At 62.4% G+C, this 57,671-nt stretch carries 37 protein-coding genes (1 of these 37 running past the window's edge); 15 read left to right on the top strand and 22 right to left on the bottom strand.

Going from position 1 to position 57,671, the window contains the following annotated elements; all coding sequences use genetic code 11:
• The 3 genes from HX824_RS04770 to HX824_RS04760 all read left to right on the top strand — a co-directional run.
• Nucleotides 1-2,664, top strand: part of the annotated coding region (locus HX824_RS04770) for a non-ribosomal peptide synthetase (protein WP_177054200.1) (this coding region is incomplete at its 5' end). 2,101 nt of the annotated region lie to the left of the window's left edge; 2,664 of its 4,765 annotated nt are in view.
• Nucleotides 2,664-14,993, top strand: a complete 12,330-nt coding sequence (locus HX824_RS04765; protein WP_177054199.1) for a non-ribosomal peptide synthase/polyketide synthase — start codon at nucleotides 2,664-2,666, stop codon at nucleotides 14,991-14,993. The genes HX824_RS04770 and HX824_RS04765, both read left to right, overlap by 1 nt.
• A gap of 84 nt (nucleotides 14,994-15,077) precedes the next feature.
• Complete coding sequence (locus tag HX824_RS04760) at nucleotides 15,078-16,040, top strand: alpha/beta hydrolase (RefSeq protein ID WP_177054198.1); 963 nt, start codon at nucleotides 15,078-15,080, stop codon at nucleotides 16,038-16,040.
• Nucleotides 16,041-16,090: 50 nt separating this feature from the next.
• On the opposite strand, the gene HX824_RS04755 is transcribed toward HX824_RS04760, so the two are convergent.
• The 5 genes from HX824_RS04755 to pvdM form a co-directional block, all read right to left on the bottom strand.
• Nucleotides 16,091-18,556: a TonB-dependent siderophore receptor gene (locus HX824_RS04755; RefSeq protein ID WP_102605425.1), complete on the bottom strand. Its 2,466-nt coding sequence runs from the start codon at nucleotides 18,554-18,556 to the stop codon at nucleotides 16,091-16,093.
• Nucleotides 18,557-18,653: 97 nt separating this feature from the next.
• Nucleotides 18,654-20,303, bottom strand: a complete 1,650-nt coding sequence (locus HX824_RS04750; RefSeq protein WP_003208548.1) for a cyclic peptide export ABC transporter — start codon at nucleotides 20,301-20,303, stop codon at nucleotides 18,654-18,656.
• A gap of 157 nt (nucleotides 20,304-20,460) precedes the next feature.
• Nucleotides 20,461-21,336, bottom strand: a complete 876-nt coding sequence (locus tag HX824_RS04745; protein ID WP_177054197.1) for a formylglycine-generating enzyme family protein — start codon at nucleotides 21,334-21,336, stop codon at nucleotides 20,461-20,463.
• A gap of 31 nt (nucleotides 21,337-21,367) precedes the next feature.
• The gene (locus HX824_RS04740; protein WP_177054196.1) at nucleotides 21,368-22,645 is read right to left on the bottom strand and encodes an aminotransferase class V-fold PLP-dependent enzyme; all 1,278 of its coding nucleotides are present in this window, start codon (nucleotides 22,643-22,645) and stop codon (nucleotides 21,368-21,370) included.
• Between the two features lie 27 nt (nucleotides 22,646-22,672).
• Entirely contained in the window at nucleotides 22,673-24,022 is a 1,350-nt protein-coding gene (gene pvdM / locus HX824_RS04735; protein ID WP_177054195.1) for a pyoverdine-tailoring dipeptidase-like protein PvdM, read from the bottom strand.
• 152 nt (nucleotides 24,023-24,174) lie between these two features.
• Here pvdM and HX824_RS04730 point away from each other — a divergent pair, with 152 nt between their 5' ends.
• Nucleotides 24,175-25,803: a PvdJ/PvdD/PvdP-like protein gene (locus tag HX824_RS04730; RefSeq protein WP_177036774.1), complete on the top strand. Its 1,629-nt coding sequence runs from the start codon at nucleotides 24,175-24,177 to the stop codon at nucleotides 25,801-25,803.
• 44 nt (nucleotides 25,804-25,847) lie between these two features.
• On the opposite strand, the gene HX824_RS04725 is transcribed toward HX824_RS04730, so the two are convergent.
• From HX824_RS04725 to HX824_RS04715, 3 genes are read right to left on the bottom strand one after another with little or no spacing between them, the layout of a single operon-like run.
• A complete protein-coding gene (locus tag HX824_RS04725) occupies nucleotides 25,848-27,257 on the bottom strand; it encodes an efflux transporter outer membrane subunit (protein WP_177054194.1) in 1,410 nt (469 codons plus the stop codon).
• Nucleotides 27,258-27,264: 7 nt separating this feature from the next.
• Entirely contained in the window at nucleotides 27,265-29,235 is a 1,971-nt protein-coding gene (locus HX824_RS04720; protein WP_177054193.1) for a MacB family efflux pump subunit, read from the bottom strand.
• On the bottom strand, nucleotides 29,236-30,408 hold the full coding sequence (locus HX824_RS04715; protein WP_177054192.1) for an efflux RND transporter periplasmic adaptor subunit: 1,173 nt from the start codon (nucleotides 30,406-30,408) through the stop codon (nucleotides 29,236-29,238).
• A 256-nt stretch (nucleotides 30,409-30,664) separates the two neighbouring features.
• Between HX824_RS04715 and HX824_RS04710 the strand changes: the two genes are divergently transcribed.
• The 4 genes from HX824_RS04710 to HX824_RS04695 all read left to right on the top strand — a co-directional run bounded on the left by HX824_RS04710 (nucleotide 30,665) and on the right by HX824_RS04695 (nucleotide 34,731).
• Nucleotides 30,665-31,147: a sigma-70 family RNA polymerase sigma factor gene (locus HX824_RS04710; protein WP_177054191.1), complete on the top strand. Its 483-nt coding sequence runs from the start codon at nucleotides 30,665-30,667 to the stop codon at nucleotides 31,145-31,147.
• A gap of 127 nt (nucleotides 31,148-31,274) precedes the next feature.
• Nucleotides 31,275-32,612 (top strand): lysine N(6)-hydroxylase/L-ornithine N(5)-oxygenase family protein, encoded by a 1,338-nt coding sequence (locus HX824_RS04705; RefSeq protein WP_177041542.1) that lies wholly within the window; start codon nucleotides 31,275-31,277, stop codon nucleotides 32,610-32,612.
• A gap of 68 nt (nucleotides 32,613-32,680) precedes the next feature.
• Nucleotides 32,681-33,901, top strand: a complete 1,221-nt coding sequence (locus tag HX824_RS04700; protein WP_177054190.1) for a putative DNA modification/repair radical SAM protein — start codon at nucleotides 32,681-32,683, stop codon at nucleotides 33,899-33,901.
• Complete coding sequence (locus HX824_RS04695; RefSeq protein ID WP_003208569.1) at nucleotides 33,898-34,731, top strand: TIGR03915 family putative DNA repair protein; 834 nt, start codon at nucleotides 33,898-33,900, stop codon at nucleotides 34,729-34,731. Before HX824_RS04700 ends, HX824_RS04695 begins: the two co-directional genes overlap by 4 nt.
• 119 nt (nucleotides 34,732-34,850) lie before the next feature.
• On the opposite strand, the gene HX824_RS04690 is transcribed toward HX824_RS04695, so the two are convergent.
• The 7 genes from HX824_RS04690 to ctlX all read right to left on the bottom strand — a co-directional run bounded on the left by HX824_RS04690 (nucleotide 34,851) and on the right by ctlX (nucleotide 40,902).
• Nucleotides 34,851-35,348, bottom strand: coding sequence for an Lrp/AsnC family transcriptional regulator (locus HX824_RS04690; protein WP_003208571.1), 498 nt, complete (start codon nucleotides 35,346-35,348; stop codon nucleotides 34,851-34,853).
• Between the two features lie 12 nt (nucleotides 35,349-35,360).
• Complete coding sequence (locus HX824_RS04685) at nucleotides 35,361-36,206, bottom strand: ABC transporter ATP-binding protein (RefSeq protein WP_256344069.1); 846 nt, start codon at nucleotides 36,204-36,206, stop codon at nucleotides 35,361-35,363.
• A 3-nt stretch (nucleotides 36,207-36,209) separates the two neighbouring features.
• Nucleotides 36,210-36,923: an ABC transporter permease gene (locus HX824_RS04680; protein WP_003208574.1), complete on the bottom strand. Its 714-nt coding sequence runs from the start codon at nucleotides 36,921-36,923 to the stop codon at nucleotides 36,210-36,212.
• A complete protein-coding gene (locus HX824_RS04675; protein WP_008434488.1) occupies nucleotides 36,920-37,621 on the bottom strand; it encodes an ABC transporter permease in 702 nt (233 codons plus the stop codon). Before HX824_RS04675 ends, HX824_RS04680 begins: the two co-directional genes overlap by 4 nt.
• Nucleotides 37,622-37,781: 160 nt before the next feature.
• Nucleotides 37,782-38,561: an ABC transporter substrate-binding protein gene (locus tag HX824_RS04670; RefSeq protein WP_003212870.1), complete on the bottom strand. Its 780-nt coding sequence runs from the start codon at nucleotides 38,559-38,561 to the stop codon at nucleotides 37,782-37,784.
• A gap of 356 nt (nucleotides 38,562-38,917) precedes the next feature.
• Complete coding sequence (locus HX824_RS04665) at nucleotides 38,918-39,964, bottom strand: ornithine cyclodeaminase (RefSeq protein ID WP_003212869.1); 1,047 nt, start codon at nucleotides 39,962-39,964, stop codon at nucleotides 38,918-38,920.
• Nucleotides 39,965-39,975: 11 nt separating this feature from the next.
• Nucleotides 39,976-40,902 carry a citrulline utilization hydrolase CtlX gene (ctlX, locus tag HX824_RS04660; protein WP_177054189.1) on the bottom strand — a complete coding sequence of 309 codons (927 nt, stop codon included), beginning with the start codon at nucleotides 40,900-40,902 and terminating at the stop codon, nucleotides 39,976-39,978.
• A gap of 284 nt (nucleotides 40,903-41,186) precedes the next feature.
• On the opposite strand from ctlX, the gene HX824_RS04655 reads away from it, so the two are divergent.
• The gene (locus HX824_RS04655) at nucleotides 41,187-42,083 is read left to right on the top strand and encodes a GNAT family acetyltransferase (protein ID WP_008434482.1); all 897 of its coding nucleotides are present in this window, start codon (nucleotides 41,187-41,189) and stop codon (nucleotides 42,081-42,083) included.
• Between the two features lie 139 nt (nucleotides 42,084-42,222).
• Here the strand turns inward: HX824_RS04655 and HX824_RS04650 are convergent, their stop codons facing one another.
• From HX824_RS04650 to HX824_RS04630, 5 genes are all read right to left on the bottom strand, one after another.
• Nucleotides 42,223-43,242, bottom strand: a complete 1,020-nt coding sequence (locus tag HX824_RS04650; protein WP_003212864.1) for a branched-chain amino acid aminotransferase — start codon at nucleotides 43,240-43,242, stop codon at nucleotides 42,223-42,225.
• Nucleotides 43,243-43,437: 195 nt separating this feature from the next.
• A complete protein-coding gene (gene lpdA / locus HX824_RS04645) occupies nucleotides 43,438-44,817 on the bottom strand; it encodes a dihydrolipoyl dehydrogenase (RefSeq protein WP_087694490.1) in 1,380 nt (459 codons plus the stop codon).
• A gap of 3 nt (nucleotides 44,818-44,820) precedes the next feature.
• Nucleotides 44,821-46,104, bottom strand: coding sequence for a dihydrolipoamide acetyltransferase family protein (locus tag HX824_RS04640; protein ID WP_102369558.1), 1,284 nt, complete (start codon nucleotides 46,102-46,104; stop codon nucleotides 44,821-44,823).
• Nucleotides 46,105-47,163 (bottom strand): alpha-ketoacid dehydrogenase subunit beta, encoded by a 1,059-nt coding sequence (locus HX824_RS04635; RefSeq protein WP_003212859.1) that lies wholly within the window; start codon nucleotides 47,161-47,163, stop codon nucleotides 46,105-46,107.
• A gap of 1 nt (nucleotide 47,164) precedes the next feature.
• Nucleotides 47,165-48,400 (bottom strand): 3-methyl-2-oxobutanoate dehydrogenase (2-methylpropanoyl-transferring) subunit alpha, encoded by a 1,236-nt coding sequence (locus tag HX824_RS04630; RefSeq protein ID WP_003212857.1) that lies wholly within the window; start codon nucleotides 48,398-48,400, stop codon nucleotides 47,165-47,167.
• Between the two features lie 195 nt (nucleotides 48,401-48,595).
• On the opposite strand from HX824_RS04630, the gene bkdR reads away from it, so the two are divergent.
• On the top strand, nucleotides 48,596-49,081 hold the full coding sequence (bkdR, locus tag HX824_RS04625; RefSeq protein WP_003212855.1) for a Bkd operon transcriptional regulator BkdR: 486 nt from the start codon (nucleotides 48,596-48,598) through the stop codon (nucleotides 49,079-49,081).
• Between the two features lie 122 nt (nucleotides 49,082-49,203).
• On the opposite strand, the gene HX824_RS04620 is transcribed toward bkdR, so the two are convergent.
• Nucleotides 49,204-50,067 carry an MBL fold metallo-hydrolase gene (locus tag HX824_RS04620; RefSeq protein WP_003207791.1) on the bottom strand — a complete coding sequence of 288 codons (864 nt, stop codon included), beginning with the start codon at nucleotides 50,065-50,067 and terminating at the stop codon, nucleotides 49,204-49,206.
• A 179-nt stretch (nucleotides 50,068-50,246) separates the two neighbouring features.
• Here HX824_RS04620 and HX824_RS04615 point away from each other — a divergent pair, with 179 nt between their 5' ends.
• Together HX824_RS04615 and HX824_RS04610 are read left to right on the top strand one after the other, a co-directional pair.
• Nucleotides 50,247-51,491, top strand: a complete 1,245-nt coding sequence (locus HX824_RS04615; protein ID WP_177054188.1) for an FAD/NAD(P)-binding oxidoreductase — start codon at nucleotides 50,247-50,249, stop codon at nucleotides 51,489-51,491.
• 9 nt (nucleotides 51,492-51,500) lie between these two features.
• The gene (locus HX824_RS04610; RefSeq protein ID WP_003207794.1) at nucleotides 51,501-52,316 is read left to right on the top strand and encodes a sulfite exporter TauE/SafE family protein; all 816 of its coding nucleotides are present in this window, start codon (nucleotides 51,501-51,503) and stop codon (nucleotides 52,314-52,316) included.
• Nucleotides 52,317-52,346: 30 nt separating this feature from the next.
• Here HX824_RS04610 and HX824_RS04605 read toward each other — a convergent pair whose 3' ends face one another.
• Complete coding sequence (locus HX824_RS04605) at nucleotides 52,347-53,012, bottom strand: response regulator transcription factor (RefSeq protein ID WP_003207796.1); 666 nt, start codon at nucleotides 53,010-53,012, stop codon at nucleotides 52,347-52,349.
• 237 nt (nucleotides 53,013-53,249) lie between these two features.
• Between HX824_RS04605 and ercA the strand changes: the two genes are divergently transcribed.
• From ercA to HX824_RS04590, 3 genes are all read left to right on the top strand, one after another.
• Nucleotides 53,250-54,413 carry an alcohol dehydrogenase-like regulatory protein ErcA gene (gene ercA, locus HX824_RS04600; protein ID WP_003207798.1) on the top strand — a complete coding sequence of 388 codons (1,164 nt, stop codon included), beginning with the start codon at nucleotides 53,250-53,252 and terminating at the stop codon, nucleotides 54,411-54,413.
• Nucleotides 54,397-55,767 (top strand): hybrid sensor histidine kinase/response regulator, encoded by a 1,371-nt coding sequence (locus tag HX824_RS04595; RefSeq protein WP_003207799.1) that lies wholly within the window; start codon nucleotides 54,397-54,399, stop codon nucleotides 55,765-55,767. Before ercA ends, HX824_RS04595 begins: the two co-directional genes overlap by 17 nt.
• A gap of 79 nt (nucleotides 55,768-55,846) precedes the next feature.
• Nucleotides 55,847-57,325 carry a DASS family sodium-coupled anion symporter gene (locus HX824_RS04590; protein WP_134327016.1) on the top strand — a complete coding sequence of 493 codons (1,479 nt, stop codon included), beginning with the start codon at nucleotides 55,847-55,849 and terminating at the stop codon, nucleotides 57,323-57,325.
• Nucleotides 57,326-57,671: the final 346 nt, after the last annotated feature.

Here is a 57,671-nt window from a genome sequence, read left to right as displayed (position 1 = left end):
GCCAAGGCCAGTGAAACGTTCTGGCGTGCGCAACTGCACGCGCTCGACGCGCCGACGCGCCTCGCCGAAAACCGTTTCGCCGCGCCGCAGCCGGCTGTCGAAACCAGCCATGCCAGCCTGTATCACTCACTGTCCCAACAGCAGACCCAGCGCCTGGGCGAATTCGCCCGCCAGCAAAAGGTCACCCTCAATACCGTGGTCCAGGCGGCCTGGTTGCTGCTCCTGCAACATTACACCGGGCATGACACGGTGGCCTTCGGCGCCACGGTGTCCGGACGCCCCGGCGAACTCAAAGGCGTCGAACAGCAGATAGGCCTGTTCATCAATACCTTGCCGGTGATTGCCAGCCCCCGGCCGGAACAATCGGTCACCAGCCTGCTGCAACAGCTTCAGGCCCGCAACGTTGCGTTGCGCGAGCATGAACACACGCCGCTGTTCGAGATTCAGCGCTGGGCCGGGCAGGGCGGTGAAGGCCTGTTCGACACGCTGCTGGTGTTCGAAAACTACCCGCTGGCCGAGGCCCTGCAAGCGCAGGCACCGTCAGGCCTGAGCTTCGGCACGGTGGGTAATCAGGAACAGACTAATTTCCCGTTGACCCTGGCCGTTAATCTCAATGAGACCCTGAGCCTGCACTTCACTTATGCCCATGCTGCGTTCCATACACATACAATCCAGCGCCTGGCTGAGCAGGTGGAGCACGTGCTCGCACAGATGGTGAGCCTGGCCGCCGACCGTAGCCTGGGCGATATCGACCTGGTTGGCGCGGCGACGCGCACCGTGCTGTTGCGCGACTGGAATGCCACGGCAGTGCCGGCCACCGACCCACGCCACGTTCATCAATGGTTCGAGTCCCAGGCTCGACGCACGCCTGATGCGCCGGCCCTGTTGGCCGATCAAGCGTCGCTGACCTATGCCCAGCTCAACCTGCGCGCCAATCGCCTGGCTCATGCGTTGATCGAGCGGGGTGTAGGCCCGGACGTGTTGGTGGGGCTGTGCATGCCGCGCAGCGTGCAGATGGTCGTCGGGCTACTGGCGATCCTCAAGGCCGGTGGTGCCTATGTACCGCTGGACCCCGCTTATCCACAGGATCGCTTGATGTACATGGTCGAGGACAGCGGCATTGCCTTGCTGTTGACCGAAACCAGCGTACAGCCGTACTTCGCCGACGTGGCCGTGGACTGCCTGCTGCTGGACGCACTGCCCGAGCGGTTCGATGGCTACGGCGAGCATGAGCCTTCGGTAACCGTCGACAGCCAGAACCTCGCCTATGTGATCTATACCTCCGGTTCCACCGGGAAACCCAAAGGCGTGACGATTCGCCATGGCGCCCTGAGCAACCATATGGAATGGATGCAGGGTTGCCTGAAGCTGAATCACAGTGACCGTGTCCTGCAGAAGACCGCCATCAGTTTCGACGCCTCGGTGTGGGAGTTCTGGTTGCCACTGATGAGCGGCGCGCAACTGGTATTGGCCGCGCCGCAATTGAACCTGGACTTGACCACCTTGTGGGTCGAGGTGGAGCGTTGGGGGATCAGTGTGCTGCAAATGGCGCCATCGTTGCTGCAGGCGCTGTTGCCGCTGGCGACCCGTGAACACCTGGCCTCCTTGCGCCTGCTGCTGTGCGGCGGCGAAGCGCTGAGTGCGCACCTTTCCCGCCAGGTCCTGGGCCTCTTCGATGGCGAGCTGCGCAATCTTTATGGCCCCACGGAGGCCACGATTGATACCAGCAGCCATGCCGTGGCGGCCACTGTCGAAGACGACGGGCGAATCATCGCCATCGGTCGTCCGATCAACAACGTATGCACCTATGTGCTGGACGGCGCCTTGCAGCCTTGCGCCGTGGGGGCGATTGGCGAGTTGTACATCGGTGGTGAATCCCTGGCCCGTGGTTATCACCAGCGTCCAGGGCTGACCGCCGAGCGCTTCGTTCCCGATCCGTTTGGCGAGTCGGCCGCTGCACGCCTGTATCGCACCGGCGACCTGGTGCGCCACGCCGAAAATGGCGTAATCGAATACATCGGCCGGATTGACCATCAGGTGAAAATCCGTGGCCTGCGCATTGAGCTGGGTGAAATCGAAGCCCGCCTCCACGCTCAACCTGAAGTACGAGATGCGGTAGTGCTGGCTCGGGAAACGGCGACCGGCACGAGCCTGGTGGGTTGGCTTGTCAGCCAGGACAGCAGCCTGGATAGGGCGGCCGAGGCGCGCTTGAGTGAACAGCTCAAGGCGCGGCTGGCACAACAGATGCCGGACTTCATGGTGCCCACCCATCTGGTCTTCCTCGATCAACTGCCGCTTACACCCAACGGCAAACTCGACCGCAAGGCACTGCCCGCGCCGGATAACCGCGCGCTGCATTCGGCTTACCTGGCGCCGCAAAGCGATCTGGAATGCAAGGTCGCGGCCATCTGGCAAGGCGTGCTCAACGTTGAGCAGGTCGGTCTGGCGGATGATTTCTTCGAGCTGGGCGGGCATTCGCTGCTGGTGGTGAATGTGGTGTCGCGCCTGCAGCTCGAACTGGGCATGAAGTTAACGCCCCAATTGATATTCCAATTTCCGGTCCTCGGTGCGTTTGTCGCGCAACTGGAGCAGACCGGCACGTCAATGAGCACGTCAAAATTGAGCAAGCTTGAAGCGCTGCTTGATGAATTCGAGGAGGTTTGATGGACACCGCTGTCGCACAACGTATTGCCAGGCGCTTCATAACGCTGCCGCTGGAAAAACGCCGTCTTTACCTGCAGAAAATGCTCGAAGAGGACGTTTCCCCGGCGAACCTGCCGATTCCGCCTGTCAGTGCCGAGTTCGACACGTTGTCATTGTCCTTTGCCCAGGAGCGTCAATGGTTCTTGTGGCAGCTGGACCCGGAAAGCGCGGCTTATCACATGCCTACGGCCCTGCGCTTGCGAGGTCCATTGGACATTGCGGCGCTGCAACAGAGTTTCAGTGCGCTGGTCGCGCGCCATGAGAGCCTGCGTACCACCTTCGTGGTGCACGGCGAGCAAGTGGTGCAGCAAGTGCAGGAGGCTGCACCGGTAAGTCTGCAGGTGCAGCCTCTGGCCCAGGTGCCGGATGCGGCGCAACTGCGGCATTTGATCGAAGACGAGACGCGCCGGCTGTTCGACTTGCAGCAGGGGCCCTTGTTGCGTACGTGCCTGTTGCAACTGGGCGCGGATGACCATGTGCTGATTGTCACCTTGCACCACATCGTTTCCGATGGCTGGTCGATGCAGGTAATGGTCGAGGAGTTGGTCAAGGGTTACGCCGCGTTCAGTCGAGGGTTGAGCCTGGAACTGCCAGCGTTGCCGATTCAATACAGCGACTACGCCATCTGGCAGCGGCACTGGATGGAGGCCGGCGAGCGGGAGCGGCAGTTGCAATACTGGACCGCGCAACTGGGCGGCGAGCAGCCGGTGCTTGAGCTCCCGACTGACGTTGCGCGCCCGGCCGTGATGAGCTATCGCGGTGCCCGGCTGGAGTTGGATATCGACACCGCGCTGGCCTGCGGCCTCAAGCAGATGGCCCAGCGCGAAGGGGTCAGTCTGTTCATGATCCTGCTGGCCTCCTACCAGGCCTTGCTGCATCGCTACAGCGGGCAGAACGACATTCGGGTTGGCGTGCCGACCGCGAACCGTAACCGGGTGGAGACCGAGGGGTTGATCGGCTTTTTCGTCAACACCCAAGTGCTCAAGAGTGAGGTCGACAGCCAGGGCTCCTTCAGTGCCTTGCTGCAACAGGTCAAGCAGACTGCGCTGGATGCCCAGGCGCATCAGGACCTGCCGTTCGAGCAACTGGTGGAAGCCTTGCAGCCGCAACGCAACCTGAGCCACAGCCCGCTGTTTCAAGTGATGTTCAACCACCAGACCCAAGGCCCGGCGGGCGAGGGGCCGGCCGGTGAATTGAAGGTCGAGGGGCTGCGCTGGGATACCCATAGTGCACAGTTCGACTTGACCCTGGAAACCATGGAGCGCCCCGATGGGCTGTCTGCGGCGCTGATCTATGCCACGGATCTGTTCGGTGCAGACACGGTTGCGCGGATGGCCGGGCACTGGCAAAACCTGCTGCAGGCAATCATCGCGAACCCGGCACAAAGCATCGGTGAGCTGCCGTTGCTTGACGCTGAACAGCGCCAAGCGCAGCTCGACGATTGCGTCCGCACGTCGGTAGCCACCCCGCAGGCGGGTTATGTTCATCGATTGTTCGAGGCACAGGTGGCCCGCTCGCCGGAGGCGCAGGCGCTGGTCATCAATGGCCAGCGCTTGAGCTACGGGCAACTCAATACCCGGGCCAATCAATTGGCGGTGGAGCTGCAACGTCACGGGGTGGGCGCGGGTGTGCTGGTGGGCATTGCCGTCGAACGCAGCCCGCACATGCTGATCGGGTTGTTGGCAATCCTCAAGGCCGGCGGCGCCTATCTGCCTCTCGATCCCGCGTTCCCGCAGGATCGCCTCGCCTACATGATTGAGGACAGTGGCATCGACCTGTTGCTGACCCAACATTCACTGCTCAGCCAGATCCCGGTGCCTGACACGGTCACTACGCTGGTGCTGGATCAACCGGGCAATTGGCTTGACGGCCATGCCGGTGACGATCTGCCAACCCGGCTGGATCCGGAGCACCTGGCTTATGTCATCTACACGTCTGGCTCCACCGGCCAGCCGAAAGGGGTGATGGTGCGACATGGCGCCCTGACCAACTTTGTCGCAAGCATGGCCAGGGTGCCGGGCATGACCGCCCAGGATCGGGCGTTGTCACTGACCACGTTCTCGTTTGATATTTTCGGCCTGGAAATCTACGTACCCCTGATGGTCGGCGCGTGCATCGTGCTGACCGGCCAGGAGGTGGCGCAGGACCCGTACGCAGTGCTGGCCCTGATCGACGCCGAACAGGTCAACGTGGTGCAGGCGACTCCCTCGACCTGGCGCATGTTGCTCGACAATGAACAGGCCCACGTGCTCCAGGGGTGCACGTGCCTGTGCGGCGGCGAGGCGTTGCCCCAGGAACTGGCGGTGCGCATGCTTGGCCTTGGCGGTGAAGTCTGGAATCTCTATGGCCCGACGGAAACCACGGTCTGGTCGGCGTTGCACCGGCTGCGTCCGCAGGCTGCGCAACCTTGGCTGGGCGGGCCAATAGACAACACATCGCTGTACATCGTCGGTGCAGACCTGATGCCGGTGCCCTATGGTGTTGCCGGCGAATTGCTGATCGGCGGGGACGGCCTGGCGCGGGGTTACTTCCAGCGCCCGGGATTGACCGCCGAACGTTTTGTTCCCCATCCGTTTTCCAGCACCGGCGAGCGGCTTTACCGCACCGGCGACCTCGCACGTCAGCGCCCGGACGGTATCCTCGAATACCTGGGGCGGATCGACCATCAGGTGAAAATTCGCGGTTTCCGCATCGAGCTCGGGGAAGTCGAAGCGCGCCTGCTGGAGCAGGACGCTGTACGTGAAGCCGCGGTACTGGCCCAGGATGCCCCGGGCGGCCAGGCGTTGGTGGCGTATGTGGTCCCCGCCGCCGAATGGCAGGGCCTGGATGCCGACGGCCAGGGTCGCCTGCGCGACAGCCTGAACGCCCGGCTCAAGGCCAACTTGCCCGACTACATGGTGCCGGCGCATATGGTGCTGTTGCCAAGGTTCCCGCTGACCCCCAATGGCAAGCTGGACCGCAGGCAACTGCCCAAGCCCGATGCCAGCCAATGGCAGAAAACCTACGTGGCTGCGCAGACACCGGTGCAGCAAGCGGTGGCGGCGATCTGGGCCGAGGTGCTCAACGTGCCGCGGGTTGGCCTGAGTGACAACTTTTTCGAGCTGGGCGGCCATTCGCTGCTGGCGACCCAAATGGTTTCGCGGATTCGCCAGCAACTGCAAGTCCAGGTGCCTTTGCGCCTGCTGTTCGCCCATAACACCTTGCAAGCATTTGTCGAGGCGATGGCCCCGGCATCGTTGACTCCTGAACAGGCCATCCCGCGCGTTGCACGCGACCAGCCGCTTGCCCTGTCATATGCCCAGCAACGGCAATGGTTTTTGTGGCAATTGGAGCCCACCAGCAGCGCCTACCATATTCCCGCGGCCCTGCGTTTGCGCGGACACCTTGACCTGGCGGCCTTGCAACAGTGTTTTGACGCTCTGGTGGCGCGTCATGAGAGCTTGCGTACCCGGTTTGTGCTGGAGAACGAGCGTCCCGTACAACGGGTCGACGCGCCGGCACCGGTGGCGATTGCGCTTGAGTCGGCGGCTGCCGGGCTGGATGACCCTGGCCTGCGCGGCTTGATTGAAACTGAAACCCGCCAACTCTTTGATCTGCAGCGTGGGCCGTTGCTGCGGGTCAAGCTGTTGCAACTGGGCGCTGAAGATCACGTGCTGATCCTGACCCAGCACCACATCGTGTCGGATGCCTGGTCGATGCGGGTCATGATCGATGAGCTGATGCAGTTATACCGCGGCTTCAGTCAAGGCCAACCGGCGGCGTTGGCGGCACTGCCGATCCAGTATGCCGATTACGCACAGTGGCAGCGTCAGTGGCTGGCGGCGGGTGAGCAGCAGCGGCAACTCAGCTACTGGACAGAACAGTTGGGCGGCGAGCAACCGGTCCTTGAACTGCCAACCGACCATCCACGTCCGGTTCAGCAAAGCTATCGTGGGGCCCGGCTGCCGATCACCCTCGAGCCGTCCCTGGCCGAGAGTCTCAAGCGCCTGGCGCAGCAGCAAAACACCACACTGTTCATGCTGCTGCTGGCCGGCTTCCAGACCTTGTTGCACCGCTACAGCGGGCAGCAGGATATTCGTGTCGGGGTACCGATTGCCAACCGCAATCGCCTGGAAACCGAAGGGATGCTGGGTTTCTTCGTCAACACCCAGGTACTCCGGGCCGACATTGAGGGGCACCTGCGCTTTGACCAATTGCTTCATCAGGTCAAGCAGCGGGTACTGGGAGCACAGGCCCATCAGGACCTGCCGTTCGAGCAACTGGTGGAGCTGCTTGCACCTGCACGCAACCTGAGCCATACGCCATTGTTCCAGGCCATGTTCAACCATGCCAGTGATGCTCGTCGCGAGGCGATTGAACTGCCGGGGTTGAGCCTGGAGCAATTGACCTGGGATTCGGGCAGCGTGCAGTTCGACCTCTCCCTGGATACGTTCGAGTACAGCGAAGGCATCAGTGCCGCACTGTCCTATGCCTCTGACTTGTTTGAGCCAGCCACCGTCGCACGCCTGGGCGAACACTGGCTGAACCTGCTGCGCGCGATTGTGGCCAACCCCACCCAGCGCATCGCCGAATTACCGATGCTCGATGCGGTGCAGCGCCGGATGATGGTTGAGGACTGGAACCGCACGTTCGCCCATTACCCGAACAACCAGCCGGTGCACCACTTGATCGAAGCCCAGGTGGAGCGGGCCCCGCATGCCGTGGCGTTGGTGTTCGAGGGGCAGTCGCTGACCTATGCCCAGCTCAACGCGCGGGCCAACCGATTGGCTCATGCCTTGATCGCGCGTGGCGTAGGCCCCGATGTGCTGGTGGGCATTGCACTGCACCGCAGCCTGGAAATGGTGGTGGGCCTGTTGGCGATCCTGAAGGCCGGCGGCGCCTATGTACCGCTGGACCCGGAATACCCGCCGGAACGCCTGTCCTACATGATCGACGACAGCGGCATCGAATGGTTGCTGACCCAGCAAGCGCTGGTCGCAACCTTGCCGCTGCCGGAACGGGTGCGCACGCTGATACTCGATGGTGACGATGCCTGGCTGGCCGGTGAGGCGCAAGGCAACCCCGAGTCGCGGGCCGTCGCGCAAAACCTCGCCTATGTGATTTACACCTCCGGATCCACCGGCAAACCCAAAGGGGCTGGCAACAGCCACGGTGCCCTGACCAACCGGTTGTGCTGGATGCAACAGGCCTACGGGTTGCACGCCGACGACCGCGTGCTGCAAAAAACGCCGTTCAGCTTCGATGTGTCCGTCTGGGAGTTTTTCTGGCCGCTTATGACCGGCGTCCGCTTGGTCGTGGCGTCGCCTGGGGATCATCGCGATCCACAGAAGCTGGTCCAATTGATCGAGCGCGAAGGCATTACTACCCTGCATTTCGTCCCGTCGATGCTGCAAGCGTTCGTGCTGGATGCCAATGTCAGCCGCTGCACCAGCCTCACCCGTATCGTTTGCAGTGGCGAAGCGTTGCCGATCGATGCGCAGCAGCAGGTCTTCGCCAAGCTGCCGGGCGCGGGGCTGTTCAATCTCTACGGCCCTACCGAAGCCGCAATTGATGTCACCCACTGGACCTGTCGTGACGAGGGCCGTGACGCCGTGCCCATCGGCGAGCCGATTGCGAACTTGATGACCTACATTCTCGACGCCGAGCTCAACCCGGTGCCCTGCGGCGTCAACGGCGAACTGTACCTCAGCGGCCAGGGACTGGCGCGTGGGTATCACCGTCGCCCGGAGCTGACGGCCGAACGATTCGTGGCAAGCCCGTTTGTCGCGGGTGAACGGCTGTACCGCACGGGTGACTTGGCCCGTTACCGCGTTGACGGGGTGATTGATTACATTGGCCGTATCGACCATCAGGTGAAAATCCGCGGCTTTCGTATCGAGCTGGGTGAAATCGAGGCCCGTCTGCTGGAGCACGGGGCCGTGCGCGAAGCCGTGGTGGTGGCGCAGGACAGCCGCAACGGCAAAGCCCTGAGTGGCTACGTCGTTACCCAGCCTGGCGCCGCCAGCGACTGGCCGGCACTGCGCGAGGCGCTGACTGCGCATCTGCGCCAGACCCTGCCGGAACACATGGTGCCGACGCACCTGACGCCGCTGGAAAAAATGCCCCTGAGCCCCAACGGCAAACTCGACCGCAAGGCTCTCCCGGTGCCAGACATGGCTGAGGTACAGCAGGACTTCGTGGCTCCCGCCAATGCAGTCGAAAGTGCCCTGGTCGAGATCTGGCAAGCCGTGCTCGGCGTGGCCCGGGTGGGCACTGCCGATAACTTCTTCGCCTTGGGCGGTGACTCGATCAATTCGATTCAAGTGGTCAGCCGTGCACGTCAGCAGGGAATCGGCCTGGCACCCAAGGACCTGTTCCTGCACCAGAACATCCAGTCGCTGGCCCGGGCTGCGAGCGCCGATCAAGCCGCAACGATCGATCAGGGGCCGGTCAGCGGTGACAGCCATCTGGTTCCGATGCAGCACTGGTTCTTCGCCAATGACATGGCGCACCGTGACCACTGGAACCAGTCGCTGATGCTGACCCCGCGCGAGCCATTGGACGGCGCATGTCTGCAGCAGGCCCTTGAGCACGTGGTGGCCCATCATGACGCCTTGCGCTTGCGCTTCGTGCAATCGGGCGATGGTACCTGGCAGGCCAGCCATGAGGCCGTCGGCGCACAACCGGTAGGCCTCTGGCAGCGCCAGGCAGAGAACGCCGATGAGATCATCGCCATTGCCAACCAGGCGCAACGCAGCCTCGACCTGCAACACGGCCCGCTGTTGCGTTGCAGCCTGATCGCAGTGCAGGACGGCAGTTCGCGCCTGCATCTGGCGATTCACCATCTGGTGATGGACGGTGTGTCGTGGCGCGTGCTGCTGGAAGACTTGCAAACGGCCTACCGGCAGCTGGCGGTAAACCAGCCTGTGGTGTTGCCACCCAAGTCCACCGCGTTCAAGGCGTGGGCCGAGCAGTTGCAGGGCTACGCCCACAGCGAAGGGCTGGCTCGGGAGTTGAGTTACTGGACCGGGCAACAGGCCCATGCGTTGCCGGAACTGCCACGGGCGCGGCCTGAGGGCAGCCAGGCTTCGGTGCATGGCCATTCGGTCAACACGCGTCTGGATACAGAACAGACTCGGCGCCTGCTCAAGCAGGCACCGTCGGCCTATCGCACCCAGGTCAACGACCTTTTGCTCAGTGCCCTGGCGCAGGTGATTTGCCAGTGGACTGCGCAACCTGCGTGCCTGGTGCAACTGGAAGGCCATGGCCGTGAGGAACTGTTCGGCGACGTCGACCTGAGCCGCACGTTGGGCTGGTTCACCAGCCTGTTCCCGGTGGTATTGACCCCATCGGTGCACGCGGCAGACACCATCAAGGGCATCAAGGAACAGCTGCGCGCGGTGCCGAACAAGGGCCTGGGTTATGGCGTGCTGCGTTACCTCGGTGCAGAGGATGTCCGCTCGCGTCTGGCGAAACTCGCGCAGGCCCGGATTACCTTCAACTACCTCGGCCAGTTCGACCAGAGCTTTGATGAGCAGGCGTTATTCGCGCCGAGCGAGGAGGGCAGCGGGGCTGGGCACGCTGATGACGTGGCGCTGGGCAACTGGCTGACCATCGATGGCCGGGTGTACAACGGCCAGTTGTCCCTGGACTGGACCTTCAGCCGCGAAGTTTTTGATGAGGCCACCGTCCAGCAATTGGCCGATGCCTACGGCGTCGCGTTGCAGGCACTGATAGAGCATTGCTGCGGCGAAGAGCATCAGGGCCTGACGCCGTCTGACTTCCCGCTGGCCCGTTTGACCCAGGCGCACCTTGACGGCTTGCCGGTGCCCGTGGCGCAGGTGCAAGACGTCTATGCGTTGTCACCGATGCAAGAAGGCATGCTGTTCCACACCCTGGCCGACGACAGCAGCGGTTTGTACATCAACCAGATCAGCCTGCCGGTACACGGGCTGGATACCGAACGCTTCGCCGCAGCCTGGCAATCGGTGATTGAGCGTGAGGACATTCTGCGGACCAGCTTTCACTGGCAGGATGGCTTGAGCGCCCCGGTGCAAATTGTCCACCGCCAGGCCGAATTGCCGCTGCTGATCGAAGACTGGCGCGGCCGGGACATCAGCGAACAGGCGATCGGCGAGCGCGCAACGGCTGATTACCTGCAAGGGTTCGATCTGGCCCGTGCGCCGTTGCAGCGTGTGCTGTTGCTGCGGCTTGAGGACGACCGCTACCAGATGATCTGGACCTGCCATCACATCCTGATGGACGGCTGGAGCAGTTCGCGACTGTTTGGCGAGGTAATGCAGTTTTATGCCCAGGGCCACGTGCCGACACGCAACGGTCGTTACCGCGAGTTCATCGAATGGCTGCAACGCCAGGATCAACGGGCGCTGGAGGGCTTCTGGAGAAGCCGTCTTGCAACGCTGGAGCAGGCCACCTCGCTGAACCAGGCGATGTTCCCGCGGCATGTCGAGGATTTGCCCGGGCACCAGGCGCTTTACTCACGTTGGGATGCGGTGCAAACCGCACGCCTGCAACAGGCTTGCCGCGCCTTGCAAATCACCCCCAACACGCTGATCCAGGGCGCGTGGCTGTTGTTGCTGCAACGCTTTACCGGGCAGAACACTGTGGTGTTCGGTGCCACCGTGGCTGGCCGTCCTGCGGGGTTGGCCAATGCCGACAACATCCTGGGGCTGTTCATCAATACGCTACCGGTGATCCAGACCCTGGAACCCGCGCAGCCGCTGGATCAGTGGCTGCAAGCGTTGCAGGCCTGCAACATGGACATCCGTGAGTACGCACACGCGCCGCTGGCGGATATCCAGCGCTGGTCGGGGCTGGGCGGGCAAGGGCTGTTCGACAGCATCATCGTGTTTGAAAACTATCCGATCGATGAGCGCCTGGGTGAGCAACAGGACACCGGCCTGAGCTTCGGCGAGTCGCGTAACCATGACGTGACCAACTTTGCGATGGACCTGGCGGTCAACCTCGGCGAACAGTTGTCGATCGAATATCTGTTCCTGCGCAATGCCTTCAGTGTCGAGGCGGTAGAGCAGATTCGCCGCTGCATGGAAGACACCCTTGAGGCCATGATCGTTGCGCCGACGGCGCGACTGGGCAACCTTCAGCGCCTTGGGGCCGAGCAGTGGCAAGCCTTTGAGCAGTGGAGTGCGGCGCCGAATGCCAGCTATCAGGCGCAGCTCTTGCCGGAACTGATCGCACGCCATGCCCATTCGCGTGGCGAGGCGACGGCACTGGTGTGCGGGGGCGATTCGCTGAGCTACGGTGAGCTGGAACGTCGAGCCAATGGCCTGGCCCATCGCTTGATCGAGCTGGGGGCTGGGCCGGAAGTGGTGGTCGGGGTGGCCCTGGAGCGCTCCGTCGAGATGATCGTGGCGTTACTGGCGGTGATGAAAAGCGGCGCGGCTTATGTGCCGTTGGACATCGACTATCCGCCCGAACGCCTGGCGTTCATGATGCAAGACTCGGCGATGGCGCTGTTGCTGACCCATAGCCAGGTGCAGGCGCGCCTTCCGGCGGTGGAAGGCCTGGCGCAGCTGGCCATCGACACGTTTGACCGCGCCGGCTACAGCGACACGCCGCCCGCCAGCAGTTTGCTGGGCGCCAATCTGGCCTACTTGATTTATACCTCGGGCTCCACCGGTCGGCCGAAAGGCGTGGCAGTGGCGCATGGGCCGATGAGCATGCATTGCCAGGCCATCGCCGGGCTGTATGACATGGATGAGCGCACCCGCGAGCTGCATTTCATGTCGTTTGCCTTCGACGGCGCTCATGAGCGCTGGCTCAGTACGCTATTGAGCGGGGGCACGCTGGTGATCCGCGATGCCAGCCTGTGGACACCGGAGCAGACCTTCGACGCCTTGCATCAACACGGCATCACGATTGCCTGTTTCCCGCCGGCCTACCTCAAGCAGTTGGCCGAGTACGCGGCCCATAGCCAACAGGAACCACCCGCGGTACGGGTGTATTGCTTCGGTGGCGATGCGGTGCCGGACCAGACCTTCGAACAAGTGAAAGCGGCACTGCGTCCACAGTTCTTTACCAACGGCTATGGCCCCACCGAAACCGTGGTCACGCCGATGCTCTGGAAGGTCCCGGTCGACACCCGGTGCGAGGCTGCCTATGCGCCGATCGGGCGTGCTGTCGGCGAGCGCGCGCTGTACGTGCTGGACGAAGAACTCAACCCGCTGCCGCCGGGGATTGCCGGTGAGCTCTACATCGGTGGCCAGGGCATTGCCCGCGGCTATTACCGTCGTCCGGACCTGAGTGCCGAGCGCTTTGTGCCGGACCCGTTCGGGTCGCCGGGCGATCGTCTCTACCGCAGCGGCGACCTGGTACGCCAGCGTGTTGATGGTGTGCTTGATTACGTCGGGCGTATTGACCACCAGATCAAGGTCCGGGGCTTTCGCATTGAACTGGGGGAAATCGAGGCGAGCCTGCGGCAACTGGACGATGTCAGTGACGCGTTGGTGATCGCCCGTGACAGTGCGTCGGGCAAGCAACTGATCGGTTATGTGGTGACGCCCGATGGCATGGCCATCGGTGATCGCCTCAAGGCGGACTTGCGCGCGCAATTGCCGGATTACATGGTGCCCACCCAGGTCATCTGCATGGCGGCGCTGCCTGTCACGCCCAACGGCAAGCTGGATCGCCAGGCCTTGCCGGAGCCTGAATTCAAGGGCGGCGAGTATGTTCCCGGCCGTACTCGTGACGAGCAACTGCTGGCACAGGTCTGGGCTGATGTGTTGCAAGTGGAGCGCGTGGGCATCACCGACAACTTCTTCGAGTTGGGCGGTGACTCGATCCTCAGCCTGCAAGTCGTCTCGCGGGTACGCAACCACCCTGAACTGAAGATGGACCTCAAGCTGCGGGACCTGATGCGCGGGCAGACCATCGAGGCGATTTTCGAGCAGCGTTCAAGCACCGTCGCCACGCTGATCGAGGATGTTTCGCAGGTGGCCGCCGAGGGCCAGTTCAACCTGATTCCGATCCAGCAGTGGCTGTTCGACCAGCGTATGAGCGAGCCGCACCATTACAACCAGGCATTGATGCTGCGTGCACGCCAGGCGCTGAATCTGCCGGCGCTGGAGCTGGCATTGCGCTGCATGTTGAAGCAGCACGACGCCCTGCGCCTGCGCTTTCGTAAGGTGGGCGCACGCTATTGCCAGCATTACCAGCCGCTGGAGGACATGCAGGCGCAATGGGCCACTGAGCCCTTGTTATGGCAACACACCGTGGCCGATGAGGCGGAGCTTGAACTGTACGCCGAACAGGTACAGCGCAGCCTGGACCTGCAAGACGGGCCGGTGTGGCGTACCGCTCATGTGACGTTGGGCGATGGCCAGGTGCGGGTATTGATGGTGATCCATCATTTGGTGATCGACACCGTTTCCTGGCGTTTGCTGCTGCAGGATTTGCAGGTCGCTTATGAGGCTTACCGCAATGGCCAGGCGCCGGCCCTGCCGATTCGTACCAGCAGCTACCGGGCCTGGGCCGAGGGGCTGCAAGCTTACGCGGCGAATTATCCGGCGCAGGAGCAAGCCTGGTGGCTTGAGCAGATCGACCAGCCGGGCAGTGAGCTGCCGTGCGATAACCCGCGTGGCAAGAACCAGGTGCAGTACCAGTCGGTCGCGCTGATGGGCCTGTCGCAGGAACATACCCAGCAGTTGCTCAAGCAAGTGCCTGCGGTCTACCAGACGCAGATCAACGATGTGTTGCTCGCCGCGCTGAGCCGGGTGTTGTGCCGCTGGAGCGGGCAGCCTTCGGTATTGATCCAGCTCGAAGGCCATGGCCGCGAAGACCTGGTCAAGGACATCGACCTGAGCCGCAGCCTGGGCTGGTTCACCAGCATGTTCCCGGTGCGCCTGGCACCCGGTGCCGGGGCTGACATCGGGAGCTCGGTGCGTGCGGTGCAGCGGCAATTGGCGGCCGTACCGAACAAGGGCCTGGGCTACGGCATCCTGCGTCACATGAGCGGTGTGTCGATGGCCGATACCTTGCGCCTGGCACCCCAGGCGCGTGTCACCTTCAACTACCTGGGGCAGTTCGACCAGAGCTTCGATGACAAGGCGATGCTGGTGCCGGCTCAGGAGAGCTATGGCAGTTGCTACAGCCCGCAGGCGGCCCTGGGCAATTGGCTGGAAGTGGTGGGGCAGGTGTATGACGGACGCCTGGCGATGCGCTGTATTTTCAGCACGCGCCGCTACCGTGCCGAAACCGTCGAACAGTTGATGCGAGAGTACCAGGCCGAACTGGAGGCGCTGATCGAGCATTGCGTGGCACAAGCGGCTTAAGGATTGAGGCCGATCCATCGTTATACAAAGAGGGGCCCTTGTGGCTCCTCTTTCGTCTGTGGCTTTTTCATAAGGAAACCTGCGATGTCCTTGCATCCGGAACTCAATGCCTTCCTCGACCTGGCGCAAGAAAGCCAGGCGGACGGTCCTGGGCCGTTTCACCTGTCAACGCCCGCCCAGGCCCGGGAGGCGTTCGAGCGCACCACCGCGCAACTGCGCTGGCAGGCGCCTGCGCAGGTGCGCTGCAGCCACATCGAATTCACGGCACGCGATGGCGCGACGCTGGCGTTGCGTGTGTACCGTCCCGCTGACGTTTCGGCGCAGAGCCTGCCGGTGCTGGTGTACTTCCATGGCGGTGGCTACGTGGTCGGCAGCCTGGAATCCCATGACGGGGTGTGCCGCGAATTCTGCGCCAGAACTCCGTGTGCGGTGGTTTCAGTGGGTTATCGACTGGCGCCGGAGCACAGGTTCCCGACGCCGCTGAACGATGGCGCCGATGCCCTGGCCTGGCTGGCCGATAACGCTGCAGCCGAAGGCCTGGACCTCACCCGCGTGGCTTTCGGTGGCGACAGTGTGGGGGCCACGCTGGCGACGGTGCTGGCGTTGCAGTCGGTGCTCGAGCCCGCGACGCTGGCAATTAAACCCTGCTGGCAACTGCTGTGCTATCCGGTGACGGACGCTTCCACCCATAGCCCGTCGACCGAGCTGTTCGGCGAGGGCTATCTGCTGGAGACCGAGACACTGGAATGGTTCTACCGGCATTACGCCCGGGAGGCGGCGGATCGTCTTGACTGGCGCTTCTCGCCATTGCTGGCGCCGGGGTACCCGGGCATGCCACCGGCGCTGATTGCGTTGGCCGGTCATGACCCGCTGCTGGATGAAGGGCGTGCCTATGCCCGACGGTTGCAGGAGCAGGGGGTGGCGGTGGAAGTGATCGAGTACACCGGGTTGATTCACGATTTCCTGCGCCTGCAGAGCGTGGTGCCGGATATCGACGAGGTGTACGGTCAATTGACCCAGGCATTGCGAGCCGCGCTGGCAGCTTGAGAACAGGCACAAAAAAACCGGGCCAGGCCCGGTTTTTTTGTGGGTGTCGGCTAGAAGTTGTACGTCACGTCAACCGAGGCGACGCGTTCCTGGCCGTAGTAGCAGCCGAACGAGTAGTTGCAGTGGGACACGTACTCGCGGTTGAACACGTTCTGCACGTTCAGGCTGGTCTCCACGCCACGCAGGCTTGGCGATACCTTGCTCAGGTCGTAGCTGACGGTGGTGTCATAGACCACAAAGCCCGGGACCTCGAACGAGTTGGCGGCATCACCGGGTTTGGGGCCGGTGTAGCGGGCGCCGGCACCGAAGGTCAGGCCATTGAGCACCGCCTGGGTGAAGTGGTAGTCAACCCACAGCGATGCCGAAACCGGAGCCTGTTGCTCGGTGCGGTTACCGGTGTTGCCGTAGTTGTTCTTGATGTAGAACGCGTCGAGGTAGGACGCAGCAGCCAGTACGTCGACGTTGGCAATCGTCGATTTGACTTCCAGTTCAACACCGCGGGAGCGAACCTGGCCTTGCTGGACCGAGTACTGGGTGTACTCGTTATCCTGGCTCAACACGTTTTTCTGCTTGATCTGGTACACGGAAGCCGTGATCAGCGTCTTCTCGAACGGCTGGTACTTCACACCCACTTCGTACTGTTCGCCTTCGGTCGGCGCGAAGGCCTTGCCGCCACGTTCGGGCGCGGTAGTGCCAACGGTCGGCAGGAAGGATTCGGAGTAGCTGACGTACGGCGCCAGCCCGAAGTCGGTGACATAGGTCAGGCCGACACGGCCGGTGAACTTGTTGTCACGCTGTTCGGTGATGGAGTTTGCAATCAGGTCCTTGTTTTCAACTTCGGCCCAGTCCTGACGGCCACCAATGGTCAGGATCCACTTGTCCAGTTTGATCTGGTCCTGCAGGTAGACGCCGGTCTGGCGCACGGTGTTGTCCCACTTGGTGGTTTTTTCCGGGGTCACGCTGCTGGTGTCGTAGTTGTTGTTTTCGCCGTAGAGGTTGATCGGCAGTACGTTGTAGGCGTTGTAGCCGGTGTATTTGCGGTTGAAGTTGCGATAGTCCAGGCCGACCAGGGTGGTGTGCTCCAGCGCGCCGGTGTTGAATTTGTATTCCAGGTTGTTATCGATGGTGTAGGCGGTGTTGTGCTGGCGCCAGTCGAGTTTGACACGGTTGGCCCGGGTCTGGTCGACCGCGCCGGTGACTGCATCGGTGACGAAGCTGCGCAGGTAGAAGCCTTTGTAGTCGTCGCGTACGTCGGTGTAGCGGGCGGTGGAGCGACCTTTCAGGTTTTCGCTGAAGCTGTGGGTCAAGTCGTAGCCCAGGATGAACTGGTCACGTTTGTAGTCGTTGTATTTCGAGTCGCCGGAGAAGAAGTTGCGGTCGATGCGTTTGCCGTTGGGGCCGCGCTCGAGAGAGCCGATCATTGGCAACGCCTGATAGTCTTCCAGGCCTCGGTCCCGCTGGATCTGCGCCAGTACGGTCAGGGATGTGTCGTCGTTCGGGGCCCAGGTCAGGCTGGGTGCCAGCAGCATGCGTTCGCTGTGGGTATGATCGACCTGCTGGTTGCCTTTCTTCGCGACGCCGACGATGCGATAGCTGAACTCTTTCTGATCGTCGAGCGGGCCGCTGGTGTCGAATGCGCCGTTGACCCGGTTGTAGCTGCCGGCACCGATCTTGACCTCGCTGCGTTGTTCGGTGGTCGGTCGCTTGGAGACCATGTTGATCAGGCCGCCTGGCTGGTTCTGGCCAAAGAGCACCGACGATGGGCCCTTGAGCACTTCGATGCGCTCCAGGGTATACGGATCGATTTGCGGGGCGCCGCCGAGGCTGCCGGCATAGGGCAAGTAAGCGCCGTCCAGGTACAGCTGGGTAGGGGCGAAGCCACGGCTGGTGATTTCGTCGGCGATCGCGTTGCGGTCGGTGAAGCCGCCGGTGTTCAGGCCTGGCGTGTAGCGCAAGGCCTGGGTCAGGTTGAGTGCGCCCTGGGTTTCGATCTGTTTAGCGGTGACTACGTTGACGGTTTGCGGGATTTCCAGGAGGGGCGTATCGGTCTTGGTGCCGGTGGCGCTGCGGGTGGCAACGTAGCCGTCCACGGGGCCGTAGGCCGATTCAACAGCCTGGCCACTGATGGTGGTGGCACCCAGCTCCAGTGAATCACCCGTTGCCCGGGCACGTACGGTGACGGTGTTGGCTTGAACGGTGAACACAGCGCCGGTCCCCACCAGCATCTGCGACAACGCCTGTTCAGGCGACAACCGGCCGCTCACCGGCTGGCTGTGCTGGCCCTTTACATCATCGGCGCTGTACAGCACTTGCATGTTCGACTGGGTGCCCAGTGCCTGCAGGGCGCTTGCCAGCGATTGTGCAGGGATATTGAAGTTGATCTCCTGGGCCTGAACCTGCGCACTGAACGGCAACGCCAGCGCCATGCTGAACGCGGTGGCGCTGAAGCCCGGCTGCAGCATACGGCGCATGAACAAGGCTTTGGTAAAACGTGGAATCCCCGCAATTGCTGACATTGTGCTCACTCTTACTGGTTTTAATGGTTGCGTAGTTGTTAGCGATTCTTAATTAGACGCACGAGGCCGAAAAAACCAGAATGAGAATCTAACTTATTCATGCCGGTTGCAGTTCGGTGGCTACTTTCCCGGCTTCCATGCGGACCAGTTGGTCGGCAATGTCGAAGTAACGATCGTCGTGGGAAATCACGATGATGGTTTTGCCCAGGCGCTTGAGATCCGGCAGCAGCTCGGTGTAGAAAATCCGCCGGAACGTCGGGTCCTGGTCTGCGGCCCATTCGTCAAACACCAGCACCGGGCGTTCCTCCAGCCATGCATTGACCAGCGCCAGGCGCTTGCGCTGGCCGGTGGACAGGTCGGTGGTGGTGAACGAACCGTCACGCACGCTGACCTTGTGGCCGATTTCCAGGCGCTGCAGGTATTGGTTGGCATCTTCGGGAATATGGGTATCGCCCTGCACCACGTCGTCGAACAGGTAGTAGTCAGCGAAGATCGTGGTGAACAACTGGCGATAGTCGTCACGTGTCACTGCCGTCACGGGCTGCCCGTTGAGGCGGATTTCCCCCTGCTGCGGGGCGTACAGGCCTAGCAGCAGCTTGATCAGGGTGGTCTTGCCGCAACCGTTTTCGCCGACAATGAAGATGATGTCGCCTTGCTCGATCTTCAGGTTGACCGGGCCCAGGCGAAACGGTGCGCTGCCTTCGGTGGCGGGGAAACTGTAGGACACGTCCGTCAATTCCAGGCTGTGCACCGGCGTACTCTGGTTGCCTTGGTCGCTGAGCAGCAGGTGGGGTTCGGGCGAGGAAAACTGCTCCGACAGCGCGGCGATACGGCGGAATGCGATCTGCGCGCGGCTGACGATTGGCAGGGTGCCGATCAGATGCTCCAGCGGCCCTTTCATGTACAGCAGCACCAGCACAAAGCCGCTCATCACTGATTTGTCGGCACTCGGCCACAGTGATTGCAGGGCGAGTGCCAGCCCGATGACCACGAAAAACAGCATGGAGCCGAGGGTCTTGGCGACGACGAAAATATTCACCGAACGAATTTGTGTGTCGCAGATTTTGTCGGCGGTGCTTTCTATCCCCGACACAAACATGCGGTGCCTGCGCGGACGATGGATGCGCAACTCCTTGGCGCCCTCGGCGATGGAGTTGTAGTGTTTCTGCAGTTCGTCTTCGGCGTCGCGGGCCTCCATGAAGCCTTTGATTCCCCGGCCCCGGGCGATGTACTGGACGACCGTGCCGATGATGATCGCGACCACCATGATCAAGAACATCGGCCATGACAGCATCGCCAGGTAACCCATGCAGCCAAGGGTGACGGTCAGCGAAATGGCCAGCGGGGCGAAGGCGAACGCGAAATCGCTGATGGTGTCGACGTCGTGGGTGAGCACCGGGATCAGGCGGTGGCTGCGGTAGCGCTCAATCTGTTCGATGGGCGCCGACAGGACTTTTTCCCCAAGCTCCTTGCGCAGCCGGGCGATGATCTTTTGCCCCACATAATTGGTGCCGATATCGGAAAAGATCGAACTGACCAGTGCCAGCAGGCAGAGGCCGGCAAAGGCGCCGACCACGGTGTTGGTCAGGCCGTTGTCGGCGTGCAGCACGGTATTGATGGTCGCCAGCAATACCGTGACGCTGAGGCCGCCGACCATGCCGAGCAGAATGGAGCCGACAACGATCAGCCGAAAGGGTTTGAGCAGGGTGAACAATTCATTGATCACCCCACGTGTTGGTTTGCTCATGGAGGTTCCCTGCTTGAAGATCGGCCGGGCCCGGCTTCGGTCGCGGGCTCGGCCTGGGTGGCATAGAGGGCGGTGGTGCGCCGCAATGCGTTGCATGACGGGTCACACACACCTGTAAAACGACTGGGGGGAGGGTTAATTTAGAGGGCTGGCTGCCTTACAGATCCCGCACGACGCGAAAGCCGATCCAGTCACCGCGGTTGTCCGGTACCAACGCATTGCGGTTGCCGGAGCGGGAGAACACGGGGGCTTCACCCCAGTCGTTGCCGCGGATGCGTCTGAACTGGCATTTACCGGTCAGCCAGGCGCTGCCGTCGCTTGGGGCGCCGACGTAATCGTCGTTGTAGCAATCGGCTGTCCACTCGTAGACGTTGCCGTGCATGTCGTACATGCCGAACGCGTTGGGCGGGTAGCTGCCCACCGGGGACGAGTAGCTGTAGCCATCCGCCGGGCCGTAGGTGTTGGCATGCCGGGCAATGCTGTAGCCCTTGCCCTCGTCGAACGGGAAGGGGAACGGGCCGGTGGAGCCGGCGCGGGCGGCGTATTCACGTTGGGCTTCGCTGACCATCTGGTAGTGATGGCCGGTTTTCTTCGATAGCCAGGCGACGTAGTTCTGCACATCCTCGAAGTCCATGCACACGGCAGGTTGGCGCGGCCCCTGGGGGTAGCGTGGCTTGCTGGCAACGCACTCGCGGCCGGGTCGTTCATCGCCATTGGCAATCTTGACCCCGGACTGGCGTACATAGCTGTCCCACTCGCCGGCGGTGACCTGGAAGCGGCTCATGGCGAAGGGCCTGGCAAAGGTGACCGGGTGCATCGGGCCTTCATCAGGCTCGCGTCCCACTTCGTCTTCCGGGGTGCCCATGGTGAACGTACCGGCGGGCAACACGACCATTTCCGGGCAGTCCTTGCAGTCCTTGAACACTTTACCGGGTGTCGGCGTGGCCGCCTGGGCCAGGCCCGGTAGCAGGGCACTGCACAGTGTTGTCAGAATCACTGCGGCCAGCGGTTTCAGGTGCGGGTGATGGTTCATGGGAGCATCTCGCTGAAATGAAAAAGAGGCGTCACAACCGTTGGCTCAGCAACGTCATGAAGCGCTGGATCTCGGCCGATGTGTTGAGCAGGCCCGGGGAAGTGCGAATCACCGGGCCGGCGTCCCGATATACCGAGTCGATCACTACCCGGTTTTTCATCATGTGGGCGGCCACGTCGCGGCTGTCCTGGCCGTTGACCCGGAAGAAGGTGAAGCCTGCCGACAACTCGCTGCTGCGGGGTGTCACCAGCTCTATCTTCGAGTGCGCCAGCAGTTGGGTCTTCAGTTCGTCGTTGAGCTGATGAATGCGTGCCTGTACCTGCGGCTTGCCCAACTGCAAGTGCAGTTTGAAGGCTTCATCCGCAGCCCAGCGATGTTCAAAGGCGTGGTAGCCGCCGGGTGTCATGGTGGTGGCGAAGTTGGTGTCTTCGGAGAAGGTCGGCACCATCGGTGTCACGTCGGTGTTCTGCTCCGAGCGGGCGCAAATGATCCCGGTGCCCCGCGGGCCGAACATCCACTTGTGGGTGCCGGCAATGAAAAAGTCGCAATGCATGTCCGGGAAGTCGAGGTTCTCGACGCCAAACCCATGCACACCATCGACCACGTAGAGGATGCGGTCCTTGTCGTCACGATTGCGGTTGTGTTCATCCACCAGCTTGCCGATCGAGCCGATCGGCAGCTTGACGCCGCTGCCGGATTGCACCCAGGTCATGCCGAGCACACGGGTATTGGGGCGGATATTGCGCTCGATAGAACCGAGCACTTCATCGACGGACACCGAATGGGCGCTCTCGAACAATTTGATCTTGCGTACCTGGGTGCCTTCCTTGCGTACCCGGAAATCGAGGCTGTAGGCGGTGGCGTAATGTTCGTGAACAGTGGTGAGGATTTCCTGGTCGGGGCGTACCTGGATCCCGCCGTAAATCATCGCCAGGCCTTCGGAGGTGCTGCCGGTCAGGGCTATCTGGCCGGGCCTGGCATTCAGGTAGCGGCCGGCCCATTCGCGCACCTGGCCTTCACGCTTCCATGTCTCTTGCAGGTCCCAATCCATGGCCAGGCCGGGGTTGCGGTCGATCTGCGCGCGGTAGCGCTCGATGGCCTCACGCACCGGCTTGGGGTGCGAGGCCACCAGGAAATTCGAAAAGTGCAGGTAGTCCGGGTCCTGGGTAAACAGTTGGCGAAAGCCTGCCCAAGGGTCGCCAGGTGGTGCCGCATTGCCTGCCAGTGCCTGGGGGATGATGGCAGTGCCCAGCGGCAGGCTCGCGGCGAGAAGCCCGGCCTGCTTGAGAAACGTACGGCGGTCGGTCATGAATTCACTTCATTCATTGAGGGTGGTTCAGCGGTTGGCCAATGGCTTGGCAGCTTTTTGTACCTGGTCCCAGACCCGCAGGAAGTTGCCTCCCCAGAGCTTGGCGATATCGGCTTCGGAGTAGCCGCGCTGGATCAGTTCCGCAGTCACGTTGCGCACTTCGCCGACGTTCTCCCAGCCCTTGAGGCCGCCGCCGTCGTTGAAGTCCGAGGCGATGCCGACGTGGTCGATGCCAACCTTGCGCACGGTGTAATCGATGGCATCGCCCAAGTCCTTGAGGGTGGCCTTGGGTTCTTCTTCGAGGATGGCGTACAGCGCACTGGCGTATTGGCCAAACTTTTGTTCTGGCCAGGCCGAGATGATCGGGTCGCCGGGCATCAGGGCTACGGCCAGGTTGGGCAGTGGCGGCAGGTCGAAGCGCGCGCGCAACGCGTTGAGTTTGTCCTGGGTGGGCTGGCTGAGGGGGCGCAGGTAAGCTGGGAAGCCCACCACCTGAACGACACCGCCGCTGTTCTTGATCAGTTGCAGTTCCTTGTCGCTGAGGTTGCGTGGTATGTCCACCGACGCCCGTGGCGCCGAATGGGAGGCCACCATCGGTGCGCGGCTCAGTTGCGCAACTTGCTCCAGGGCCTTGGTGGACATCTGCGAGACATCAATGATTACCCCCAGGTCGTTGAGGCGATGCACGGCTTGCTTGCCGATATCCGAGAGGCCGTCGAGGGCATCGGGTGAGTCATTGAAAAACGGCAGTGGGCGTGACGAGTCCGACCAGGCGTTGTTGCCGATGTAGCTGAAGCCGAACATGCGCATGCCGCGCGCGGTCCACAGGTTCAACTGATTAAGGTCATCACCCAGCGGGTAGGCGTTGAGCATGCTGATAAAGATCGCAAACTTGCCTTCGCCATGCAGACGCCGGAAATCATCCGGGGTGTAGGCAATGCCCACTTGGTTGGGGAAGTCGCGAACCATGCCGGAGATGATCTTGTAGCGAGTCTCCTGCTGGTGGCGGGCTTCTTCGACAAAACCCGCGGTGGGCTTGTGGGGCGCATTGGGACCGTTCCACATTTCCGGCCAGCCGAAAATCGTCAGGGCTGCACCCGACAGGCGCCCCCGGCTGGCCTTGGCCAGGTCGAACTGGCCGCTGCCGTCCTTGTCGGCTTCGTTGCCGGCGGTACCAAAGTTGAGCGGCACGGTGATGTGACTGTCGAACGACAGCAGGCGGTCCTGCATCTCATTGGCCTGCTTGATTACCGCCAACGGGTACCCGGCATTGCCCCTGAACCAATGGTCCCAAGCCAGGAACCCGGCCCCGGCGCCAATGGCCAGGACCAGCGGCAGGCCGAAGTACAACGCCTTTTTCGAACGTGGTTTTGTCATTGCCATCTCAGTCAGTTGAGGCCTTTGCTATCTGGGATGAACGAGCGATGGGCGGGAAAATTTAAGCCTGGGAGGCGCGGTGCTAAATTTCCCCTGTCAGCGAACGTTCTAGCTTGGATAAAGCCTGCTTGATGGCTGACACAGGTAAAGCAATGACGATTTCTCGACGAGGGTTCATCGCCGGCCTGGCGCTGACTGGCGCTGCAGTGCCTGCGGCCTTTTATGCCCATCGCGAGCTGACGCGTGAAGAGTTTCCGATTACCCCGGGCGAAGCCACGGTGGATCTGGCAGACACCGCCGGCCAGCATTTGGCGGACAGCCTGCGTGGCGTTTGGCATGTGCAGTTGGCAGGCCGCGATGCCGGCCTGAAAGGCCTGCCCCTGGAAGGCCTGGAATTGCTCCTCGACGTTGCCCCGCGTGGGCGTGGCCTGCGGGGCTACCTCGACACTGGCGAACAACTGCGTGCCGACGGCGAGCCGCGCTATCGTGTGTTGGGTGACCTGACTCCCGGCGACGGGGCGCATCTGTACTGGCGCCTGATCGACCGCGATGCCGTGGACGGGGCTCCAGCCTACGAGTTCAAAATGACCCTTGATGAAGTCTGGGCCGAATTCGGTAACGCCGGCAGCGGCACCTTGAGCGGGCAGATCCTCAGCCTGGACCGCCCATTGGCCCTGCTCGAACGGGACAATCATTTTGTCGCCACCAAGCGGCTGTTTCCCGAGGCGCGTGAGCGCATCGGTCTCAACCCGGTTCTATTGGCCTGGTTGATTGCTCCCGAACATCGCCTGTTTCACCAGCTCTGGCACGCTTCCCGTGACCAGTGGCACAAACTCTCCGAAGACAAGCGTAATGCCTTGCGGGGGATCGGCTGGCAGCCTGGTCCGCGTGACCGGGAGCGCGATGCACGGGGGCCGCGCAAGGATCGCAACGGTTCGGGCATCGACTTCTTTTTCATGCATCGGCACATGCTGGGCGCCGCACGTTCGATGCAGGACTTGCCATCGTGGACGTACTTCCCTCAGCCACAGCCGGGGCTGGAGCGTGATCGCCAGGGGTTTGTCCGCTATTTCGACAATCATGACGGTTTCGCGTTGCCGCCTACCTGGATGGCGGCGAATGACAGTGCGTATACCCAGTGGGTCAGCGATATCAAGGCGGCCGAGACTTACCACAGTAACTTTGAGGTCTGGGAGTCGCAGTACCGTGACCCGCGCTACCTGGCGAAACTCACCTTGGGGCAGTTCGGCTCGGAGGTGGAGCTGGGCCTGCACGACTGGCTGCATATGCGCTGGGCCTCGGTGCCGCGGGACCCGTCCAACGGCGCGCCGGTGCCTTTTGCACGGGACCCGGCTGACTTTGCCGCGCGTTGGTACGTGGCAGAGAATGACTTCCTTGGAGATCCGTTTTCTTCTCACGTGAATCCGGTGTTCTGGCGTTTTCATGGTTGGATCGATGACCGCATCGAGGATTGGTTTCGTGCCCACGAGCGTTTTCATCCGGGTGAAGTGAGCCGGCTGGAAGTCAACGGCGTGCCCTGGTTTGCGCCGGGGCGCTGGGTGGAGGTGGATGACCCGTGGCTGGGGCCGGACACCCATGGTTGCAGCACCACGCCGGGGTTGCAGATGGGCAAGTCGATGGAGATGGACCCGGAGACCATGAAGCTGGCGCTGCGGATTACCTTCGGGGCGGATGAGGACAGGCTGGCCGGGCTGTTTCGCAAGGTGCCGAAGCGTCCCTGGTATGCGCGGCATTTGAAGGTCAAGGAGCGGGTGCTCTAAAGCGCGCCGCTCAACGGTGGGGGCCGGGCAAGCCCGGCTTTCATTCAGTTGATCGTGCTTGCTGGCACCTGCCAGCCGCCCCCCAGTGCCTTATACAACGCAATGCTTGCGTTCAGCCGCGATCGGCGTAATTGCACATTCATGTCCTGCGCCGCATATAACGTGCGCTGCGTCTCCAGCACCGTCAGCAAGTCCTCCGCCCCGGCTTCATAGCGACTCTGGGCAATCTCGAAGGCAGTCTGCGCCTCCCTCAGTTCCTCGCTCTGCCACTGACGCTGCGCATCCAGCCCGCGAATGCTGCTCAGGGCTTTTTCCACATCGGCAAAGCCATTGATGATCGCTCCCCGGTAAGTCTGCAGCAGCTCATCCTGGCGCGCCCGGGCCTTGTCCCGCTCGGCGCTCAGGCGGCCATTGTTGAAGATCGGTGCGACCAGGCCGGAAGTGAGGTTGTAGAACGGGCTGCGCACTACGTCGGCGAGCTTGTTGGCACCCGAGCCAAGGTCGGCACTGAGGGTGAGGGTGGGCAGCATGGCCGCCCGGGCCACGGTGACGTCTGCCTGGGCTGCTGCCAGCCGGGCCTCGGCGCTGGCGATGTCGGGCCGGCGGCTGAGCAGTTGGCTGGGAACACCGGCGGCGATGCCCGGCCAGTTCAATTGGGCGAAGGGTTGCGGGGCCAGGTGCAGGTCCTGCACCGGTGTGCCCAGCAGTGCCGCGAGGCTGATCAAGGCCTCGTCGGCCTGTTGCTGTGCCAGCGGCAGTTGGCGTTGTTGTGCGGCCACGAGGCTTTTTTGCTGGGCCAGTTCCAGGGCGGTGGCGGAGCCTGCATCGTGGCGAGTCTGCACCAGCTTCAACACGTTTTGGGCGTTGTCCAGGTTGAGTTGGGCGATGCGCAGTTGCTCACGCAATGACAGCCACTGGGTATAGCTGGTCGCAACACCGCTGAGCAGGGTCAGTTCCACGGTGGCCTGGTCGAATTCGCTGGCGCGCACCTCTTCCACGGCGCTGTCCCGGGCGGCTCGCTTGCCACCCCAGAAATCAATTTCGTAAGTGGCGCTCAGGCGCGCATCGAAGTAATCCACGGCCTTGTTGCTGCTGGTGGCATCCAGCTGGCTGTAGCCCTTGCCCCGCAGCAGCTTCTGGCGGTTTGCATTGAACGCGCCGGTGAGTTCAGGCAGCAACGGTGCGCCAGCTATCACTGCGCTGGCCTGGGCCTGGCGCACCCGGGCCATGGCGCTGGCCAGGTCGTAACTGTCTCTGCGGGCCCGTTCGATCAGTTGGTTGAGCTGGGGGCTGTCGAAGCTTGTCCACCATTGCTGGTTGTCCCGCAGCGCCGTTGCGTCGTTTGCACTGTGCCAGGCGGGCGGTGTTTGCATGCCTGCGCCCGGACGCGGTGCGGGGCTGCTGCAGGCGGCCAGCAGCAGGCTGGCGGCGAGGAGGGTCAGGGACACTTTCATAGGGCGATCATTCACTGGTAAGGGCCTTGACCGGGTCAAGTCGAGCGGCTTTGCGGGCCGGCATGAAACCGAAGATAACGCCGGTGACCAGGGCGCAGAAGAAGGCCCCCACGGCGGCCGGAATCGAGAACGCGACGGCCACGTTGCTGAGGATCAGCACGCCGCCCACCAGCAGGGCGAGGCCGATGCCGGTGACGCCGCCGACCACAGAGAGCATCACCGCTTCAGTGAGGAACTGGCGCAGGATGTCCCGCTGCCGCGCCCCGGTGGCCATGCGAATGCCGATTTCCCGGGTGCGTTCACGTACGGTCATCAGCATGATATTCATCACCCCGATACCTCCCACCAGCAGCGAAATCGCGGCAATCGAGCCGAGCATCAGTGACAAGGTGTTCTGGGTGCGTGCCTCGGCCTGGATCATCGCGGCATTGTTGGTCAGTTCAAAGTCGTGCTTGCCGTTGTGCAGGCGCAGCAACAACTGATTGATAGCCTGTTCGGCGTCGTGCACGTTGCGCGCGTCGGCGGCGGCAATCACTACGTATTCGGGGTTATAGCTGCCGAACAGACGCACGCTGGCGGCAGAGTAGGGGATGGCGATACGGTCGTCGCTGTCTTTGTCGCCGGAGCTGGCGCCTTTTTCGGCGAGCACACCGACCACCTGGAATGGAACGTTTTCGATCAGGATGTATTGCCCGATCGGGTCGGTCACATCCTTGAACAGCTTGTCGCGTACCCGTTTGCCGATCACTGCCACCGTGGCTCCGGCGCGCTCGTCGGCCTCGGTGAAGTAACTCCCCTCGACCACTGGCCAGTTGAAAATGGCCGGGAAATTGGTGTCATTGCCCCCGACATACGCCATATGGTCGACGTTGCCAAAGCGAACGCCGGCCTCTGCGCCGTTCACCGGCATGATGCGCTTGACCTGAGGCAGGGCCGCCAGGGCGGCCACGTCGTTGAGGGTGATCACGCCGGGTGGTGTGCGCGGGTTGGGCGCCGACCCGCTGACGTAGAGGATATTGGAGCCGAAAGCGCCCATCTGCGCCATCACCTGGCGCTTGCTGCCTTCGCCCACCGCCAGCATCACCACCACCGACGCCACGCCGATGATGATCCCCAGCAGCGTCAGCGCCGTGCGAAAACGGTTGATCCACATCACCCGCCACGCGGCTTGCACGGCATCCAGCAGCTCGGCTTTCCAGGCGCCGTTGTGCTCGGCGCCATCGGCCAGGCGCTGGCGCAGGTCCACGGCTTGCAACGCGCCGGAGATGGCCGCGGGGGGCGTCTCGCTGGTCTCGGCAGAGTCGCTGATGATCAGCCCGTCGCGGATCTCGATGATGCGATTGGCCCGCGCCGCGACTTCGCGGTCGTGGGTGATCAGGATGACCACGTGGCCCTGGCTGGCCAGTTCGTCCAGCAGGGTCATGACCTCGGCGCCGCTGTGGCTGTCGAGGGCGCCGGTGGGTTCGTCGGCGAGGATGATATGCCCGCCGTTCATCAACGCCCGGGCAATCGACACCCGCTGTTGCTGGCCGCCGGAAAGCTGGTGCGGGCGGTTGCCGGTGCGCTCGGCCAGGCCCAGGCGCGTGAGCAGGGCCTTGGCGCGGGCATGGCGTTCGGCGGCGCTGATGCCGGCATAGATCGCCGGCATCTCGACGTTTTCCTGGGCCGAGCCGGAAGGGATCAGGTGATAGCCCTGGAACACGAAACCGAAGGCCTCGCGGCGCAGCCAGGCGAGTTCGTCGCTGTCGAGCTGGGCGACGTTCTCTCCGGCGAACAGGTAGTCGCCCTCGGTGGGGCGGTCGAGGCAGCCGAGGATATTCATCAGCGTGGATTTGCCGGAGCCGGAGGCGCCGACAATCGCCACGAATTCCCCGGCATGCATCGCCAGGTCGATGCCGCGCAGCACATCAACCTGCGGCGTGTCGCCGCCGCCGTAGGATTTGCGGATGCCCTTGAGTTCGATCAGTGGGGTCGACATTCAACCTCCGCTGCCATCGGCCGGGCCGATCAGCAGGTGATCGCCTTCGTTCAGGCCTTCCAGCACCTGGACTCGCAGGCGGTCGCTGAGGCCCAGGCGGATTTCGCGTTGCTCGATGCTGCCGTTTTTCGCCACCACGCGGGCGATCTGTTTGTCGCCGCCGAGGCTGCCTTGCAGGGCGGCGACCGGCGCGGTCAGGGTGTCCCTGGCCTGGCCGGCGACGAAGAATACCTGGGTGGTCATTTCCGCCATCAAGGCGTTATCGGTGTTTTCGACGTCCAGCAGCACCGTGTAAAGCACCACTCGCCCGGTGCCGCTTTTGCTGGCGCTGCTCGGGCTGCCACCGCCCTGGCTGGTTTCGTTGAGCGGCTTGGGCGGGATCGGCAAAATCTGCCGTACGGTGCTGCTCCAGCGCCGGCTGCCGCCGCTCAGGGTGGTGAAGTAGGCCGTCATGCCGGGTTTGACATGGCCGATGTCGGCTTCCGAGACTTCGGCCCATACGGTCATCGGCGAAAGCTTGGCGATCCGCAGGATCAGCGGGGTTTGCTGCTGGGCGTTGAGTGTCTGGCCTTCCCGGGCGTCCACCGCGACCACGGTGCCGCTCATTGGCGCATAAATGCGCGTGTAGCCCAACTCTGCCTCGTCACTGCGCAGGCTGGCCCTGGCCTGGCGAATCTGCGCCAGGAACATCTCGACCCGCGCCTGGGTGGCGCTCAGTTCGGCCCTGGCAGTTTGCACGTCTTCCTCGCGGGTGGCGTTGCCGGCGACCAGGCGTTGCTGGCGCTGGTACTTCTGGCGGGCCAGTTCGTGCTGGGCCCGTTGCTCCTGCAACTGGGCCTGCAGGTTCTCGATGGCGTAGCGGCTGGCATCGAGCTTGGCTTTTTGCGTGGAGGGGTCGATCTCTACCAGCAATTGGCCTTCCTTGACCTGGGCACCGGCCTCGACGTGAATCTTCTGGATCTGTCCGGACGCCTGGGCGCCCACGTCGACGTAGCGCCGGGGTTGCAGGGTGCCCAGGGCCGTGACGCTGCTTTCGATATCGCCCCGGGTCACGGTGACGGTCGCCAGCTTGTCCCGGCCCGGCGGCAGGACCTGCCAGGCAGCTAAAGCGATGACGGGGATCAGGCACGCGACCACAAGCAGGGCGCGTCGGGCAGGTCGAGGACGTTTCATGCAGAGTTCCAGCCAGGAAAGATCGGCCCGCAGGAGCGGGAAGCTGACAGGTAGACGAGGAAATTGCCCGGGGATTTAGGCCGTTACATATGCCGTTACAGGTGTGTCAGGCAAAATAATTGGCCGGTGTTGCAAGTCTTGTTTAAAACTAGATGAGAATTACTATAAATTACACGCACCTCAAACTGCCATCATCGAATCGGCCGTTATCTTCGTACTCAAAGGACCTAATGCCGCCTACAGGCGGTCGGGAGTCATGTTGGAAAACTACTATCGCGAGCTGGTGTGTTTCCTCAACGCCAAGCTGGGCAACCGTCAGGTGGCCGAAGATATGGTGCATGACGCTTATGTGCGGGTGCTGGGGCGTGCCAGCGAGGTCCCGATCGAGCAGCCCCGGGCGTTTCTCTATCGCACGGCGCTGAACCTGGTGATCGACGGTCATCGGCGCAACGCCCTGCGCCAGGATGAACCCCTGGAAGTACTCGACAGCGAGGAGCGTTTTTCGCTGTCTTCGCCCCATCACTGCCTGGACCACGGCCAGCGCCTGGAAATGCTTGAGCGCGCGCTGGCCGAGCTGCCGGCGCTCTGCCGTGACAGTTTCCTGTTGCGCAAGCTCGACGGCCTGTCCCACCTGCAAATCGCCGAGCGCCTGGGTATTTCCCGCGCGCTGGTGGAAAAACACATCGTCAATGCCATGAAGCATTGCCGGGCGCGCATGCGTGAGTGGGATGCGCACTGATTCCAGCGTTAGCTAAATTTTATTTCATTGTCCTCGTCTCCTATCAACACACGACCTGTTGCTGTGCCTTCAGGTCTCTGAGGCTCTCCCGCCCCACTGCCACGGGGCTTATCCAGAGGACACTGGAATGACACAGGCAATTGCATCGCCCGCCGTTCACGACCTGATCGGTATCGGGTTCGGCCCTTCGAACCTGGCGCTGGCCATCGCCCTGCAGGAACGCGAGAAAGCCCAGGGCAAACTGGACGTGCTGTTCCTCGACAAACAGGCCGACTACCGCTGGCACGGCAACACCCTGGTCACCCAGAGTGAATTGCAGATTTCCTTCCTCAAGGACCTGGTGACCCTGCGCAATCCCACCAGCCCTTATTCCTTCGTCAATTACCTGAAGGCCCACGGGCGCCTGGTGGATTTCATCAACCTGGGTACCTTCTATCCGTGCCGCATGGAGTACAACGACTACCTGCGCTGGGTCTCCGGGCAGTTCCAGGCGCAAAGCCGCTACGGCGAGGAAGTGCTGGCCATCGAGCCGATCCTGCATCAGCAGCAGGTAGAGGCGCTGCGGGTGATTTCCCGGGACGCCCAGGGTGAACAGCACGTGCGCACCACCCGCTCGGTGGTGGTCAGCGCCGGTGGTACGCCGCGTATTCCGGCGTCGTTCAAGGCGCTCAAGGATGACGGTCGGGTGTTCCATCACTCCCAGTACCTGGAACGCATGGCTCAGCAACCGTGTGTCGACGGCAAGCCGATGCGCATCGCGATCATCGGTGGTGGCCAGAGCGCAGCCGAGGCGTTTATCGACCTCAACGACAGCTTCCCGTCGGTGCAGGTCGACATGATCCTGCGCGGCTCGGCCCTCAAGCCTGCGGATGACAGCCCGTTCGTCAACGAAGTGTTCTCGCCGGAGTTCACCGACCTGGTGTTCCAGCAGAACGGCAGCGAACGCGAGCGCCTGGTCAACGAGTACCACAACACCAACTATTCGGTGGTGGACCTGGACCTGATCGAGCGCATCTACGGGATCTTCTACCGCCAGAAAGTTTCCGGCATTGCCCGTCACGCGTTCCGTACCCTGACCACCGTGGAAAAAGCCACGGCCGGGCCGCTGGGTGTGGAGTTGGCGCTGCGCAACAACGCCACCGGCGAAACCAGCCTCAACCATTACGATGCCGTCGTACTGGCCACCGGTTACGAGCGCCAGATGCATCGTCAGTTGCTCGCACCGTTGGCCGACTATATGGGCGACTTTGAAGTCAGCCGCGACTACCGCATCGTCACCGACGAGCGCTGCAAGGCCGGCATCTACATGCAGGGCTTCAGCCAGGCCAGCCATGGCCTGAGCGATACCTTGCTGTCGATCCTGCCGATCCGTGCCGACGAGATTGCCGCGTCGCTGTACGAGTACGACCGCAGCCGCGGCAAGAGCCGTTCGGTGCAGGACGTGTTGCTGGCCACCGCCAGCTGACAGGCTGCACTTGAACCGCGGGGGCGGCTGCTGATACTGTACAAAAAACCAGTATCGGTAGAAGCCCCATGCAGTTGATCGAAAAACTCAGCATCCTCGCCGACGCTGCCAAGTACGACGCGTCCTGCGCCAGCAGCGGTGCGCCCAAGCGCAGCTCGGAAGGCAAGGCGGGGCTGGGTTCCACCGATGGCATGGGCATCTGCCACAGCTACACGCCCGACGGTCGCTGCGTGTCGTTGCTCAAGGTGCTGCTGACCAACTTCTGCCTCTACGACTGCCAATACTGCGTCAACCGCCGCTCCAGCGACGTGCCCCGTGCACGCTTCAGCCCGGAGGAGGTGGTGACCCTGACCCTCGACTTTTACCGGCGCAACTGCGTCAGCGGGCTGTTTCTCAGCTCCGGCATCATCCGTTCGGCCGACTACACCATGGAGCAGCTGGTGCGGGTCGCCAAACTCCTGCGCGAAGAGCATGACTTTCGCGGCTACATCCACCTCAAGACCATTCCCGAAGCCGACCCGGCACTGATTGCCGAGGCGGGGCGGTATGCCGATCGCCTCAGCGTGAATATCGAGTTGCCAACGGACAAGAGCCTGCAAACCCTGGCGCCCGAGAAGCAGATCGTCTCGATCAAGCAGGCCATGCAAACCATCTATACCGGTGAGCAGACGGTGTTCAACGAACCCCGCGCGCCGCGTTTCGCGCCGGCCGGGCAGAGCACGCAGATGATCGTCGGCGCCGATGACACCGACGACAGCACCATCCTCCACAGCGCCGAGGCGTTGTACGGCAATTTCAAACTGCGCCGGGTGTATTACTCGGCGTTCAGCCCGATCCCCAACAGCCCGAAAAGCGTGCCCCTGGCCGCGCCGCCGCTGATGCGCGAGCACCGCTTGTACCAGGCGGATTTCCTGTTGCGCAGATACGGGTTCAGCGCCAATGAACTGTTTGAAGGGCCGGGCGACCTGGCCCTGGATATCGACCCCAAGCTGGCCTGGGCGCTGGAGCACCGCGAGGTGTTCCCGCTGGACTTGAACCGGGCCGAGCCGACGCTTATTGCGCGCATTCCCGGAATTGGCCTGCGCACCACCCAGCGGCTGGTGGACCTGCGTCGCCAGCGCAAGATCCGCTTCGAAGACCTGGCGCGCATGCGGTGTGTGCTGACCAAGGCCAAGCCGTTTTTCATCACCAGCGACTACCACCCGCAGCAAGCGGAAAGCACCAGCGTGCTGCTGCGCGAACAACTGCGCGACCGCCCGCAGCCGCAGCAAATGGGGCTGTGGGGATGATCAGCCTGGAATGCGACAACCTGTTCAGCACCTGGCGCGAGCAGGCGCGCTGGTTGCTCAGCCATCAGATCGACCCCAGCCACGTGAGTTGGGGCGTGGCCGAGGTGGCGGACCTGTTTGCCACCGACGAGCAGTACCCGGCCGAGTGCGGGCCGTTCCAGGCGCGGATTCCCAAGGCGCTGCTGGAGCTGCTGGAGTCTGCCGCGTGTTATCACGGTGAACAGCGCTGGAGCCTGTTGTATGAGGTGCTGTGGCGCGTCAGCCATGGGGACCGCACGGCGATGATGTCGGGGGACAAGCTGGGCAGCGAATTGCAGCGGCGGATCAAGCAGGTGCAGCGCGAGGCCCATCACCTGCATGCGTTTGTGCGGTTTATCGCATTGCCGGCAGAGGCGGGGCCGCAGTTGCCGGAGTACGTGGCGTGGCATGAGCCGGCCCACGATATCTTGAAGGTGGCCAGCCAGCATTTTGTCGGGCGCATGGGGCGTCATCGCTGGATGATCGCCACGCCTCTGGATGGGGTTTATTACGACGGGGAGCAGTTGATTCACCAGCGGCAATGCCCGGTGGAATGGCAGGCGTTGGCGCAGAATGTCGAGGATCCCCACAGTGCGATGTGGTTGACCTACTACAGCCATATCTTTAACCCGGCGCGGTTGAATCCGAAGGTGATGGAAGGGCATTTGCCGAGCCGGTTCTGGAAGAATCTGCCGGAGGGCAAGTTGATTCCGGGACTGATCAGCGAGGCGCGTACGGGCAAGCAGCGGGATGGGCAGGCGAAGATGATTGGGGCGCGTCCAGGCAAGCGAATTTCAAGCGGGCACGGTTAAATGTGGGAGCGGGCTTGCTCGCGAATGCGGTGTGTCAGCAGCACATCCAGCGACTGATACACCGCATTCGCGAGCAAGCCCGCTCCCACATTTGATCTCTATTGCCTGTAGGGGCGGATTCAGGCCAGTTCGGTGGCGGTGTTTTTTACGACCGCCAGCTCGGGATGCGCCACCAATTTATCGATGTGCAATTCATCATTGTTCAGCCAGGTTTCCGTCAGCACGCGGTAGTGCTCCATGTCCCGGCAGCGCATGCGCAGGCTGTAGTCGAACGGCCCGCTGATCAACTGGCACTCGAACACTTGCGGGCAGGCTTTGACACATGCCTCGAACGCCTTCTGCGCCGAGCGCCCGCTCTGGTTGGAGAGGGCCACCAGCACCAGCAGTGACAGCCCCGGCGAGACCATCTGCACGTCGATGATCGCCCCATAACCCCGGATGACCCCGCGTCGTTCCAGCTTGCGTACCCGTTCCAGGCACGGCCTGGGCGTCAGGTGCACCAGCGACGAGAGTTTTTCGTAGGTGATGCGTCCCTGGTGCCGTAACACGTCGATGATGGCTTCATCGATGCGGTCCAGCACAGGTGAGGCGTTCGGTCCGGTGGCCTTGGTATCCATGGTGTGTGGTGTTCACTTCAATCGGTTGGAAAGAAATTGCTGCAAGCGTTCGCTGTTCGGCTGGTCGAGGATATCCGCTGCGCCTTGCTCCTCGACACGGCCCTGATGCAGGAACAGCACTTGGCTGGACACCTGGCGGGCAAAGCCCATTTCGTGGGTGACCATGAGCATGGTACGACCTTCCTCCGCCAACGTCTGTATGACTTTGAGCACTTCTCCTACAAGTTCAGGGTCGAGGGCCGAAGTGGGTTCGTCGAACAGAATGATCTCCGGTTCCATCGCCAGGGCCCGGGCGATGGCCACGCGCTGTTGCTGGCCGCCGGAGAGGAATGCCGGGTATTGGTCCGCCACCCGGCCCGGCAGGCCGACCTTGTCGAGGTACAGGCGTGCGCGTTTTTCCGCCTCGGCGGCGCTCACCCCCAGCACCCGGCGCGGCGCCATGGTGATGTTTTCCAGCACGGTCATGTGGCTCCACAGGTTGAAGTGCTGGAACACCATGGCCAGGCGGGTGCGCAGGTTCTGCAATTGCGCCTGGTGCGGCGCGCGCGTGCCGGCGCGGCCTTGTTGCATTTCGATGCTGATGCCATCGAGGGTGATAACCCCGGCGTCCGGCTGTTCGAGGAAGTTGATGCATCGCAGCATCGTGCTCTTGCCGGAGCCGCTGGCGCCGATCAGGCTGATCACGTCGCCGTTGCGCGCGTTCAGTGAAACGCCCTTGAGCACCTCATGCTCGCCATAGCGTTTGTGCAGGCCTTCGACCTGGAGTTTGACGTTGGCGTTTTCGGCCACGGCGACCGGCTGGGTAGCGGGGCGTACATCGGTGGGATAAGCGGCCAGGGCCTGCGCGGACTGATTCATGGGTTAGCCTCGGGTAGGAACAAGAAAACGCATCCAGCGACGTTCGGCCAGTCGAAACAGGCCCACCAGTGCAAAGGACAGCAGCATGTACAACAGGGCAGCGATGCCGAAGGCCTGGAACGTCAGGAACGTCTCGGCGTTGGCGTCGCGGGCCACCTTGAGGATGTCGGCAATGGTGGCGGTGAACGCCAGGGACGTGGCGTGCAGCATCAGGATCATTTCATTGCTGTAGGCCGGCAGTGCGCGACGCAGTGCGGCGGGCACTACCACAAACAGGTTCAGGCGCCAGCCATGCAGGCCGTAGGCCTTGGCAGCTTCGATCTCGCCGTGGGGGATGTTGCGAATCGCCCCGGCAAAGATTTCCACGGTGTAGGCGCACGTGTTCAGTACAAACGCCAGCAGCGTGCAGTTCAGTGCATTGCGAAAAAACTGGTTGAGCAGGGCGTTGTCCTGCACCACGTCCAGGCCATAGAGGCCGGTGTAGCAAATCAGCAACTGGATATACAGCGGTGTGCCGCGAAACAGGTAGGTGTAGACCTCCACTGGCCAGCGAATCCAGAAGTGTTCCGACACCCGCGCGATCGCCAGCGGGATCGACAGGATGAAGCCCAGCACCACCGAGATAATGAACAGCCACAGGGTCATCGCCACCCCGGAAAAGCCGTTACCGTCGGTGAACAGGTAGGCCAGGCCGTATTGCTGGATCAGTTCGATCATCGCACCATCCCCTTGATGCCCACGTTGTAGCGCCGTTCCAGGCGTTTGAAGATGCGGTTGGAGAGGGTGGTGATCACCAGGTACACCAGGCCCGCGAGGATCAGGAAATACAGCGGGTCATTGGTGGTCTTGCCGGCGTTTTGTGCGGCCTTGACCAGGTCTGACAGGCCGATGATCGACACCAGCGCGGTGGACTTGAGCAGCACCAGCCAGTTGTTGCCCAGGCCCGGCAGGGCAAAGCGCATCAGTTGCGGGAACAGCACCAGGCGAAAGCGCTGCCAGCGGCTCAGGCCGTAGGCGGTGGCGGCTTCGAGTTGGCCGGCGGGCACGCTGAGAATCGCCCCGCGAAAGTTTTCGGTGAAATACGCACCGTAGATAAAACCGAGGGTGATGACACCGGCGGTGAACGGGTCGATTTCGAAGTAGGCCCAGCCGAGCATTTCACTCAGGTCGTTCAGCCACAGTTGCAGGCTGTAGAAAATCAGCAGGATCAGCACCAGGTCCGGCACGCTGCGAATCAGCGTGGTGTAGAGCGTTGCCGGAACCCGCAGCAGCTTGACGCTGGAGAGCTTGGCGGCGGCGGCGAGCAGTCCCAGGGACAGGCTCAGCAGCAGCGCCAGGAACGCCAGCTTGACCGTCATCCAGGCACCCTGGGCCAGCAGCGGGCCGAAGCCTTGCAAGTTGAGGAGTTCATTCATGGGAAGTATCTCGATGGGGCGCAGAGTTTTACTGTGGGAGCGAGCTTGTGTGGGAGCGGGCTTGCTCGCGAAGACAGAGTTTCAGTCAATACATGTGTGACTGACCCACCGCTTTCGCGAGCAAGCCCGCTCCCACACAAGCTCGCTCCCACATGAGGCGTCACTCGTTGTAGATATCCTGATCGCCGAAGTATTTCTTCTGGATCTGTGTGTAGGTGCCATCGGCCTGGACGGCGGCGATGCCTTTGTTGATCAGCTCCACCAGGTCCTTGTCGTTCTTGCGCAGGCCCATGGCGATGTCGAGCGGCAGGGTCGGGTCCTTGAAGGCCGGGCCGGTCTTGAAGTCGGCACCTTCAGGCTTGGACAGGAAGTTGAGCTGGGCTTCGAGCTTGTCGGTGAGGGTGGCGTCGAGGCGACCGTTTTGCAGGTCGGCGTAGTTCTGTTCCTGGGACTGGTACGCCTTGATCTGCGCGCCGAGCTTGGCCAGGTGCGCACGGGCGTAGGCTTCCTGCAGCGAGCCTTGCAGCACGCCGACCTGTTTGCCTTTCAGGGATTCGGGGGTGTCGCCGAAGTCGGCGCTTTTGCGGGTGATCACCGAGGTCGGGCTGAGGAACAGCCGGTCGCTGAAGTCGATGACTTTCTGGCGGGCCGGGGTCACGGCCATGGAGGACATGATGGCGTCGAACTTGCGGGCGCGCAGGGCCGGGATCATGCCGTCGAATTCGTTGTGGACCCACACGCATTTGACTTCCAGCTTGGCGCAGATGGCGTTGCCCAGGTCGATGTCGAAACCTTGCAGGCTGCCGTCGGCGGCGACGGATTCAAACGGTGGGTATTCGGGGAAAACCCCAAAGCGGATTTCTTTCCATTCCTGAGCCTGGGCAGCGGTTGCGGCCAATGGCAGGAGCAGCGCAGCGAAAAGTGATCGGAGCGGAGTCATGTGTATTCCCTATATTTTGTAATTGATGTCAGGGCAGTAGAAAACGGGACGCTAAGGTGAAGAGGCTTTTTGTGGCGAGGGAGCTTGCTCCCGCTGGGCTGCGCAGCGGCCCCAAAATCCCGGGAGCGCTACGCACTCCAGCGGGAGCAAGCTCCCTCGCCACATTGGGCTGTTTGTTGTCAGAGAGAATGCTTCAAGATGGTGCGTTTTTTGTGTCGTTTACCCCTGCCGCGGCGGGCGGAATGTGCTGTTAAAACGCGGGTCACAGCGGAAACGGCTGCGGCACCCGCTGAATCGGCTTGTTGACCGGGTTTTTCCGGCCTGCCTTTCACGCAAAGCGGCAGGCCAGAGCGGTCTCAGGCGCGCTTTTTCTGCTGTGCCACCGGTGCTTGGGCCAGGCGGGCAAACAGGTCCTTGGGGTCGGCAAGGTCCGGCACCAGTTCCAGTTCGCTGCCCACGTCCAGCGCCTTGGCCACGTCCAGTACGTAACGCAGGGCGGAGTAGTCTTCGATGGCAAAACCTACCGAGTCGAACAGGGTGACCTGGCGCGCGTTTTCGCGGCCTGGCGCCTGGCCGTTGATCACTTGCCACAGCTCGGTGACCGGCGAATCTTCCGGCATGTGCTGGATTTCGCCTTCGATGCGGCTTTGTGGCTCGTACTCGACAATCACGCGGGCCCGTTCGACGATTCGTCGGTCCAGTTCGGTCTTGCCGGGGCAGTCGCCACCGACGGCATTCAGGTGCATGCCCGGTTCGATCATCTCGTCCGTGAGGATGGTGGCGTAGGCCTTGTCGGCGGTGACGGTGGTGACGATGTCGGCGCCTTTCACGGCTTCGGCAACGCTGCCTGCCAGGATCACCTTGATCGCCGGGAAGGCTTTGAGGTTGGCGGCCAGTTTGGCGGTGGCCTTGGCGTCGATGTCGAACAGGCGGATTTCAGTGATGCCCAGCATCGCGTGGAAGGCCAGGGCCTGGAACTCACTCTGGGAGCCGTTGCCGATCAGCGCCATGCTGCGGCTGTTGTCCCGGGCCAGGTAGCGCGCCACCAGGGCCGAGGTGGCGGCCGTGCGGATCGCGGTGGTCAGGGTCATTTCCGCCAGCAGCACCGGTTTGCCGGTGTCCACATCACCCAGGGCGCCGAAGGCCATGACGGTGAGCATGCCGCTCTGGGTGTTTTTCGGGTGGCCGTTCACGTATTTGAAGGCGTACAGCGACGCGTCGGACACCGGCATCAGCTCGATCACGCCCTCGGGCGAGTGGTTGGCCAGGCGCGCGCATTTTTCAAAGTCCTGCCAGCGCAGGTAGTCGGCGCGGATGTACTCGGCCATCTCGGTAATGCAGGTTTGCAGGCCTTTTTGCGAAACCAGGTAGCTCAAGTCGTTGACGTCGATATAGCGGGTCATGGGAAGACTCCTTATTGAAATGAGGGGCGGGTGGGCAGATGTACTTCCGCCAACATGCAGCGGGCACTGCCGCCGCCGATGCGTTCGATGTTGTCGATGTTCACCACCACCGGCCGGGTGTGGCGCTCCACGTGCTGGCGCTGGGCGGGCTTGAGGGAGCCCCAGGCGCTGGCCGACATCACCAGCAGCGGCTGGCCGTCGCGGTCATGGACTTCGAGCATGTTGCCGGCGAAGGCTTCCAACTGGTCGAAGTCCAGGGCGACGATGTCTTTGCCGGTGTCGCGCAGGGAGCGTTCAAGGGCCTGGCGCTCGCGGTCATCGGGCAAGGCTTGCAGGCACACCACAGAGAGGTCGCGGCCGACACTCATCATTACGTTGCTGTGGTAGATCGGCGCGTGGTGACGGTCGACGGCGTGGAATACGCAGACCTGGTAGTCCAGGCGTTCGGCGAACTGGCGCAGGGCATCCTGATGGGTCCGTCCGGAATGGCAGGCGTAGCTGATGCGGTGCTGGCGGTCGAGGACCATGCTGCCGGTGCCTTCGAGGAACATGTTCTGTTGTTCGAGGTGGCTGAAGTCGATGGTGTTGTGGATCGCGAAGCGTTGCTCCAGCACTTGCAGTACGCCTTTGTCGCGTTCCAGTCGTCGGTTCCGGCCTTCCATCGGGTACAGCACCAGGCTGCCGTCGGCGTGGCTGCTCCACCAGTTGTTGGGGAAGATCGAATCCGGGGTATGGGGAGCGGGGGTGTCTTGTACCACCAGCACTTCCACGCCGTGATGGCGCAGGGTGTCGACGTAGCCGTCGAACTCTTCCAGCGCTTTCTGCTGTGCCGCCAACGGGTCGAGGGGCGCACGCTGGAAGCGGTTGTTGATCGCGGTGTCCGGGTTGAAGGCGAAGTGCGCCGGGCGGATCATCAGGACAGTGTTGGTGGTTTGCATGGGGGCACGGGTCCATGGGTTGGGCAGTGAGGCTATTTTGTGCGGTGTGAAGGAAGAATCCCGGCTGAAGTGAGGGGGTGGCTCAGCCGGGAAAGCTGAAAAGTGGGGTGGGGCAGCCGAATCGGCTGTGGAGGTGAGTGGAGATCAAAATGTGGGAGCGGGCTTGCTCGCGAAAGCGGTGGGTCAGTTAATAAATTCGGTGGCTGATACACCGCCTTCGCGAGCAAGCCCGCTCCCACATTGGTATTGTGTTGCCTGAGGTTTTTTGTCTGGATGGAGAAACCATGCCCACTGAAGTTCGTCTCGCCCAAACCACCGATGCCGAGGGCATCAGCCAGGTCATCCTGGCGGCCCTGCATGACAGCAACGCCCGGGATTATCCGGCGGATGTGATTGCGCGGGTGGCGAGCAACTTTACTCCCGAGGCTGTCGTGGCGTTGCTCGCGCGTCGAACGGTGCTGGTGGCCATTCAGGATGAGGTGATCGTTGCCACGGCGGCACTTGACGCCAATGTGGTGCGCTCGGTCTTCGTCAATCCGGCGCTGCAAGGGCAGGGCATCGGGCGCTTGCTGATGATTGAAATCGAGCTGCGTGCCCGGGAAGCCGGGGTGACCTTGTTGCATGTGCCGTCTTCGCTGACGGCAGAGCCGTTCTACACCAAGCTCGGTTTCCACACGGTGCGCGATGTCTACCATGGCAATGAGCGCACGCTGGTGATGGAGAAGGCGTTGTCATCCCGCCATCCCATCGGTGTCTATCGCGATCGGGCCCATCGGGCGCAGGTAGTGGCGTTGTGGCAGGCGGCGTTTGGTTATGACGCGGCGCATAACCTGCCGAGCCTGGCGATCGACAAGAAGCTGGCGGTCAACGATGGGTTGTTCTTCGTGGCCACCGACAAGAAGGCGGTGATCGGTACCATCCTCGCCGGCTACGACGGGCATCGTGGCTGGTTGTATTCAGTGGCGGTGCACAACGACTATCGCCGCCAGGGCCTGGGCGCCTCGTTGGTGCGGCATGCGGAGCAGGCGTTGACGGCGCTGGGTTGCATGAAGATCAACCTGCAGATCACCAGTGGCAATGACGCGGTGATGGGGTTTTATGAGGCGCTGGGTTATGGCGCGGAGCCGCGGATCAGCATGGGCAAGAAGATCCTGGAAAACATCCCGATGGATAAGGCCTGAAGCCCGGTTTTCCAAGCACTGAAAGCAAATGTGGGAGCGGGCTTGCTCGCGAATGCGGTGGATCAGCCAATAAATCTGTCGACTGACACTCCGCTTTCGCGAGCAAGCCCGCTCCCACAGTTTGGTTTTGCAGTGTTGCTTAGACCTTGACGATCCAGCCCTCAGGCGCTTCGACGTCGCCGGACTGTACGCCAGTCAGCTCTTTGTAGAGCTTCTGGGTGACCGGGCCGACTTCTTTTTCGCTGTAGAACACGTGCAGCTTGTCTTTGTACTCGATGCCGCCGATCGGGGTGATCACGGCGGCGGTGCCGCAGGCGCCGGCTTCCTTGAAGTCCGACAGCTTGTCGATCAGCACGTCGCCTTCAACCACTTCCAGGCCCAGGCGCGATTTTGCCAGCTCGATCAGCGACAGGCGGGTGATGCCTGGCAACACCGACGGCGAGTTCGGGGTGACGAACTTGTTGTCGTGGGTGATCCCGAAGAAGTTGGCCGAGCCGACTTCTTCGATCTTCGAGTGGGTGGCCGGGTCGAGGTAGATGCAGTCGGCGAAGTTGGCTTTTTTCGCCAGGGAACCGGGCATCAGGCTGGCGGCGTAGTTGCCACCGACCTTGGCTGCGCCGGTGCCGTTGGGAGCCGCACGGTCGTAGCCGGAGATCAGGAAGTTGTGCGGGGTCAGGCCGCCCTTGAAGTAGGCGCCGACCGGGATGCAGAAGATCGAGAAGATGAATTCCGGCGCGGTGCGCACGCCGATGTTGTCACCGGTGCCGATCACGAACGGGCGCAGGTACAGCGCGCCGCCGGTGCCGTACGGCGGGATGAACCGCTCGTTGGCGCGGACCACTTCCTTGCAGGCTTCGATGAAGGCGTCGGTCGGCACTTGTGGCATCAGCAGGCGGCCACAGCTGCGCTGCATGCGCGCGGCATTCTGGTCGGGGCGGAACAGGTTGATCGAACCGTCCTTGCAGCGGTAGGCCTTGAGGCCTTCAAAGCATTGCTGGCCGTAGTGCAGGGCGGTGGAGCCCTCGCTGATGTGCAGCACGTTGTCGTCGGTCAGGGTGCCTTTTTGCCACTCGCCGTCTTTCCAGGTCTGGAGGAAACGCTTGTCGGTCTTGATGTAGTCAAAACCCAGCTTGTCCCAATTGATGCTTTCGTTACCCATGACACCCTCTATCTTTTGTCAACCGCCTGGTCGAAGGCAGGCTTATGGTTTATTTCTGGATGGGCGCAACAATACTTCATTCTTGGCTTGTGTGGGAGCGGGCTTGCTCGCGAATGCGGCGTGTCATTCGATGCATTCGGTGCTGATCCACCGCTTTCGCGAGCAAGCCCGCTCCCACATTTGAACTTCGCCATTTTATAGATGCAATGCATGCCCCAGGGCCCGCAGGGCTGCTTCCTGTACCGCTTCGCCGAGGGTCGGGTGGGCGTGGATGGTGCCCGCCACGTCTTCCAGGCGTGAACCCATTTCCAGGCTCAGGCCGAAGGCCGTGGACAGTTCCGAGACGCCAACGCCTACCGCCTGCCAGCCGACGATCAGGTGATTGTCGCGGCGCGCCACTACCCGCACGAAGCCGGTTTTCGACTCCAGGGTCATGGCCCGGCCATTGGCGGCGAACGGGAAGCTCGACACGATGCAGTCCAGCCCGGCCGCCCTGGCTTCGTCCGGGGTCTTGCCGACCACTACCAGTTCCGGGTCGGTGAAGCACACCGCCGGGATCGCGGCCGGGTTGAATTCGCGGGATTTACCGCTGATCAGTTCGGCGACCATTTCGCCCTGGGCCATGGCCCGGTGGGCGAGCATCGGTTCACCGCTGAGGTCACCGATGGCCCACACATTGCGCATGCTGGTCTGGCAGCGGCTGTCGATCTTGATCGCCGAACCGTTCATGTCCAGGTTCAAGGCTTCGAGGTTCCAGCCCTGGGTGTTGGGTTTGCGACCAACGGCAACCAACACCTGGTCGGTTTCCAGCGACAGCGTCTCGCCGCTGGGGTCGCGCACTTGCAGGGTGTTGTGCTCAAAACCGGTGACGCTGTGTTTGAGGAACACCTTCACCCCCAGTTGCTTCAGGGATTCGGCCACCGGTTGGGTCAGTTCGGCGTCGTAGGCCGGCAAAATCCGGTCCTGGGCCTCAACCACGCTGACCTCGGCACCGAGCTTGCGATAGGCAGTCCCCAATTCCAGGCCAATGTAGCCGCCGCCCACCACGATCAAGCGTTTCGGGATGCGTTTCGGCGCCAGGGCTTCGGTGGAGGAGATGATCGGCCCGCCAATCGGCAGCATCGGCAGGTTGACACTTTTCGAGCCGGTGGCCAGCAACAGGTGTTCACACTGGATGCGCTGGTCGCCGACATCGACGGTCTTGCCGTCCACGACCTTGGCCCAGCCCTGAATGACCTGGACCTTGTGTTTTTTCAGCAGCGCGGCTACGCCGGTGGTCAGGCGGTCGACGATGCCGTCTTTCCATTCAACGCTTTTGCCGATGTCCAGGGTCGGCACATCGACTTCGATACCCAACGGCGAACCCTGGCTGTGGTGCACGGTTTGCTGGAACTGTTCGGCGACATGGATCAGCGCCTTGGACGGAATGCAGCCGATGTTCAGGCAGGTGCCGCCCAGCGATTGGCCTTCCACCAGGATGGTCGGGATGCCCAGCTGGCCGGCGCGAATCGCTGCCACGTAACCGCCAGGCCCGCCGCCGATGATCAGCAGCGTGGTGTGCAATGTTTGAGACATGGGTTACTCCAGGAACAGGCTGGCGGGTTGTTCGAGCAGGCCACGGATGGCCTGGATGAATTGCGCCGCGTCCATGCCATCGACCACCCGGTGATCGAAGGAGCTGGAGAGGTTCATCATCTTGCGGATCACAATCTGGCCCTTGATCACCATCGGCCGCTCGACAATGCGGTTGACCCCGACGATGGCCACTTCCGGCAGGTTCAGCACCGGGGTGCTGACAATCCCGCCCAACGCACCGAGGCTGGTCAGGGTGATGCTCGAGCCCGACAGCTCATCGCGACTGGCCTTGCCATTGCGCGCCGCATTCGCCAAGCGATTGATTTCTTGCGCCGTGCCCCACAGGTCGCGGGCTTCGGCGTGACGCACCACCGGCACCATCAGGCCGACATCGCTCTGGGTGGCGACACCCACATGCACCGCGCCGAGGCGGGTGATGACCTGGGCTTCATCGTCATAACGCGCGTTGATCTGCGGATAGTCGCGCAATGCGACGACCATGGCCCGCACCAGGAACGGCAGCAGGGTCAGCTTGCCGCGGGTAGCGCCGTGTTTCTCGTTGAGGTGCACGCGCAACTCATCGAGGGCCGTGACGTCGATCTCTTCCACATAGCTGAAATGCGCGGCGCGCCGGGTGGCGTCCTGCATGCGCTGGGCGATCTTGCGGCGCATGCCGATCACCGGGATTTGCTGCTCGTCGTTGCGTTCGGCGTACGGGTTGGAGGCCCCGGAATTTTTCGCCGGACCCTGGAGCAAGTAAGCGTCCAGATCTTCATGCAGAATCCGGCCGGCCGGGCCGGAGCCCTGGACCAGTCGTAGCTGGATGCCAGCATCCAGCGCATGTTTGCGCACGGCCGGGGAGGCCAGCGGGCGGTCATCGGCCTCGCGGGCCACGGGCGCTTGCGCAGCCGCCACCGCAGGTTTGGCTGCCGGCTTGGGTTCAACCACCGGCGCGGCCCTGGCTTCGACTTTCGGTGCAGGAGCCGGTGCCGGCGCGACCTCTTCAACCACCGCCGACAACGCCGACTCCCTGGTATTGCCTGCGCCTTCCACTTCGATACTGATCAAAACACTGCCCACCGCCATGACTTCCCCCGGCTCGCCGCCGAGGGAAATCACCTTGCCGTGCACCGGCGACGGAATGTCCACCATGGCCTTGTCGGTCATCACGTCCGCCAGCACCTGGTCTTCTACCACCAGGTCGCCGACCTTGACGTGCCATACCGACAATTCAACTTCTGCGATGCCTTCGCCAATGTCCGGCATCTTGATAACGTGCGTGCCCATTCAGACCTCCATAACCCGATGCAAAGCCGCGCCCACACGGGTCGGGCCAGGGAAATACGCCCACTCTTGCGCGTGGGGATACGGGGTATCCCAACCGGTGACGCGCTCGATCGGCGCTTCCAGGTAGTGGAAGCAATGCTCCTGCACCAGCGCCACCAGCTCGGCGCCGAACCCGCAGGTACGGGTGGCTTCGTGAACGATCACGCAGCGACGGGTTTTCTTCACGGAATTGACGATGGTTTCCAGGTCCAGCGGCCACAGGCTGCGCAGGTCGATGACTTCGGCGTCGATGCCGGTTTCTTCGGCGGCGACTTGCGACACATACACCGTGGTGCCGTAGGTGAGGATGGTCACGTCCTTGCCCGGGCGGGCGATGGCGGCCACATCCAGCGGCACGGTGTAGTAACCGTCCGGCACCTGCGCTTGCGGGTGTTTCGACCACGGGGTTACCGGGCGGTCGTGGTGGCCGTCGAACGGGCCGTTATACAGGCGCTTGGGTTCGAGGAAGATCACCGGGTCATCGTTTTCGATGGAGGCGATCAGCAGGCCCTTGGCGTCGTACGGGTTGGACGGCATCACCGTGCGCAGGCCGCAGACCTGGGTGAACACCGCTTCAATACTCTGGCTGTGGGTCTGGCCGCCGTAGATGCCGCCGCCGCAGGGCATGCGCATGGTCAGCGGTGCAGTGAACTGGCCGGCCGAGCGATAACGCAGGCGGGCGGCTTCGGAAATGATCTGGTCGGTGGCAGGGTACACGTAGTCGGCGAACTGAATCTCGGCCACCGGCCGCAGGCCATAGGCGCCCATGCCGACCGCCACGCCGACGATCCCGCTTTCGGAGATCGGTGCGTCGAACACCCGCGAGGTGCCGTACTTGTTCTGCAAGCCTTCGGTGCAACGGAACACGCCGCCGAAGTAACCGACGTCCTGGCCGAACACCACCACATTGTCGTCTCGCTCAAGCATCACATCCATGGCCGAGCGCAAGGCCTGGATCATGGTCATGGTCGTGGTGGTCATGGCGGTTTCCAGCTCGATATTGTTGTTGTGATCGTTCATGTCAGATCCCCAACTCTTGACGCTGGCGCTTCAAGTGCTCCGGCATCTCTTTATAAACGTCTTCGAACATGGTCGCGGCGCTTGGAATCTGGCCACCGGCCAGGGTGCCGTACTGTTCGGCTTCTTTCTGGGCCTTGAGCACTTCGGCTTCAAGTTCGGCACTGACCGCCGCGTGTTCCTCTTCGGACCACTGACCAATCTTGATCAGGTGCTGCTTGAGGCGGGCGATCGGGTCGCCCAGCGGGAAGTGGCTCCAGTCGTCGGCGGGACGGTATTTGGACGGGTCATCGGAGGTGGAGTGCGGGCCGGCACGGTAGGTCACCCATTCGATCAGGGTCGGGCCCAGGTTGCGGCGGGCACGTTCGGCGGCCCAGGCGGAGGCGGCGTACACCGCGACAAAGTCGTTGCCGTCCACCCGCAGGGAGGCGATGCCGCAACCCACGCCGCGTCCGGCAAAGGTCGTGGCTTCACCGCCGGCAATGGCCTGGAAGGTGGAGATCGCCCACTGGTTGTTCACTACGTTAAGAATCACGGGTGCCCGGTACACGTGGGCGAAGGTGAGGGCGGTGTGGAAGTCGGACTCAGCGGTGGCGCCGTCGCCGATCCAGGCCGAGGCAATCTTGGTATCGCCCTTGATGGCCGAGGCCATGCCCCAGCCCACGCCTTGTACGAATTGGGTGGCGAGGTTGCCGGAAATCGTGAAAAAGCCGGCATCTTTTACCGAGTACATGATCGGCAACTGGCGGCCCTTGAGCGGGTCGCGCTCGTTGGACAGCAGTTGGCAGATCAGGTCTACCAGCGGCACTTCCCGGGCCATCAGGATGCTTTGCTGGCGGTAGGTGGGGAAGCACATGTCGTCGATGTTCAAGGCCAGGGCCTGGGCGCTGCCGATGGCTTCTTCGCCGAGGCTTTGCATGTAGAACGACATCTTCTTCTGACGCTGGGCGACCACCATGCGGTTGTCGAAGATCCGCGTCTTGAGCATGGCGCGCATGCCCTTGCGCAGAATCTCCACCGGCACGCCTTCAGCCCATGGGCCGAGGGCCTGGCCCTGATCGTCGAGCACGCGAATCAGGCCCTTGGCCAGGTCGGCGGTGTCGGCGGGTTCTACGTCGATTGGGGGTTTGCGCACCAGGCCAGCGTCAGTCAGGCGCAGGTAGGTAAAGTCGGTCTTGCAGCCTGGGCGGCCCGAGGGTTCGGGAACGTGCAGGCGCAGTGGTTCGTACTGCTGAGTCATGGCTTTCTACGCTCTATCTTGTGAATTTCTTGTAGTGGGCGCGGTAGCTGACAGTCCTTCTTCGGGTAGAAGAAATCTTGTCCTACAACAATCATAGGCTCGGCTCAGAAGAATATTTATCTCTGTTTCATTGCGTTGGAGATCATTTGGGGATAAAAAAACTGCATAAACATAATAAACAGGTGGTTTTGTCTCATGCGCAAACTGGACCGTATCGATATCGGCATTCTGAACGCCCTTCAGGAGAACGCTCGCATCACCAACGCCGACCTGGCCCGTTCGGTCAACCTGTCGCCCACGCCGTGTTTCAACCGGGTCAAGGCCATGGAAGAACTGGGGCTGATTCGCGACCAGGTGACGCTGCTGGACGCCGACCTGCTGGGGCTGCACGTCAATGTGTTCATCCACGTCAGCCTGGAAAAGCAGAACGAATTGGCATTACAGCAATTCGAAGGGGCGATTTCGGATCGCCCCGAAGTGATGGAGTGCTACCTGATGGCCGGCGACCCCGATTATCTGATTCGGGTGCTGGTGCCCACCATCCAGTCCCTGGAGCGTTTCATGATGGACTTCCTGACCAAAGTCCCGGGTGTCGCCAACATCCGCTCCAGCTTTGCCCTCAAGCAAGTGCGCTACAAAACCGCGCTGCCGCTACCGGCTAACGGCATCAACCTCGGCTAACGAACGACACAAAACAAATGTGGGAGCGGGCTTGCTCGCGAATGGGGAGTGTCAGTCACCGAAAATATAGACTGATACACCGCATTCGCGAGCAAGCCCGCTCCCACATTTTGTAGTGCATTTCAAAGCTGGTTGAGGGGAATCTTCAAATAAACCACCCCATTTCCTTCCGCCGGCGGCATCACCCCGGCCCGCACATTCACCTGAATCGCCGGCAACAACAGCGTGGGCATGCCCAACCCGGCATCCCGCGTGGTGCGCATCTCGACAAACGCCGCCTCATCCACCCCGTCATGCACATGAATATTCCCCGCCCGCTGTTCAGCCACCGTGGTCAGGCACTTGGCTGCGCGTCCTTCGGGCGGATAGTCATGGCACACATAAAGGCGGGTTTCAGGCGCGAAGGCCAACAACTTGCGCATCGACCCATACAGCTGGCGCGCATCCCCACCAGGGAAATCGCAGCGCGCCGTGCCCACGTCCGGCATGAACAGCGTGTCGCCCACCAGAATCAACTGGTCATCAATCAGGTAAGCCATATCCGCCGGCGTATGCCCCGGCACATGCAGCGCCTGGGCCTTCAGGTTGCCGATGTGAAACACCTCATCCGGCGCAAACAGATGGTCGAACTGCGACCCATCCACCCGAAACTCCGGCTCCAGGTTGAACAGGTTCTTGAACACTCCCTGCACCTTGCTGATGGACTGGCCAATCGCGATCTTGCCCCCCAGCTGGCGACGCAAATAAGGCGCAGCCGACAGATGATCCGCATGGGCGTGGGTTTCCAGCAACCACTGCACCTGCAAGCCATGCTCGCGCACAAACGCGATCACCTTGTCCGCCTGGCCGGTGCCGGTGCGTCCGGAGGCCGGGTCGTAGTTGAGCACCGAATCAACGATGGCGCATGGGCCACCGTCCGTTTCATAGACGACGTAGGTGTAGGTCGACGACGCCTCGTCCAGAAAGGATTGAATCAACGCTGACATGACGGGTTTCCCAGATAGCTAATGGCGACTTACATTCAGTTAGGTTTCCACATAACCTTGTGAGCTTAAGTGAATTAAAGGACCCGAGGCAAAGGATGGCATCGTGGTGGCAAACAGCTAGGGCGTGGTGCCATACGGCAACGACCCTTGCGTGCATTAACTGAAAAAGGCCATAGACCATGAACGACCAACACTGGGGACCTACCATCAGTGGCGATATCGTTGTCATCGGTGGCGGCTCGGCAGGCATCGGCCTGCTGGCCAGCCTGCTCAAGCGCGACCCGCACCTGAACATCATCCTGATCGAGCCCAACGACCACCACTACTACCAGCCGGCCTGGACCCTGGTGGGCGGTGGGGCTTATGACGTTACCAGGACCGTGCGCCCCATGGCCGACGTGCTGCCCAACGGCGTCACCTGGATCCAGGCCGCGGTCAGCGAATTACTGCCCGACGAGCAAACCCTGGTGCTCGACAGTGGCCAGCGCGTCAGTTGGAAGAACCTCATCGTGTGCCCGGGCCTGCGCCTGGCCTGGGAGAAGATCGAAGGCCTGCAAGAGACCCTCGGCCGGCATGGCGTAACGTCCAACTACAGCTATGAGCACGCCGCCTACACCTGGCAGCTGGTGCAGCAACTCAAAAATGGCAAGGCGATCTTTACCCAACCGGCCATGCCGATCAAATGTGCCGGCGCTCCGCAAAAAGCCATGTACCTGTCGTGCGATCACTGGCTCCGCCAGGGTGACCTGAAAAACATCAAGGTCGAATTCAACCTGGCTGGTGCCGCCTTGTTCGGCGTGCCGACCTTCGTGCCGCCGCTGATGAAGTACGTTGAAAAGTACTCGGCGCAACTGGCATTCAACTCCAACCTGGTCAAGGTCGACGGCCCCGCGCGCAAGGCCTGGTTCGAAATCAAGGACGCCGAAGGCAATGTGCGCGTCGAAGAGAAAACCTTCGACCTGCTGCACGTCGTCCCGCCACAGGTCTCGCCGGACTTCATTCGCCACAGCCCCCTGGCCGATGCCGCCGGCTGGTGCGAAGTGAATCCCCAGAGCCTGCAACACCTGCGCTACCCGCACATCTTCGGCCTGGGCGATGTGTGTTCCACCACCAACGCCAAGACCGCCGCGGCGGTGCGCAAGCAAATCGTGGTGGTGGCGGAAAACCTGCTGGCCCTGCGCAGACAGGCACCGTTGCCCCTCAAGTACGACGGCTATGGCTCCTGCCCGCTGACCGTGGAGAAGGGCAAGGTGGTGCTGGCCGAGTTCGGCTATGGCGGCAAGTTGCTGCCGACCTTTCCCCTCGACCCGACTGTGGCGCGGCGTTCGGCGTGGTTCCTCAAGGCGAGTTTCCTGCCGTGGTTCTACTGGAACGGCATGCTCAAGGGCCGCGAGTGGCTGACCCGTCTGGCCAAGGTGGATTGAGGCAACCCTATGCTGCTGGCAAGTTTTCTGGGCGTGTTGATGGGGTTGGTCATGGGCTTGACCGGTGCCGGAGGCGGCATTCTTGGTGTCCCGGCCCTGGTATTGGGGCTGGGGTTGACCATGACCCAGGCCGCGCCCGTGTCGTTGTTCGCGGTGGGCGCGGCCGCTGCCGTGGGGGCTGTCGACGGTTTGCGCCATGGCCTGGTGCGTTACCGCGCGGCGCTGCTGATTGCGCTGCTTGGCGCGCTGTTTTCGCCGCTGGGGGTTTTCTTCGCCCACCAGATGTCGGAGAAAGTCCTGATGGGCCTGTTCAGTGCGCTGATGGTGCTGGTGGCCTGGCGCATGCTGCAACGGGAGAAGCTTGAGGCCGGGCCGAGCGACCACGGCACCGCGTCCTGGGGCCAGAAGAACTGCATGCTCGATCAACAGACCGGGCGCTTTTCCTGGACCGCCAAATGCACCGCCACCCTGGCCGCCCTCGGCGCAGTGACCGGTGCGGTATCGGGCCTGCTCGGCGTGGGCGGCGGCTTCCTGATCGTACCGGCCTTCAAGCAACTGACCGATGTGCAGATGCGCGGCATCGTCGCCACCTCGCTGATGGTGATCAGCCTGATCTCGTTGATCGGCGTGATCGGTGCGTTTCATGCCGGGGTCAGTATCGAGCCGATGGGCTGGGTGTTTATCGGTTCGAGCATTGTCGGCATGTTGGCGGGGCGGCGCCTGTGCTCGGTGATCAAGGCGCGCACCTTGCAGGTGGGTTTTGCCACCCTGTGTGTGCTGGTGGCGGCGGGCATGCTGTTTCGGGCCCTCATTCAGGTGCCTTGAAATGCGGTCAGCATCCCGCCCCTACGGGTATCAGCGCCGCAGGTAGGCACCAAAGTCGATGTCCCCGGCGCTGAGAATCGCCTGCACCCGATTGTGCACGTTCAACTTGCGCAGGATTGCCGAGACATGGGCCTTCACCGTGGTCTCGGCAATCTCCAGGCTATAGGCGATCTGCTTGTTCGAGTCACCCTTGGTCATCCGCTCCAGCACCAGCAATTGCTTGCGGGTCAGGGCCTGCAGCAGCTCCGGCGCAAGCCCCAGGCAATCATTCATGCGCCGTTGCCCGCCGATTTTCTGGCTGCGAATAATCTCCGGCGGCAAATACACATTGCCGTTGAGAATCTGTTGGATTGCCTCGGTCATCTGCAGCCTGGGCGAGGACTTGGTGATAAACCCCACCGCGCCATAGGTGATGGCTTGCAGCACGACCTGCTTGTCCTGCTCGGCGGACACGATCACCACCGGAATCGTCGGCGACTCGTTGCGCAGGTTGATCAGGCCATTGAGGCCGTGCATGCCCGGCATGTTCAGGTCCAGCAGGATCAGATCCAGATCGTCGTGCTCCTGGCTCATGGTCAGGGCGCTGTCCAGGTCGCCGGTTTCCATCACTTCGCTGCCCGGGAACCCGTCGCTGATGACGTTGTGGATCGCCTCGCGAAACAGTGGGTGATCGTCGGCTATCAGAATTTTGTACATGGACGTTCGCCTTATTATTTTTGCTTATTCAAGCAGGTCCGATCCATAGGGTCATGCGCCCATTACATGCCAGTCTCGATGCCTTGGGAATGCGACGATAGAGAGGGGAATCAGTACCAAAGTAGTAGATCGTGCCGTACGTCGCGGTTTCAGCGCCACCCATTGGTCTGATTGCAATCAGTGTCGGATGGGTTAGTGTGGAGCGCATCTTCCAGAATAATAAAAACAGGCTTACCAATGAGCCCGAACCTGAGTCTCCTGCGTAAATTCGTTTCCCCTGAAATCATCTTTGGCGCCGGCTGCCGGCACAACGTAGGCAACTACGCCAAGACCTTTGGCGCGCGCAAGGTGTTGGTGGTGAGTGATCCCGGCGTGGTTGCTGTCGGCTGGGTGGCCGATGTCGAGGCCAGCCTGCAAGCGATCGGCATCGACTACTGCCTGTACACCGCCGTTTCGCCCAACCCCCGGGTTGAAGAGGTGATGCTCGGCGCCGAGGTCTACCGTGAAAACCATTGCGACGTGATCGTCGCCGTCGGTGGCGGCAGCCCGATGGACTGCGGCAAGGCCATCGGCATCGTGGTCGCCCATGGCTGCAGCATCCTCGACTTCGAAGGCGTCGACACCATCCGCGTGCCGAGCCCGCCGCTGATCCTGATCCCGACTACCGCGGGCTCCTCGGCGGATGTCTCGCAGTTCGTGATCATTTCCAACCAGCAGGAGCGCATGAAGTTCTCCATCGTCAGCAAGGCGGTGGTGCCCGATGTTTCACTGATCGACCCGGAAACCACGGCGAGCATGGACCCGTTTCTCTCGGCCTGTACCGGCATCGATGCGCTGGTGCATGCCATCGAGGCCTTCGTGTCCACCGGCCACGGCCCGCTGACCGATCCCCACGCGCTGGAAGCCATGCGCCTGATCAATGGCAACCTGGTGCAGATGATCGCCAACCCCGGCGACATCGCCCTGCGGGAGAAAATCATGCTGGGCAGCATGCAGGCCGGGCTGGCGTTTTCCAACGCGATCCTCGGCGCGGTGCATGCCATGTCCCACAGCCTTGGCGGCTTTCTCGACCTGCCCCATGGCCTGTGCAACGCGGTGCTGGTGGAACATGTGGTGGCGTTCAACTACAGCGCGGCACCGGAGCGTTTCAAGGTGATTGCCGAGACCTTCGGCATTGATTGCCGGGGCCTCAACCACCGGCAAATCTGCGGCCGGCTGGTGGACCATTTGATCGCGTTGAAGCATGCGATCGGCTTCCATGAAACCCTCGGCCTGCATGGGATTCGAGTGGCGGACATTCCCTTTCTGTCGCAGCACGCCATGCACGACCCGTGCATCCTTACCAACCCGCGTGAATCCAGCCAGCGTGACGTCGAGGTCGTCTATGGCGAAGCTCTCTGACGATCAGCAACGGGCACTCGCGGGGCTCCTGGGGCTGGGCAACCACTCGGCGCGCAAGAGTCATTACCCCGAACTGACCGCGCGCCTCGACGAGCTGGAAGCCGAGCGCAATCGCTACATCCGCCTCAACGACGAATTGGAACAGCGGGTCGCGGCGCGTACCGACGAGTTGCTGGAAGCCAACCGCAACCTGCAACAGCAAATCGCCCAGCGCGAGAAGATCGAGCAGGACTTGCGCGATGCTCGGGATGCCGCCCAGGCCGCCAACCGCAGCAAGGACAAATACCTTGCCGCCGCCAGTCATGACCTGCTGCAACCCCTCAACGCCGCACGCTTGCTGATTTCCACCCTGCGCGAGCGCAACTTGCCCAGCGTCGAACACGTGTTGGTGGAGCGCACCCATCAGGCCCTGGAAGGCGCCGAGGATTTGCTCACCGACTTGCTGGACATTTCCCGACTCGATCAAGCGGCGGTCAAGCCGGACATCGCCCTGTACCGTCTCGACGAACTGTTCGCACCGCTGGTCTCGGAATTCCAGTCGGTGGCCGCGGCGTCCGGGCTGAACCTGCGGGCGCGTACAGGCCATTACGCAATCAACACCGACCTGCGGCTGGTGACGCGGATCCTGCGCAATTTCCTCAGCAACGCCTGCCGCTACACGAGCGCGGGCTCCATCCTGCTGGGCGCCCGCCGCCGGGGTGAGCGGTTGCGCCTGGAGGTGTGGGACACCGGGCGCGGAATTGCGGCGGACCGCCTGGACGCCATCTTCCTGGAGTTCAATCAACTGGACGTGGGCCGCGCCGCCGACCGCAAGGGCGTGGGTCTGGGGTTGGCGATTGTCGAGCGTATCGCCGAGGTCCTCGGTTATCCGGTGGCGGTGCGTTCGTGGCCGGGGCGCGGTTCGATGTTCAGCATCGAAGTCCCCATCAGCGAGGACATGCCGCTGCCCATCAGTGTGGTGGCCGCGCAACCGAGCACCGGCAACCCGCTGCCGGGGAGGCGGCTGCTGGTGCTGGATAACGAAGTCGGCATCCTCGACAGCATGAGCGCGCTGCTTGGGCAGTGGGGCTGCGAAGTGGTCACTGCGACCGATCAGGCCGGCGCACTGGTTGCGTTGCAGGGCAGGGCACCGGAGCTGATTCTCGCGGACTATCACCTGGACCATGGCGTGGTGGGCTGTGAGGTCGTGCACCAGTTGCGCGAGCATTTTGGCTGCAGGATTCCGGCAGTGATTATCACCGCCGACCGCACCGACCAATGCCGCCGTGCATTGCAGCGCCTGGACGTGCCATTGCTGAACAAGCCGGTCAAGCCCGGCAAGTTGCGGGCGGTGTTGACCCAGTTATTGGCCTAGCCACTTGATACCCGTCAACACCGGGCGTGACGCTTTGCCTCATGCTGTGGGCCAGATTTCACGGCCGACGGAGAACCCCATGAGTGCCCCCGCAACAACAGCTGCTTCATTCAAGTTGCCCCTGGGCCTGGTGGTCGGCGTACTGGTGATGGTCGGCGTGCTGCTGTTGCCGCTGCCGGCCGACTTGCCGGTGGCCGGGCACCGGATGCTGGCGATCCTCGCGTTTGCGGTGGTGGTATGGATCACCGAAGCGGTCTCCTACGAGGCCAGCGCGATCATGATCACCTCGTTGATGGCGTTTTTGCTCGGCACTGCGCCGTCGCTGCAAGACCCCACGCACCTGATCGGTTCCAGCCCGGCGATCAGCATGGCGTTGACGGGGTTTTCCAACCCGGCGCTGGCGCTGGTGGCCGGCGCGTTGTTTATCGCCGCAGCCATGACCCATACCGGGCTGGACCGGCGCATCGCGTTGGTCACCCTGACCCGCGTGGGTACCAGCACCCGGGGCATTCTCGTCGGGGCAGTTGCCGTGACCATCCTCTTGAGCCTGGTGGTGCCCAGCGCCACGGCCCGCAGTGCGTGTGTGGTGCCGATCATGATGGGGGTGATTGCCGCGTTTGGCGTGGACAAGCGTTCGAATATTGCGGCCGGGATCATGATCGTCGTGGCCCAGGGTACGAGCATCTGGAACGTCGGTATCCAGACGGCGGCGGCGCAGAACCTGCTGACGGTTGGCTTTATGGACAAGATGCTGGGGCAGCGGGTGTCGTGGATCGACTGGTTGATCGCCGGGGCGCCGTGGGCGCTGATCATGTCGGCGGTGTTGTTGTTTTTGGTGTTGAAGCTGCTGCCGCCGGAGAGTGACAGCATTCCCGGAGGCAAGGAGGCGGTGGCGCAATCGCTGGTGGACATCGGGCCGATGACGGGGCCGCAGAAGCGCTTGCTGACGGTGTCGGTGTTGCTGTTGTTGGCCTGGGCCACGGAAGGGCGGTTGCACAGCTTTGATACGACCTCGACGACGTATGCCGGGCTGGTGTTCTTGCTGATGCCGGGGATTGGGGTGATGACCTGGAAGGATGTGCAGTCGCGGATTCCGTGGGGCACGGTGATTGTGTTTGGGGTTGGCATCAGCCTGGGGACGGCGTTGCTGACCACCCAGGCGGGGCAGTGGCTGGGGTCGCAGGTGGTGGCGCATACCGGGTTGGACCAGGTGGGGCCGCTGGGGGTGTTTGCGATTCTGGGGGCGTTTTTGATCGTGATTCATTTGGGGTTTGCCAGTGCCACGGCGTTGACCTCGGCGTTGTTGCCGATTTTGATTGCGGTGTTGCAGACGTTGCCCGGGGAGTTCAGTCGGCTGGGGATGACGATGCTCCTGGGGTTTGTAATGAGCTACGGGTTTATCCTGCCCATCAATGCGCCGCAGAATATGGTGTGTTTGGGGACCGGCACGTTTACCGCGCGGCAGTTTGCCAAGGTCGGGATTTTGGTGACGTTGATTGGGTATGGGTTGATGTTGGTGTTTGCGGCTACGTATTGGAGTTGGTTGGGGTGGATTTGAGGTGGGGGGCATATCCGTTATTTCGGTAACGGCCGCTTATGGTTCCGCTCTTACAGCGGCCCGCTTCGCACTGCCTGCGTTCGGCCTCGGGCTCATTGGGGCAGTCAGATCAAGGTCAAAAGCAAAAGCACAGCGGCCTACCGGCCGGCTTGAGTGTTAAAAGCAAAAGCAAGATCCAGAGCGAAAGCAGAGCTGCTTTTCTGTGGGAGCGGGCTTGCTCGCGAAAAACCTGAGAGCGCCGCGTTCATTCAGGATGCCCGCGTCATCGTTAACGACCTTCGCGAGCAAGCCCGCTCCCACATTTGACCGTGCCCGCTTTAGCTGTTGATTTACAACACTCAAGCCG

The sequence above is a fragment of the Pseudomonas sp. D4002 genome, from assembly GCF_013385665.1.
In the GTDB taxonomy this organism is placed as follows: Bacteria; Pseudomonadota; Gammaproteobacteria; order Pseudomonadales; family Pseudomonadaceae; genus Aquipseudomonas.
Note: the sequence above shows the minus strand (reverse complement) of the source record. Positions and strands in the feature narration are given on the sequence as shown.

Excerpts from the sequence above, each read along its gene's own strand:
- HX824_RS04655 (WP_008434482.1), top strand. The coding sequence starts at position 41,187 with ATGCCCACTGAAGTTCGTCTCGCCCAAACCACCGATGCCGAGGGCATC.
- HX824_RS04615 (WP_177054188.1), top strand. The coding sequence starts at position 50,247 with ATGAACGACCAACACTGGGGACCTACCATCAGTGGCGATATCGTTGTC.
- HX824_RS04765 (WP_177054199.1), top strand. The coding sequence starts at position 2,664 with ATGGACACCGCTGTCGCACAACGTATTGCCAGGCGCTTCATAACGCTG.
- HX824_RS04705 (WP_177041542.1), top strand. The coding sequence starts at position 31,275 with ATGACACAGGCAATTGCATCGCCCGCCGTTCACGACCTGATCGGTATC.
- bkdR (WP_003212855.1), top strand. The coding sequence starts at position 48,596 with ATGCGCAAACTGGACCGTATCGATATCGGCATTCTGAACGCCCTTCAG.
- HX824_RS04630 (WP_003212857.1), bottom strand. The coding sequence starts at position 48,400 with ATGACTCAGCAGTACGAACCACTGCGCCTGCACGTTCCCGAACCCTCG.
- HX824_RS04700 (WP_177054190.1), top strand. The coding sequence starts at position 32,681 with ATGCAGTTGATCGAAAAACTCAGCATCCTCGCCGACGCTGCCAAGTAC.
- HX824_RS04680 (WP_003208574.1), bottom strand. The coding sequence starts at position 36,923 with ATGATCGAACTGATCCAGCAATACGGCCTGGCCTACCTGTTCACCGAC.
- HX824_RS04725 (WP_177054194.1), bottom strand. The coding sequence starts at position 27,257 with ATGAAAGTGTCCCTGACCCTCCTCGCCGCCAGCCTGCTGCTGGCCGCC.
- HX824_RS04695 (WP_003208569.1), top strand. The coding sequence starts at position 33,898 with ATGATCAGCCTGGAATGCGACAACCTGTTCAGCACCTGGCGCGAGCAG.
- HX824_RS04650 (WP_003212864.1), bottom strand. The coding sequence starts at position 43,242 with ATGGGTAACGAAAGCATCAATTGGGACAAGCTGGGTTTTGACTACATC.
- HX824_RS04635 (WP_003212859.1), bottom strand. The coding sequence starts at position 47,163 with ATGAACGATCACAACAACAATATCGAGCTGGAAACCGCCATGACCACC.
- HX824_RS04640 (WP_102369558.1), bottom strand. The coding sequence starts at position 46,104 with ATGGGCACGCACGTTATCAAGATGCCGGACATTGGCGAAGGCATCGCA.
- HX824_RS04745 (WP_177054197.1), bottom strand. The coding sequence starts at position 21,336 with ATGAACCATCACCCGCACCTGAAACCGCTGGCCGCAGTGATTCTGACA.
- HX824_RS04610 (WP_003207794.1), top strand. The coding sequence starts at position 51,501 with ATGCTGCTGGCAAGTTTTCTGGGCGTGTTGATGGGGTTGGTCATGGGC.
- HX824_RS04690 (WP_003208571.1), bottom strand. The coding sequence starts at position 35,348 with ATGGATACCAAGGCCACCGGACCGAACGCCTCACCTGTGCTGGACCGC.
- HX824_RS04750 (WP_003208548.1), bottom strand. The coding sequence starts at position 20,303 with ATGAGCAAACCAACACGTGGGGTGATCAATGAATTGTTCACCCTGCTC.
- HX824_RS04620 (WP_003207791.1), bottom strand. The coding sequence starts at position 50,067 with ATGTCAGCGTTGATTCAATCCTTTCTGGACGAGGCGTCGTCGACCTAC.
- ctlX (WP_177054189.1), bottom strand. The coding sequence starts at position 40,902 with ATGCAAACCACCAACACTGTCCTGATGATCCGCCCGGCGCACTTCGCC.
- HX824_RS04740 (WP_177054196.1), bottom strand. The coding sequence starts at position 22,645 with ATGACCGACCGCCGTACGTTTCTCAAGCAGGCCGGGCTTCTCGCCGCG.
- ercA (WP_003207798.1), top strand. The coding sequence starts at position 53,250 with ATGAGCCCGAACCTGAGTCTCCTGCGTAAATTCGTTTCCCCTGAAATC.
- HX824_RS04665 (WP_003212869.1), bottom strand. The coding sequence starts at position 39,964 with ATGACCCGCTATATCGACGTCAACGACTTGAGCTACCTGGTTTCGCAA.
- HX824_RS04730 (WP_177036774.1), top strand. The coding sequence starts at position 24,175 with ATGACGATTTCTCGACGAGGGTTCATCGCCGGCCTGGCGCTGACTGGC.
- HX824_RS04760 (WP_177054198.1), top strand. The coding sequence starts at position 15,078 with ATGTCCTTGCATCCGGAACTCAATGCCTTCCTCGACCTGGCGCAAGAA.
- HX824_RS04605 (WP_003207796.1), bottom strand. The coding sequence starts at position 53,012 with ATGTACAAAATTCTGATAGCCGACGATCACCCACTGTTTCGCGAGGCG.
- HX824_RS04685 (WP_256344069.1), bottom strand. The coding sequence starts at position 36,206 with ATGAATCAGTCCGCGCAGGCCCTGGCCGCTTATCCCACCGATGTACGC.
- HX824_RS04755 (WP_102605425.1), bottom strand. The coding sequence starts at position 18,556 with ATGTCAGCAATTGCGGGGATTCCACGTTTTACCAAAGCCTTGTTCATG.
- HX824_RS04670 (WP_003212870.1), bottom strand. The coding sequence starts at position 38,561 with ATGACTCCGCTCCGATCACTTTTCGCTGCGCTGCTCCTGCCATTGGCC.
- HX824_RS04710 (WP_177054191.1), top strand. The coding sequence starts at position 30,665 with ATGTTGGAAAACTACTATCGCGAGCTGGTGTGTTTCCTCAACGCCAAG.
- pvdM (WP_177054195.1), bottom strand. The coding sequence starts at position 24,022 with ATGACAAAACCACGTTCGAAAAAGGCGTTGTACTTCGGCCTGCCGCTG.
- lpdA (WP_087694490.1), bottom strand. The coding sequence starts at position 44,817 with ATGTCTCAAACATTGCACACCACGCTGCTGATCATCGGCGGCGGGCCT.
- HX824_RS04675 (WP_008434488.1), bottom strand. The coding sequence starts at position 37,621 with ATGAATGAACTCCTCAACTTGCAAGGCTTCGGCCCGCTGCTGGCCCAG.
- HX824_RS04590 (WP_134327016.1), top strand. The coding sequence starts at position 55,847 with ATGAGTGCCCCCGCAACAACAGCTGCTTCATTCAAGTTGCCCCTGGGC.
- HX824_RS04715 (WP_177054192.1), bottom strand. The coding sequence starts at position 30,408 with ATGAAACGTCCTCGACCTGCCCGACGCGCCCTGCTTGTGGTCGCGTGC.
- HX824_RS04720 (WP_177054193.1), bottom strand. The coding sequence starts at position 29,235 with ATGTCGACCCCACTGATCGAACTCAAGGGCATCCGCAAATCCTACGGC.
- HX824_RS04595 (WP_003207799.1), top strand. The coding sequence starts at position 54,397 with ATGGCGAAGCTCTCTGACGATCAGCAACGGGCACTCGCGGGGCTCCTG.